Source organism: Gemmatimonadaceae bacterium, assembly GCA_020851035.1.
Classification (GTDB): Bacteria; Gemmatimonadota; Gemmatimonadetes; order Gemmatimonadales; family Gemmatimonadaceae; genus JACMLX01.
This window is the reverse complement of record JADZDM010000010.1, coordinates 114,558-172,228: the sequence shown is the minus strand read 5'-3', so window position 1 is coordinate 172,228 and position 57,671 is coordinate 114,558. Positions and strand designations below refer to the sequence as shown.

The window sequence follows — 57,671 nt, the reverse complement described above, 5'->3', positions numbered from 1 at the left end:
GTCACGCTCATCACGCAGGCGGAGGATGGCAACGGCAACCTGTCGAAGCCCGACACCACCGTGATGGCCGTCGGCAGCCGCCAGCCGGGCTTCGTCACCATCACCAGCCCGCAGAACAACACCCAGGCCGTCCGCGGCCGCAGTGTCGTGATCGGCTTCGCGGCCCGCACCGCCCGCAAGGTGCGCATCGTGGGCTTCAACGTGACGCCGCCCGCGGGTGGCACCGCCATCACCGGCGACTCCATCGCGTTCAGCAGCCCGATGCAGGACAGCCTCTCCACCACGCTCAGCTTCGCGATCCCGGCCACCGCCACGGCGGGCTTCTACAGCGTCGTGCCGTACGTCGTGGACTCCATCGGGCAGCGCACCGCCGGCACGCCGGTGGCGGTCGAGGTGCTCACCTCGGGCAGCGGCACCACCATCCCGAAGATCTCGCGGTTCGGCACCACCGACCGCGTCGAATCCACCGACACGCTCTTCGTCGAGGCCCAGGACCCGGTCGGCATCGGCTTCGTGGGCTACGACGTCCGCAGCCTCGCCGGCGGTGCCGTGCGCCGCGACTCGGTGCCGGTGGTCAACGGCCCGACCTCGGTGCCGGTCACGCTGCGCATGAACCTGCCGGCGCCGGTGGCGGGCGCTGCCACGCGCCTCGTGCTGCGGGTGTTCGCCCGCAACACCGAGGGCCGCCTGAACGACACCCTCACCACCGCCCGGGACACCATCACGCTCGTCGCCGGCACCACCCGCGTGCTGCCCAACGGCGGTGCGGTGGCCGACGGCTACTTCCACGAGCCGACGGGGCGCCTCTACCTCACGAACATCGAGCGCAACCAGCTCGAGGTCTTCAACTTCGACTCGCTGAACTTCCAGCGCACCCCGATCGCTGTCGGCTCCCGTCCCTGGGGCATCACGCCCTTCCCGGCCGGCCGCGGCAGCCCGCTCGGCCCGGTGCAGAACCGGCTCATCATCGCCAACTCCGGCGGCACGAACTTCAGCTTCGTGCGCCTGAACGGCGATGGCAGCGGCTTCGAGGACGAGCGCTACCTGCTCCCGAACATCGTCGCCTACAAGATCTCGGTGGCCGGCGGCAACATCACCCGCTCGGTGGTGGACTTCTCCGACCGTCCGCAGTACGTCGGCGCCACCTGCAACGCCTCGTGCAGCGAGGTCACGGTGGCCTTCTCGACCACGCCCACCGGCGGCCAGTCGGGTGGCTTCGCCGACAAGGGCACGATCCGCTGGGAGAACATCACCCGCCGCTCGTCGCACCTGTTCTTCGAGCACGCCACCTTCCTGCGCGACAACAAGGGTGACACGCTCGAGGTGGTGCGATTCCGGTCGGGCACCTACGGCTCCGACTCCACGCTGCTGCCGTTCCCGATCCGCATGGAGGCGCCGGGCTTCGCCACGCGTGACGCCGGCTTCCTGGTCACCATGGCCGACATCGGCTTCCGCGACACGACCTTCGTCCGCAACTCGGCGAACTTCAAGCGGGCCATCTTCGGTGAGGGTGGTCTGGCCAAGGGCAGCCGCACGCTGACCTACGACATCGACGCCGGCCTGCGCCGCGTGTCGCAGCAGGTGATCACGGACACGCTCACCGGCCAGGTCACGAACTTCACCTCGCAGGACCCGGTCGTGGATGCCGGCGTGTCGCCGCCGAGCGACGTGTCCGACCTCATCGCCAACGCCTACTCGCCGGTGCGCGGGGTGGCCGTGAGCGCCGATGGTGAGCTGTTCGCGATCCGCGCCGACTCGACCTACCTGTTCAACAACACGCTGCGCCTCTACGGCCTCCTGCAGACGCAGGGCGGCAACCCGGGCTTCGACTTCCACCCGCTGAATGCCCCGGGCAGCAACCTCTCCGGCGGCACGCTCGCCACGCGGCTCTCCTTCGCCGCGGCGCGGGAACCGGTGCTGGAGGTGTTCGACACCCGCTGCTTCCAGCGGGTGGGCGTGATCGCGATCAAGGACCCGATCATCGGTCCGCTCAAGACCGCCATCCGCGGTAGCCGGATCGTCGCCGTCGGTGCCACCGCCCGCGGGGTGGTGGTGCTGGACCTGAACCCGGCCGACTACGCAGCCACGTGTAACTGAGTCCTGCCCCGCAGGCCCCGACGGCCCGTTCGCCTCCCGGCGGACGGGCCGTCGTGTGTTGGCGCTGGTCGTGTAGCTTGGGATCCATGCTCCGCCTCCTCCGCCTCACCACCGCCGGCGAGTCCCACGGGCCAGCCCTCGTCTGCACCGTCGAGGGCATGCCGGCCGGCATCCCGCTCCTGGCCGCGGACATCAACGCTAACTGTGCGTGCTCGGACTTCTGACGAAAGGGTAGCCTTACAGGTTGTGTCGTTATCGGACTGATAGCAGTCGCGTGTGCTATGAGCGCCGGTTGCGCACTCTCGGTGCGTCTTTGGCTCGGACGCTATGGAGGGGTAGCTGATGCTTGTGTACTTAGACACGTCGCACTTTGCTTGGCTTGAACGTGCCCGGACAGCCGATCCGCATCTTTACGCCGAATTCTTCGATTGCTGGAGAGCGACGAACTGCTCGCTTGCGCTTTCTGGCCTGCATATCGCGGAACGCTCGCAGGCCGGTGAGGCGGTTGATTTCGATCGTAGAATCGACCTGTGGACTGAGTTCTCAGACATCGTTGGGATGCCAATGCGAGAGTTCTGGGTCTTGCGGTTCGAGTGGGAGCAGCACTTGCGAAATGTGCTGACGGGCGATTCCAGCCCGAACGGGCCAGACGGATCGAAAGCCGTGCGTGAGAAGCTCTTTCGATTTCGAGTGCGGACTGGCGACATTCGGAATGTCGCGCGCGGGGAGCAGCGGTACTATCGCTGGTGGCGCCGGCAACGTGAGATCCAAGCTGAGATTCGTAACCTCCCTGCCAATGCGTCCGACGGTGGTCGAACCGACCCTGTGGCGCTCCGCATTGGCACGCACATTGGGAACGAACGATTGGCTGAACTGATGGCTCTTGAGGACGAGCACGAGGCACTGGCGCCCGATTGGAAGCAAGCGGAGATAGCGGACTTGGAGCGGATGTATGCTGAGTCTGGCCGGGAGGTTTCCTTCCCGAAAGAAGCACCGTCTCGTCGAAATCTGAGCGCGAAAGAGGCGCACAGAATCCTGGGTGTAAAGGCTCTACCTGCACTGCGTGGTGCGCCCCCAGTCGACATCCCGCGGCATCACGGCATATTTATGTACACGCGGCACCTGTTGGAGGTGAACCCGATTCGTGAGCTGCGAAGCGCCAAGAAGGACAGCGCTGTGCGCGCGCTCACGTTGTTCGATCCATACGCAGTGCCGGGGTGTGCGACGATCCTGTGCTATGAGCGAGCTCTGAGGATTTCGAACAAGCCTTCACAGAGTAGTGATCCTCTCGATGTGGGGCACGCAGCGTTCGCTCCGTATGTTGACTTGTTCTTCTGTGATAAAAGGACGCGGTCTCTTATCCAGCAAGAGTGTTCTACATCAGGTCGCGCGAAATGGAATCGGAACGTTCGGTCCGATCGATTCACGTTTGTGGCGAGTCTCCCCGAGTTGGTCAAGAGGCTAGGTGACGCTGGGGTCACGGACTCTGCTGGCGTAGTTGGGTCTTAGAGGCGATCGATAGGTTCGACATCGCTGCGGGCCGTACGTCGGCGTTATGTGTATAGATTCTCGTGAATGCGCCTCCTCCGCCTCACCACCGCCGGCGAGTCCCACGGGCCAGCCCTCGTCTGCACCGTCGAGGGCATGCCGGCCGGCATCCCGCTCCTGGCCGCGGACATCAACGCCGACCTGTTCCGGCGCCAGCAGGGCTACGGCCGTGGGCGGCGCATGCAGATCGAACGCGACGAGGTGGAGTTCCTCAGCGGCGTGCGCGCCGGCCAGACCCTCGGCTCGCCGATCGCGATGCTGATCCGCAACAGGGACTGGAAGAACTGGGTCGAGATCATGGACCCGGCCCCGCGCGACGAGGATGCCGACGGCATGCGGAAGCGCGCCGTCACCCGGCCGCGCCCGGGACACGCCGACCTGACGGGCGTGCTGAAGTACGACCGCGAGGACGCCCGTGACATCCTCGAACGCGCCTCGGCCCGCGAGACCACCGCCCGCGTGGCCGGCGCCGCCATCGCCCGCGCACTGCTGAAGGCGTTCGGCATCACCGTCGGCAGCCACCTGGTGCACCTCGGCGGCATCGACGCCGCACCGATGCCGCTGCCGGACGACCTGAACGCCGTTGCCGACGCCAGCCCGGTGCGCACCCTCGATCCCGAGGCCGAGGCACGCATCATCGCCCGCATCGACCAGGCGAAGGCCGAGGGCGACACGCTCGGCGGCATCTGCGAGATCGTCGCGCGCGGGCTGCCGGTGGGGCTGGGCTCACACGTGAGCTGGGATCGCAAGCTGGACGGCCGCGTGGGCCAGGCCATGCTCTCGATCCCCGCCGTCAAGGGCGTGGAACTCGGCATGGGGTTCGAGTCGGCGCGGCAGAGCGGGGCGTCGGTGCACGACGCGATCGCGATCGCCCCCGGTCGCACCCTCGCCGGCAACGTGCAGCGTACCAGCAACCGCGCCGGCGGGCTGGATGGCGGCATGACCAACGGCGAACCGGTGGTGGTGCGCGTGGCGATGAAGCCGATCGCGACGCTGATGACGCCGCTGCAGACGATCGACACCACGACATCGGAAGTTGCGGCGGCGGTGGTGGAGCGCAGTGACGTGACGGCGGTGCCGGCGATGGGGGTGATCGCCGAGGCGATGCTGGCGCTGGTGCTGGCCGATGCGATGCTCGAGAAGTTCGGCGGCGACTCGCTGGGGGAGATGCGGCGCAATTACGACGCGTATCTCGCGCATGTGGCGCAGCGCCTGGGGTGACCGGCGGCGAGGCGGAGTCGGAGGCGGACGCTGGCGCCGCCCTGGTGCGGCCGGCGCACCTCGTCCTGGTGGGCCTGCCCGGGGCGGGGAAGACCACCCACGGCCGCCACGCCGCCCGCCACATGCAGCGCCCGTTCATCGACCTCGACAAGCGGGTGGCCCACCTCGCCGGCCGGTCGGTGCCGGAGATCTTCCGGCTGGAGGGTGAGGCGGCGTTCCGCTCACGGGAACGACTGGCGACGGCCGCGCTCTCACTCGAGCCCGCCAGCATCGTAGCCCCGGGCGGCGGCTGGGTGCTCGATCCGGCCAACGTCGCGCTCGTCAAGCCGGCGGCCACGATCATCTGGCTGAAGGTCAGCCCGCGGGTCGCGGTGCGCCGGATGGGGGGCCGCGTCGGGCTCCGGCCGCTGCTGGCGGAGGGTGATCCCGTGGCGCGGCTCGAGGCCCTGCTGCGGCAGCGGGAGGCACGCTACGCCACCGCGGATGCGGTCATCGACACGGAAGTCCTTGATTGGCAAGGAGTTGTGTCGGAGATCGCGGCGCTTGCCACCCCGGCCACCGGGCGATAGGTTCGGCCTCCCCGTCCCGCGGTCCGTGGCCGGCGCCTGACCGCCGCAGCCTTCCGGTGCCGACGGTGTACCAATCACACGACGTTATAGTATGCCGCAGTGGCTGACCCGCCGGGGATGCCGACACTCGCGTGGCGCAGCATCCTGGAGGTGGAACAATGAGTGTTCGCGTACTGGGCCCGCATGAGCGCGGCCGGTTCTCGACCGAGGCGTGGGGCCACCTCCTCTCCCTGACCGGAGCCGGGTTCCTGAGCCCCGCGGAGCTGGAGCAGGTGATCGACAGGGCGCTGGCACACATCGACGGCCGGATCGCCCTCGACGACGTGCGCTCGCTGCTCGAGGGCGCTGGACTGGATGATCACGGCGCCGGACCCGAGCCGATGACCGTCCACTGACAGTTCGTGCGAGCCTGCATCCGGCTCGCCTTCTTCCTGCAATTCCGTACACACTGATGGCTGGTTCGACCTCGAAGACCCCCGCCCGGAAGTCCGCGGCGAAGAAGACCGCGTCGAAGACGACCGCGGCCCGGACGGCGGCCACCCGGACCGCAGCCGCGGTGGCCGGGACCGCCTCGCGACGCGCGGCGGCCGGTGCCGGTGCCGGCACGGGACGCACGTTGGTGATCGTGGAGTCGCCCACCAAGGCGCGCACCATCAGCCGCTTCCTCCCCTCGGGCTACAAGGTCCTGGCCTCGGTGGGCCACGTCCGCGACCTGCCCCAGAACGCCAGCGAGATCCCGGAGAAGTACAAGAAGGACGCCTGGGCCCGCATCGGGGTGGACGTCGACAACGACTTCGCCCCGCTCTATGTCGTGCCCGGCGGCTCGCGGAAGGTGCTGACGGAGATCCGCGCCGCGCTCAAGGACGTGGACCGCCTCTACCTCGCGACCGACGAGGACCGAGAGGGGGAGAGCATCTCCTGGCACCTGCTGCAGGAGCTGAAGCCGAAGGTGCCGGTGCGGCGCATGGTGTTCCACGAGATCACCGAGCGTGCCATCCTGCACGCGCTGGACGAGACGCGCGACGTGGACGAGAACCTCGTCAAGGCGCAGGAGGCACGTCGCATCATCGACCGCCTCACGGGCTACACCGTCTCCCCGCTGCTCTGGACCACGGTGGCCCCGCGCCTCTCGGCCGGCCGCGTGCAGAGCGTCGCCGTGAAGCTCGTCGTCGTGCGTGAGCGCGAGCGTCGCGCCTTCCGCAGCGGCACCTGGTGGGACCTGGTGGCGCAGCTCGAGCACGAGTCGGCGCAGTTCGAGGCGAAGCTGGTCACGGTCGGCGGCAAGCGTATTGCGACCGGTCGCGACTTCGACAAGACGACCGGTCGCCTCACCGGTGCCGATGGCGCCAGCGCGAAGGATCTCGTGCTGCTGGACGAGGCCGCGGGCACCGCGCTGGTGGCGCGCCTGAAGGGTGTGACGTGGAAGGTCACCGATCGCACCGAGGAGCCGTTCACCACCCGCCCCTCGCCGCCGTTCACGACCTCCACGCTGCAGCAGGAGGCCAACCGCAAGCTGGGCCTCGGCGCGCGCGAGGCGATGCGTGTGGCGCAGGACCTGTACGAGCGCGGCTTCATCACCTACATGCGCACCGATTCCGTCTCGCTGTCGGCGCAGGCCATCGACGCGGCGCGCGCCTGCGCCCGCGAGTTCGGGCCGGAGTACGTGCCGGAGAAGCCGCGCTTCTACGCCAACAAGTCGGCCAACGCGCAGGAAGCGCACGAAGCCATCCGTCCCTCGGGCGAACGCTTCAAGTCGCCGGACGAGACGGGATTGTCGGGCCGCGAGTACAAGCTCTATGACCTGATCTGGAAGCGCACCGTCGCCAGCCAGATGCCCGACTCGAAGCAGACGCGCATGGTGGTCACCATCGCCGCCGACAACGCCGAGTTTCGTGCCAGCGGCAAGCGCATCGACTTCGCGGGCTTCATCCGCGCCTACGTGGAAGGATCGGATGATCCCGAGGCGGCGCTGGATGACAAGGAAGTCGTGCTGCCCGCGCTCGAGCCGGGCGACACACCCGCGTGCCTGTCGCTCGACGCGCTGAAGCACGAGACGCAGCCGCCGGCGCGCTACACCGAGGCCTCGCTGGTGAAGGCGCTGGAGGAGCTGGGCATCGGGCGCCCCAGCACCTACGCGTCGATCATGGACACCATCCAGCACCGTGGCTACGTGCGCCAGGATGGCAAGGCGCTGGTGCCGACCTTCACCGCGTTCGCCGTCACCGCGCTGCTCGAAGAGCGCATCACGTCGCTCGTCGACACGCAGTTCACGGCGAAGATGGAGTCGCAGCTCGACGACATCGCGAGCGGGGAGCAGGACCAGCTCTCGTACCTGAAGCAGTTCTTCTTCGGCGACACGACCCATCCCGGCCTCAAGCCGATGGTGGAGCAGAGTGCCGCCGCGCTGAAGAAGGAGGCGGGTGGCGCACGCCGCGTGCAGCTCGACGGCGTGAACGCCGAGATCCGCATCGGGCGCTACGGCCCGTACGTGGAGGTGATGGAGGACGGCACGCCGCTGCGCGCCTCGCTGCCGAACGACATGGCGCCGGGCGACCTGACCGATGCGCTGGTGCAGGAGCTGCTCCGCACGCGCCAGGAGGGGCCGCCGGTGATCGGCACCGACGGGGACGGGGTGCCGATCTACATGATGCGTGGTGAGTACGGCCCGTACGTGCAGCTCGGGGACGTCGTCGAGGGGAGCAAGGTCAAGCCGAAGCGCACCTCGCTGCCGAAGGGGGTGACGCCGGAGAACATCACGCTCGAGATCGCGAAGGGGCTGGTCTCGCTCCCGCGCACCCTCGGCGCGCACCCGGTGACGGGCCACGCGATCCGCGCCAGCCTGGGGCGGTTCGGGCCGTTCGTGGTGCACGTGAAGGGCGGGGAGGCGGGCAAGGACGACTTCCGCAGCATTCCCGCCGCCGATGACGTGCTCACGATCGACCTCGCGCGGGCGGTGGAGCTGCTCAACCAGCCGAAGGGCCGGCGCGGACAGTCCACCAGCGTCGTCACGCCGCTGCGTGAGCTCGGCGCACATCCCGAGGACGGGCGCGCCGTGCTGGTGTTCGATGGCCGCTACGGCCCGTACGTGCAGCTTGGCCCGAACACGAGTGACCGGAAGCAGAAGCCGATCCGCGCGACGCTGCCGAACGACGTGAAGCCGGATGCCGTGACCATGGCACAGGCGGTGCAGCTGCTGGAGGCCAAGGCCGGCCGGCCGATCGTGAAGAAGAAGCCCGCCCGCAAGAAGACCGCGCGCGCGAAGGCGTGAGCATGGCGGCGATCCACGTCGTGGGGGGCGGGCTGGCCGGGTGCGAGTCGGCCTTCCAGCTCGCGGAGCGTGGCCACGCGGTGGTGCTGCACGAGATGCGTCCTGCGCGCGGCACCGCGGCGCACAAGACCGACCGGCTCGGTGAGCTGGTGTGCAGCAACACCTTCAAGAGCACCGAGACGGCGAACGCCCATGGCCTGCTGAAGGCGGAGATGCGCGCGCTCGGCAGCGTGGTGCTGTGGGCCGCCGACCAGGCGCGGGTGCCGGGCGGGTCGGCGCTGGCGGTGGATCGCGAGGTCTTTGCCGCCGCCCTCGATGCGCGCGTGCGGGCGCACGCCAACATCACCGTGGTGACGGGCGAGGTGACCGACCTGCCGGAGGTCGGCATCGTCGCCACCGGCCCGCTGACGTCGGACGCGCTGGCCGGGGCCATCCGCGCGCGGCTGGGCGTGGCGTCGCTGGCGTTCTACGACTCCATCGCACCGGTGGTGAGCGACGAGTCGCTCGACCATGCATTGCTGTTCCGGGCCAGCCGCTGGAACAAGGAGACGATGTCGGACGCCGCCGACGAGGGGGCGTACCTGAACGCGCCCTTCGACAAGGCGGAGTACGAGGCGTTCATCGATGCGCTCGCGGCGGGCGACCAGTTCACGGCACACGAGTTCGATGCGGTCCCGTACTTCGAGGGGTGCATGCCGGCCGAGGAGATGGTGAAGCGCGGGCGCGAGACGCTGCGCTTCGGGCCGATGAAGCCGATCGGCTTGCGGGACCCGCGCACCGGGCGGCGGCCGTGGGCGGTGCTGCAGTTGCGCCAGGAGGACCGGGCCGGCCGCATGTGGAACCTCGTGGGCTTCCAGACGCGGCTGCGCATCAGCGAGCAGCAGCGCGTCTTCCGGATGGTCCCCGGCCTCGCGGAGGCCGAGTTCCTGCGCTATGGCAGCATCCACCGGAACACGTATCTCAACGCGCCGGCGTCACTGTCGCCGCACCTGTCGCTGCGGGATGCGCCGACGGTGATGTTCGCGGGCCAGCTCACGGGGGTGGAGGGGTACACCGAGAGCAGTGCCACAGGCCTGCTGGCGGGAATCAACCTCGCGCGCATCCTGGCCGGCGACGCGCCGCTGCTCCCGCCGCCGACCACGATGCTGGGGGCGCTGTACCGCTACCTGCGCGAGGCCGACCCGCGGCACTTCCAGCCGATGAATGCGAACTACGGGCTGGTGGACGCGCTGGTGAACCCACCGCGCGACAAGATGGATCGCAAGCAGGCGATGGCGACCCGGGCGCTGGCCGACCAGGCGGCGTGGATCGCGTCGCACGCGCTGGCGGGGCTGGCGGTCTGATGGCGGTGCGGCGGGCGGGGGTGCGTCGGGCGGGCGCGGCCGCGCCGCCACCGCCGCGCGCCGACGACGGGCCGTTCACGCCACCGCTGGTGGCGGAGTGGCTCGCCTACCTCGCGAAGGAGCGGCAGGTCTCGCCGCACACCGTGACCGCGTACACCGCCGACCTCGCACGCTTCACGACGTTCCTTGGGGCGCGGGCGCAGGGGGCGCAGTGGGACTGGGGCACGGTCGACCGCAACACCATCCGGGCGTTCCTCGGCTTCCTGTCGCGGCAGGGACTGGAGCGCCGGTCGGTGGCGCGCACGCTGTCGGCGGTGCGGGGGTTCTACGGTTACCTGCACCGCGACGAGCACGTGACGGCCAATCCCGCGCGCAGCGTGCGGACGCCCAAGATCGGGCGGCACCTGCCGGCGCACCTCGACACCGGCACGATGCAGGTGCTGCTCGACGCCGCGGGCACGCGGGCGCAGGGCGGGCTGTACAACGACGTGCGCAACCTTGCGATGCTGGAGTTGTTCTACGCCACCGGGATGCGCCTGTCGGAGATGCATGGGCTGGATCGTGGCGACATCGACTTCGTGTCGCTGCGGGTGAAGGTGCGCGGCAAGGGGCGGAAGGAGCGGATCATCCCGTTCGGGGGACCGGCGCGGCTGGCGCTGATCAACTACGAGTCGCGTCGTGAGGAGCTGATCCACGCGATCGGGTCGAAGGCGGACCGGGCGGCGTGGTTCCTGAACCCGCGCGGTCGCCGGTTGTCGCGGCGCGGGATCCAGCTCGCGATGACCGGGCTGCTGGCGCTGGTGGATGCACCGGACGGGGCGAGCGTGCACGCGCTGCGGCACACCTTCGCGACGCACCTGCTGGATGCGGGGGCGGAGCTGCGGGCGGTGCAGGAGTTGCTGGGGCACGCGAGCGTGAGCACGACGCAGATCTACACGCACACGAGCGTGGAGCGGCTGAAGGCGGCGTATGCCAAGGCGCACCCGCGGGCGTGAAAATCATGTCAAGGGGACGGGGATCTTGAACGGGGGTGCGTTCAAGGGGACGGAGATCTTGCGTTCAAGGGGACGGGGATCTCGAACGGGGGTGCGTTCAAGGGGACGGGGATCTTGCGTTCAAGGGGACGGGGATCTCGAACCGCGGCGCGCCCGCCTGACTGTCCCCCGCCACGGCCGGCGGCGATATTCTGGCATGCCTGACCAGATGCCGGTCTTTCACGCCACGACCATCCTCGCCGTCCGCCGCAATGGGCAGGTCGCCATCGGCGGCGACGGCCAGGTCTCCATGGGACAGACCATCGCCAAGGCCACCGCGCGGAAGGTGCGGCGCCTGGGCAACGGCAAGCTGGTGGCCGGGTTCGCTGGCGCCGCCGCCGATGCGTTCACGCTCTTCGAGAAGTTCGAGGAGAAGCTGGAGCGCTACGGCGAGAACCTGCCCAAGGCCGTCGTCGAGCTGGCGAAGGACTGGCGCAGTGACCGCGTCCTGCGCCGCCTCGAGGCGCTGCTGATCGTCGGCGACCGCGAGTCCCTCTTCACCATCAGCGGCAACGGGGACGTGATCGAGTCGGACGACGGCATCATGGCGATCGGCTCCGGCGGCATGTACGCCCTCTCGGCGGCGCGCGCCCTGGCCCGCCACACGGACATGGGCGCCCGCGAGATCGTCGAGCACGGGATGCGGATCGCCTCGGAGATCTGCGTGTACACCAACGACAACATCACCATCCTCGAACCCACCGCCTGACCGATGCCGTCGCCGCGCACCGCCCGCGCGCTCGCGCGCCTCGCCGACCTCACGCCCACGCGCATCGTCGCCGAGCTGGATCGCTACATCATCGGGCAGTCGGCGGCGAAGAAGGCGGTGGCGATCGCGCTCCGCAACCGCTGGCGCCGCCAGCACACCGACCCCGCGATCCGCCCCGAGATCAGCCCGAACAACATCATCCTCATCGGGCCCACGGGGTGCGGCAAGACGGAAATCGCGCGCCGCGTGTCGCGCCTCGCGTCGGCACCGTTCGTGAAGGTGGAGGCGTCGAAGTTCACCGAGGTCGGCTACGTCGGGCGCGACGTGGAGTCGATGGTGCGCGATCTGGTGGAGAACGCGATGGACCTCGTGCGCTCCGAGCGCGAACAGGAGATCACCGCCGATGCGGCGGGGCGCGTGGAGGAGCGGTTGCTGAATGCGTTGCTGCCGGCTCCCGCCCCCGCCCCCACGCCAGCGGCCGGCGGCACCGCGACGCCGGCGGCGGACGCCGCACCGCCAAGCATCTTCCTCGTCGGCGCGCAGGGGGCCGCCACCACCGCCCCGGTCAGCGACGTGGAACAGGAGCGCCACCAGCGCACCCGTGAGAAGCTGCGGGCGCTGCTGCGCGCCGGCGAGCTCGAGGCGCGCACGGTGGACCTCGACGTGCCCGTCACCACCGCGCCGATGTTCGGGATGACGGCGCAACCCGGCGCGGCCGAGGGCATGGAGCAGTTCCAGGAGATGATGAAGGACGTGCTGCCGAAGCGCACCCGCAAGCGGAGCATGCCGGTGTCGGAGGCGCGCCGCGTGCTGCAGGCGCAGGAGTTCGACCGGATGCTGGACCGCGACGAGATCATCGCCGAGGCGATCGAGCGCACCGAGGAGACGGGCATCGTCTTCCTCGACGAGATCGACAAGATCGCCGGCCAGCGCGGCGGGCAGGGTGGCCCCGACGTGTCGCGCGAGGGGGTGCAGCGCGACCTGCTGCCGATCGTGGAAGGATCGACGGTGAGCACCAAGTACGGCATGGTGCGCACAGACCATGTGCTCTTCATCGCCGCCGGCGCGTTTCACGTGGCCAAGCCGAGTGACCTGATCCCGGAGTTGCAGGGGCGCTTCCCGATCCGGGTGGAGCTGCTGCCGCTCACCGAGTCGGACTTCGTGCGCATCATGACGGAGCCCGAGCATGCCCTGACGCGGCAGTACGCGGCGCTGGTCGCCGCCGAGGGAGCGACGCTGGCCTTCGCACCCGACGGCATCGCCGAGCTGGCGCGGGTCGCGACGGTGTGCAACGCGCGCATGGAGAACATCGGCGCGCGCCGGCTCCACACGGTGATGACCACGCTGCTCGAGGACCTCCTGTTCGGGCTGCCGGAGGCGGGTGGCGAGGGGATCGTGGTGGACGCAACGATGGTGCGCACGCGCCTCGAGGCGGTGAGCCAGGACGAGGACCTGCGGCGCTACATCCTCTGAACGCAGCGCGTCACACCCGTTTTTTGTTGACGCTGGGGCGCCGGCCACTAGGTTCATCTGCTTTCCGGTTCCCCGGTCGGGAACCCGCTGCGCCGCCTCCCGCTGCTGCTGCCATGTCCGTCGAGCGTCCACACCGCGACTTCCTCGCGATCCCCGATTTCGACCGCTACGAACTCGACGCACTGCTGCGCCTGGCGGACCGGATGCGCCGCGGCGCGTACGACCGCCGCCCGCTCCGCGGCAAGACGCTGGCGATGCTCTTCATGAAGTCGTCCACGCGCACCCGCGTCTCGTTCGAGGTGGGCACCTTCCAGCTCGGCGGCCACGCCCTGTTCCTCTCCGACCGCGACGTGCAGCTCGGCCGCGGCGAGCCGCTCAGCGACACGGCGCAGGTGCTGACGCGCTACGTGGACGGGATCATGATCCGCACCTTCGCGCATGACGACGTGATGAACCTCGCCAAGCATGCGCAGGTGCCGGTGATCAACGGCCTCACGGACCTGCAGCACCCCTGCCAGGTGCTGGCCGACGTGCTGACGGTGCGCCAGCACCTGAACGACGAGCGGAAGCAGGTGGTGGCGTGGATCGGCGACGGCAACAACATGGCGAACTCCTGGATCGACGCCGCGGCGTCGTTCGGGTTCGCACTGCGGCTGGCCTGTCCCGAGGGCTACGATCCCGATCCCGTGCTGCTGGCGCGGGCGCAGAAGATGACCGAGGTGGCGCTGGTGCGGGATCCGCGCGAGGCGGCGAACGGTGCCACGGTGATCACCACCGACGTCTGGGCGTCGATGGGCCAGGAGGCGCAGCACGAGGCGCGGGTCAGGGCGTTCGCGGGGATGATCGTGGACGAGTCGGTGATGGCGGTGGCGGCGAAGGACGCGATCTTCCTGCACTGCCTGCCCGCACACCGTGGCGAGGAGGTGAGTGCCGGCGTGATCGACGGCCCGCAGAGCCGCGTCTGGGACGAGGCCGAGAACCGCCTGCACGTGCAGAAGGCGATCATGGCGGTGGTGATGGGTGGCGAGGCGCTGCACACGGGGCAGGTGCGGGCGTAGGGCGCTGGCGCACCGCGCCGCGCGCGGCTTCACCGACTCACGTCGCACCCTCCTCCTGATGCCCACCATCGGCCGCGTCGCCCCCGCGTTCACCCTGCCCACCGACACCGGCGAGACGCTGTCGCTGCGGGCGCTGCGCGGCCAGGTGGTCGTGCTGTACTTCTACCCGAAGGACGACACCACCACCTGCACCACGCAGGCCTGCTCCTTCCGCGACGCCATGCCGCGCTTCCGGAAGTCCGGCGCCGTGATCCTCGGCGTCAGCCCCGACCCGGCGAAGCGCCACGCGAAGTTCCGCGCGAAGTACGACCTCCCCTTCACGCTCCTCGCGGATGAGGACCATGCCGTGGCTGAGCGCTACGGTGTCTGGAAGGAGAAGCAGCTGTACGGGCGCACGTACATGGGTGTGGAGCGCACCACGTTCGTGATCGATGCGACGGGCCGCCTGCGGCGCGTGTTCGAGAAGGTGAGGGTGGCGGGCCACGTCGCCGAGGTCGAGGCCGCCGTGGCGGCGCTGCAGGCCCGCTGACAGGACCGTCGGGCGGGGCGCGACCGGACACGGCACGCCCGACCCGTCTCGCGCTTTGTCCCCAGGGCGCGCGCGGCACACGCGCAGGAACCTGACTGCCGGATGGCAGCCCTGGATGTAGCTTTCCCGGGCTGCCACTTCGGCACTCACCCCTGCCTTCACGCCATGTCTGCCCCTGAAACGCTGCAGCGCACCGCGCTGTACGACACCCACGTCGCGCTTGGCGCGAAGATCGTCCCGTTCGCCGGCTTCGAGATGCCGGTGCAGTACCCGGGCGGGATCACGGCCGAGCACCATGCGGTGCGGAAGGCGTGCGGGCTGTTCGACGTGAGTCACATGGGGGAGTTCATCGTGCGGGGGCCCGGCGCGGTGGATTTCGTCAACTACGTCACCACGAACGACGTCGAGAAGCTGGCCGTGGGCCAGGCGCACTACTCGACGTTCTGCAACGAGCGTGGCACGATCGAGGACGACTGCCTCGTCTACCGGTTCGCGTCGCACATCATGCTGGTGGTGAACGCCTCGAACATCGCGAAGGACTGGGCGCACATCGAGCCGCGGCTGCTGACCTTCGACGCCACGCTCGAGGACATCAGTGCGCGCACCGCGCTGCTGGCGCTGCAGGGTCCCAATGCGCCGGCGATCCTGCAGCGGCACACCGACGCCGACCTCGACGCGATCCGGTACTACCACTTCACCACCGGCACCGTCGCCGGCGTGGAGCACGTGATCATCAGCCGCACCGGCTACACCGGCGAGGACGGCTTCGAGCTGTACTTCCCCGATGCGCATGCGCCGGCAATGTGGGCCGCGCTGATGTCGGGTGGTGACGTGACGCCGGCCGGCCTGGGCGCGCGCGACACGCTGCGCCTGGAGATGGGGATGGCGCTCTACGGCAACGACATCGACGACACGGTGACGCCGTACGAGGCGAACCTGGCGTGGCTGGTGAAGCTGACGGCGAAGGAGCGGTTCGTGGGACGCGAGGCGCTGGTGGCGCAGAAGATGGCCGGTGTGCCGCGCAAGCTGGTGGGCTTCACGCTGCCCGTGCGGAACGTGCCGCGCCACGGCATGCGCGTGGTCATCGACGGCGAGGAGAGCGGCGTGGTCTGCAGCGGCACGGTGGGGCCGAGCGTGGGCGTGCCGATCGGGACCTGCTACCTGCCGGCAGACGTGGCGAAGGCCGGCACCAGCTTCCAGGTCGAGATCCGCGGCACGTTGGTGCCGGCGACCGTGGCGGCGCTTCCGTTCTGGCCCAACGGCTCGGCCAAGAAGTAGGGCGGCACGTGAAGGCGCTCATCACACTCACGGACGTCGAGCCGGCGGTCCGTCTCAATGCGCTGCTCGAGGCCACCGGGATCACCACCGAGCTGGTCTCGCCGCTCGACGACATCCGTGGCACGCTGGAGCGGTTCGAGCCGGACGTGGTCGTGATCACCGGCGCGCTGCTCGACACCGGCAACGTGCAGGTGGTGCGTGAGGAGCTGTGGGCGGGGGTGCCGGTGGTGGGGCTGGCCGACGTGGACGAGCCGGGGATGCGCGAGCGCCTGCGTGGCATCGGGTACGCCGACGTGCTGGTGAAGCCCGTGCTGCCCGACGACGTGGCGCCGGTGGTGCGGCGGCTGCTCGAGCGGCGCCGGCTGAGCCAGGAGACGGGGCTGAGCGGCGACACCGAGGCGTTGCGCGAGGTGCTGGTGAAGATCGAGCAGATCGCGCCGGTGAGCAGCACGGTGCTGATCGAGGGGGAGAGCGGCACCGGCAAGGAGCTGGTGGCACGCGGGATCCACCGGCTCGGGCCACGCCGCAACAAGCCGTTCATCGGCGTGAACGTGGGGGCGCTGGCCGAGACGCTGCTGGAGAGCGAGCTGTTCGGCCATGAGAAGGGGGCGTTCACCGGGGCGGCGGAGCGTCGGCTGGGGCGTTTCGAGCTGGCGGACGGCGGGACGCTGTTCCTCGACGAGATCGGTGACATCCCGCCGTCGACCCAGGTGAAGCTGCTGCGGGTGCTGGAGGAGCGTGAGGTGACGCGGGTGGGCGGGGTGCAGAGCATCCCCGTCAACGTGCGCGTGATCGCTGCGACGAACCGTCCGTTGCGGGAGCTGGTGGAGGACGGGGGGTTCCGGTCGGACCTGTACTACCGGCTGAACGTGCTGAGCATGTACCTGCCACCGCTGCGTGAGCGGAAGTCGGACATCCCGGTGCTGGTGCGCCGCTTCATCGCCGAGTTCTCGCGGCGCCACGACAAGGCGTTCCACGGCATCTCGGCCGATGCGATGGAGATGCTGGCGCGGTATTCGTGGCCGGGCAACGTGCGTGAGCTGCGGAACCTGGTGGAGAGCATGGTGGTGCTGTCGCCGGGGCACGAGATCGGGGTGGACGACATCCCGCCGCAGATCCGTGAGGGGCTGACGCGGATGCTGCCGGTGCGGCTGCCGATGGTGTCGTCGGCGCGTCCGCTGGCGGGTGAGGCCTCGCCGATGCTCGGTTCTGCCGAGCTCGAGTTCATCCTGCGGAACCTCGTCGAGTTGAAGGTGCAGGTGGAGGACCTGCGTCGCCGGCTGGACCAGGCGCCGATGATGTCGCCGACCGAGGCGCTGGTGGCTGGCGGTGCGGTCGAGCCGAAGAGTGCTCGGCTTCCGAATACGGTCGAGGTCGTTCCTGGCATGACGATGTCGCAGATCGAGCGCGCCGTGATCGAGGCGACGTTGCGAGAGACGCGCGGCAATCGGCGTCGTGCGGCGGAGCTGCTGGGGATCGGCGAGCGGACGCTGTATCGGAAGATCCGGGAGATCGAGGGTGGTGGCGCAATAGTAGAGGACGCTCTCTCTTGATTTTTCTTAATGTTTGCGCGAGCTTGCTTGTTCGAAACGGATGGGGCTGATTTAATCAGCGCTGGCCGGAGCAGGTGTTCGGTCTTTTGCACTTCCACCCGCGAAAGAACGTGACCGTGTCTGTCTTTCAGTCCGTTGGTGCCGGCGGGACTCCCGACCGCCATTCCGCGATTCACATCGCGCGGGCGGAGGAGTTGCTGGGCACGCTGCCGGGTGTGGTGAGTGTGCGCATCGAGGCGTCGCCTGCGGGCGATGTCGATGCGATCCATGTGTTGACGTCCGTGGAGATCGGCCCGAAGCAGACGGTGCGCAACATCGAGAGTGCGTTGCTGGCGCATCTGGGGATGCGCGTGGACCATCGCAAGATCAGCGTGGCGACGACGGTGGATGCGCCGCGGATTCGGCTGACGCCGTCGGCGGTGGACGCGATCGCGGGGCCTGCGGCGGCGGCTCCGGCGGCGGTGCCGTTGGTTGGCGTGTTGCCGGGTCCCTCGCTGTCGGCGTCGACGGCGGTGCCGACACCCGGGTCGGTGCCGGCGGTGCTGCGTGCGGTGGATGGCGGGCTCGAGCAGGCGACCGGGGCCCGGCGCTACGTGTTCGACGACGTGGAGGTGAAGCGCAGTCGCAACGGACTTGCGTGTCGCGTGACGTTGCGGCGGGGTGAGGAGTCGTTCGAGGGAGAATCGGAGGGGGTCGAGACCGACGCGGCGCGGCTGGAGCTGGCGGCGCGGGCGACGGTGCTGGCGATCGCCTTTGCGGAAGGGCGTTCCGGGGCCTTCTCGCTGGCGGGTGCGCAGCGGGTGGACGCGTTCGGGACGGAGTTCGTGTTCGTGGGAGTGTCGGCGCGGCAGGGGCGTGAGTCGGTGCTGTTGAGCGGGAGTTGTGCGATCCGCGACAGTGCAGAGGTGGCCGGGTCCCTGGCGGTGCTGGATGCAACGAATCGGTGGCTGGAGGCGACCCGGTAGGGCAGGGTTGCTGGTGACCGGCAGGCGTTGCGTGTGGTGGTGACGAGGTCACCGCGGGCGGCGGGAAGGATGGACTGACGGTCACGGCACGGTTGGTGTGGTGCAAGTGCAGTGCAACGCAGAGTTATCCCCCCGTCCTCGGCAGAGCGGAGTTGAGCGGGTACGGCCAGGCAGTACGAGCGGAGCTAACCTGAAGGACGCAGTCTGACGCGCAAGCGGAGGGCTGACGGATCTTATGGGAGGTGACGCAAGATGAAGATCTGGGCCGGTCTCGTTGGTATGATCGCCGCATTGTTCGGCACGGTGCAAAACTGGGGTTGAAAATACCTCAGTAAAATGGTCGAGGCGGGGGAAACTGCGTGCACGCAAAGACATCGCGCGTCATTGGCGGATTTACGGTTCTTGCGATCTGCTTGGTGGCAGGGATCGTGAACCTTCAGCCAATTGTGCCGCAGCAACAAGTCAATGCTGCGATCGCGTTTGGAATATTCTCAACAATTGGTGTGTTGCTCCCCTATGCGCTCTCAAGCGGAGCCATCGGGAACGCTTCACTCGTAACCGTGTTAGCGAGCGTTGTGCTCGCTCCGGTCTGGCCTACACTTGCTTCTCAGCTTGTGGCAGTGTTTGTCGGTGAGGTGTGGGTTCGTCGCCCGATCCGAAAGCTTCTGTTCAATCTCGCCCAGAACGCCACTTCGCTTGCCGTCGCTGTATTCGCCTATAGGGCGTTCGGCGGAGTAGCGCTAGCGCACGGCACGGATCCCAATATTGGGGCCATCCTTGCGTCATTCGCATGTTTCGCGCTCGCGAACTCGTCTGCCGTTGCGCTGGTAATTGCAGTCGACTCCGGTGCGTCCTTCCTGAACGTGTGGAAGTCGAATACGCTCGGTGGCCTTGTCGTCTCGTGTATCGCGCTCCCGTTCGTTTATGTGTTCGCGAAACTCTACGTTGAGTTCGGAGTTCTCGCCACTGCGGCCGCGGCCGGGTTAATCGTCATTGTTCGACAGCTCAACAGCGCCAATGAGGAGCTGCATCGTTCGCATCGAGAGATCTTGGAACTCACTGCGACGACTCTTGAAGCGCGTGATCCGTATACATCAGGACACTCGCGCCGAGTATCCGAGTATAGCAGGATGATAGGACAGTCAATCTCTCTGCCTTCGAAGCAAGTCGAGCGACTTCACGTGGCCGCTATGCTGCACGATGTCGGCAAGATCGCCGAGGCCTTTGCGCCTATCCTTTCGAAGCCGGGAAAACTGACGGCCGAGGAACGAGCGATAATGGAGTCGCATCCCATCAAAGGGGCTGAGCTAGTCAGAATTTCGTCCCATTTGCGCGACACAGTTGACCCAATACGCCATCATCACGAAGCCTGGGACGGATCTGGATATCCCGATGGGCTCGTCGGCGAGGCTATTCCGCTCTTTGCCCGGATCATTGCGATCGCAGACACCATTGATGCGATGGCGAGCGATCGTCCGTATCGCCGCGGCTTAGCCTCCGAGAAAATTCGCGCTGAACTCATTCGCATGAGCGGCATTCAGTTCGATCCGAAGCTTCTTGGAACGCTCATATCGAATGGCACGATCGATCGGATCCTGTCGCAAGCTTGTGCGGCGACGGAAGAACTCCACGTAGCGTCCGGACTGGCCCTCGTCGGTATGAGATAGTCCTTCAAGCGGCAGGCTCAGACTACATGAGAGTGGCTAGGAACGGCCAAGCCCGTCGTCCTAAGGATTCAAGGCGTGCCGTCTCATTCGCAACAAGTTCAGACGTGTTTTTGTGTCTTCCGTTCTTCCGCGAGGCGATCAGAAGGGCAGCCATACTGACGTGCTCATTCGGATAGTATGCGCGGCTCCCAATGCTCTCGCGCAGGCTGTCAAAGGCGCGCTCGCTCTCTCGCGAGGTAGTGACTTTCTGCGTTGCGAGTTTCACTGAAAGCGCTGTCCAGTGGGCGAAGCCGGTTCCAGTGTAGGAGCGCTGCATCCGTCTGGTTACCACTTTGGCAGCCTTGGCCGCACTGGCGTGATCGCCGATCAGGATCGCTTGCCAGCACAGCTGAACTTGCAAGTCTACGACGAGAAGTGGAGTCGTCAAGTTGTGCTCCTGCATGACGTCCGACGCGCTCTGCAGATACGCACGTGAGCCCTCTGCGTCCATGCACTCGATCGAAAGATCAGCTAGGCGGATATCCGCCCACGCAATCTGCTTTGAGTACCCGAGGCGATATGCGAGCTCGCGTGATTCATGGAGAAGAGCCTGAGCCCTGCCGATGTCGCCGAAGGTTGAGAAGACTTCCGCTGCGTTCCTCAGTCCTTTGCATGCAAGGTGAATGTCGGCAAGGCCGCGGCATGCGTGTTCGAGCGTCTCTGCGCTCCTGAGTGCTTGCGCTCGGTCGCCGAGGGTCGCGTAGTAAATGAGGTCCGCGCGGCCAATATCGAACGGTGCGACGCCATGCGAGTGTCGCACAGCGTTCGCGGCTTGGAACGCTGAATGCAGACACGCGACTTCGCCCGTGTTGGAGGAAATGGCGAGAGCCATGACCGCGTCCGTCATTCGCTGTGACGGTAGTGCGTTCGGATCGCGCGCGGCCGCGAGCGCAGCGTTGAGCGAAGCATCGGAAGAGAATGAATACTCGACCTCTATGCACGTCTCGGAGAGCGAGGGAAGCGAAGTAGGCGTTGGTGTGTCACTGGAGGCTTTCCGTACGCTGCGTCGATTCTCCGAGCCGACGGCAATCTGTCCAAGCGTGGACTCGAGCTTGGCACATAACTCCTGTGTTTGTGCAACTTTCCTCAACCTCATTAACTCGAAGACAAGCGACTGTGCGGTTTCGATCCGTACCAGCTCGCCAGCATGGTGGTCAAGAAACTGCGAGGCGTACTTCTCCTCCTTGGCGACGATGAAGAGTCGAATCGTTGCGTAGAACGCGGCAGCCTGACTCTGCGCATTCCATGACAGCGCGATGTAATGGCCCGCTCGAAGAGCGTCCATGCGCGCATCATTGGCGCGAAGACGAGCCTGCGCCGAAAGCGCCATGAGTGGCGAAGCAAGCAAAGAACCATTCTCGAACCGGAGATAGCCGGCGAGTTCGAGCATTGCGATCGCGGCTGAGACATCGGATTCCGGCAGTCGCGTAGCGGCGACCAAGGTATTCGGGTGTGCGCAATCCTGCAGCTTGTCGCACAGCGCAAGTATACGGATGTGCACTTCGTTGAGCCCGTTTAGCCCGCTCGCGATGGCATTCTGTACCCGCCAGGGGATGACGTCAGGCGATGCCTCGTCGCGCAATAGGCCGAGCATTTCGATGCCGTACATCGGAACGCCTTCCGAGAAGACAGCGGCACACGCTATGTGGTCTGGGCTCGATCGGATTGACGTTTCATTTACATAACTCTCGAGGAGGCGTTGAGTCTCCGCGAGCTCCATGGGGGCGAGTAGAATTCTTCGGAGGCCACGAAGCTGAATACCGTCGGCGCGCGCGATGCTCAAGAGTGTTGCTGCCACGATCGTCATATGCTGGCGAGATTCGCCAGTCCGGTAGATCCAGTCTAGGCAGGACAGAGTCGCGCTATCCATTCGATCGCCTTCGTCGATGAGCACCGCAAGCGGTGTTTCCTCTGCGATTGACGCAAAGAGGTCTTCAATAGCGGCAATCGGGCAGTCGTCCACTGAGCGAGATGACGCTGTCAGCCAGAGCTGCATCGCTGCGAAGGCATCTGGTGCGACGCCCATCGCACCCGGGAGCGCGAGAAGACGTGCAACGAGAAGCCGCAGGGTGGAGAACGGATAGTTCGTGTTCCCTGCTTCGCATGAGATATCTATGACGAGCATCCCCTGCAGTAATGCGGCGGTGCGCGCTTCGTGTAGAAGGCGAGACTTGCCGGTGCCGACGGTCCCTTCGATAAGGGTTCCCGTTCCGCGCCCCGCGCGGGTCTCAATCACGGCCGCGAACAGGCACTTCGACTCCGCTGCTCGGCCGATCAGCGCGCCGAAATGGTGCACGCCTGTTTGATACCGCACCGCCGGCAACTTCTCCGCAATCCGCCGCCGCAGCAGCTGCGCCGGCAACCCCGCATCCTTCCCCGGCCCGAACTGCCCGATCTCCTTCAGGTACGTGTCCAGCAACCGCAACGCGTCCACCTTCGACCCCTGCATCGCCATCAGCTCCGCCCGCGTCAGCGTCGCCTCCTCGTTCAACTCGTCGATCCCCAGCAACTGCCGCGCATACCCGTCCGCCGCCACCAGCTCCCCCGCCGCCCGCGCCCGCTGCAGGCTCCTGATGATCCGCGGCCGCAGCATCGCATGCACCCCCACCCGCTGCGCCGTCACCCAGCCGCGCAGGTCCTCCGAGAACTCCGGCTCGTACTCCGCCAGCCACTCCCCCGGCACGTCCCCCGCCGGATCCTCCCAGTCACACGACCAGTGCCGCGGGTCCAGGCGCAGCCCGTCCTCGCCCGACTCCACCAGCAGCCCCAGCTCCCGTGCCTTGTAGACCGTCTGCCGCAGGTTGTGCCGCGCGTTCGCATCGTCGGCGCCGGGCCACAACGTGTCCATCATCGTCTGGCGCGACGTCAGCCGCCCCAGCGGCACGCAGAGGCGCACCACCATCGCGAACAGGCGCTCCGCCTCCGGCGTCACCACGTCGCTCCCGATCTCGATCCGCTGACCGCCCAGGAACACCAGCCGCGCGACTCTCCTCGACCGTTCGGACATCCACCCTCCCCCGGCGTGTGCCAGCACCGGTGGCACGGTCCAGACGCTGCCCCTCGGGCCCGGCCGCGCCGCCGAACCGACCGCCAACCTGACGCGATATGTCACTTTCGCGTCATCCAGCCCGCATTCAAGCGACCCCAGCCACCCGACACAAGCGATACCTTAGTCCCCATGGTCTCCCTCCTCGACATCATCGGCCCGGTCATGGTCGGGCCCTCGTCGTCCCACACCGCCGGCGCCTGCCGCCTGGGCCTCCTCGCCCGATGCCTCGTCGGCGGCACCCCGCAGACCGCACGCATCGAACTGCATGGCTCCTTCGCCCGCACCGGCGAGGGCCACGGCACCGACAAGGCGATCGTCGGCGGCCTGATGGGCTTCCGCCCCGATGACGAACGGCTCCGCACCGCGCTCGACATCATGGAGCGCGAAGGTCTCGACTTCAGCTTCGAGAAGACCACCCTCGGCGAGGACAACGAGGTCCACCCGAACACGGTCCGCATCACCCTCACCCGCAACGGCCGCACCGCCGTCATGCAGGGCTCCTCCCTCGGCGCCGGCCGCGTGCTCGTCACCGAGATCGACGGCTACCCGGTGGAGGTCACCGGCAACCTCCACTCGATCGTGCTGGTGGCCGAGGACGTGAAGGGCAGCGTCGCGCGCGTCGCCACGCTGCTGGCCGAGGCGAACCTCAACATCGCCACCCTGCGCCTGTCACGGAAACAGCGCGGCGGTGATGCGTTCATGGTGATCGAGATCGACGAGCAGCCGGGCGAGGAGGTCCGCGACACGATCCGCGCCCTGCCGTGGGTGCGCTGGGCGTTCCGGCTCGACAAGGTGGGGGCGGCGTAGGTGTACAAGTCCCTCGCCGAGGCCATCCGCGACGCCGAGGCGCGCGGCGTGTCCCTCGCCACCGTCGCACTGGAGGCCGAGTCGGCCGACGGCGGCCGCACCGTCGCCGACATCCGCCACGCCCTCGGCCGCGCGCTCGAGATCATGCGCGGCGCCATCACGGCCGGCCAGGACCCCGACCTCCGCTCGTCCTCCGGCCTCGTGGGCGGCGACGCGGCGAAACTGCTCACGGGACCTGCAGGTCCTTTGAGTGGCACGCTGTTCCGCGACGTGCTGATGCGCGCGCTGGCGGTGCAGGAGGTGAATGCCTGCATGGGCGTGATCGTCGCCGCGCCCACCGCCGGCGGCGCGGGGGTGCTGCCGGCCGTGCTCACCGGTCTCGCCACCGCGCGCAACATTCCCGACGCCCGGGTGATCGACGCCCTCGCCACCGCCGGCCTCATCGGAGCCGTCGTGGCCGAGCGTGCGTCGCTGAGCGGGGCGGAGGGTGGATGCCAGGCGGAGACGGGCGCGGCGGCAGGGATGGCGGCCGGCGCCGCCGTCGAGATGCTCGGCGGCACGCCGTCACAGGTGGGTCACGCCACGGCGCTCGCGCAGCAGGGCACACTCGGCCTGGTGTGTGATCCGCTCGGCGGGCTGGTGGAGTTGCCGTGTGTCTTCCGCAACGCCACCGGTGCCGCGATCGCACTGGCTGCGATCGAGATGGCCATGGCCGGCATCACGTTTGCCATTCCGGTGGACGAGGTCATCGACACCATGGGTGAGATCGGGAAGGCGATGGACGTGCGCTATCGCGAGACCGCCGGCGGTGGACTCGCCGCCACGCCCACCGGGCGCCGGCTGGCGCGTGAGCGGGTGGTGCAGATCAAGCGAGCGGACGGGTGATGCGTCCGTTCGGCTGCCTGGCGGCCGCTTCCGTGCTTCTGCTGTCCGCCATCGGTGCGTCCGCGGCATCGGCGCAGGCTGCGCCCGCGCAGCGCGCGACCACCGGCTGGCACTTCGCGATCGCGGGAAGGCCGGCGGGTGCCCCGGCTGGCGTCCTCGTGCTGATGCCGGGCTACGGCGGCGACTTCGATGACTTCGCGGTGCCTGACTCGCGCGGCCTGCCGCTCGCCGATTCGCTGGCGAAGGCGGGGATCGCCACGCTGCTCGTCGGACCCACTTCCGGAGTGCTGTTCGGTGACTCGGCGTACCATCGCCAGCTCGAGGACACGATTGTCGAGGCGATGCAGGCCGCGGGCGTGGGTGACGTGCCGATGGCCGTCGGCGGGTTCTCGGCCGGTGGCACCGATGCGATCCTGCTCGGTGAGCGATGTGCGCGGCATGCGTGCACACTGCGGAATGCCATCCGGGCGGTGATCGAGGTCGACGCCCCGCTGGACTGGCATCGCCTGTGGGCCAACAACATGCTCGCGCTCCGCAACCCGTCACCGCGGACGAACGTCACCGAGGCGCGGCTCGTGCTGCGCAGCATCGAGGCGCGGATCGGTGCGCACCCGACACCGACATCCCCGCGCTTCCTTGCCGCCTCGCCGCTGGCGTCGCGTGACGCCCGTGGCGGCCAGGCGCGACACCTCGCGCGCGTTGCGGTGCGGGCATACACGGAGCCCGACATCAGCTGGTGGCTGGAACAGCGTGGCGGGGACTACTACGGGCTGAACGCGCTCGATGCGGCGACGCTGGTGCGGGTGCTGCGCGCACAGGGCAATGCCGATGCATCGCTGGTGGTGACGTCTGGGCGCGGGTACCGCGGCGACGGGACACGGCATCCGCACTCGTGGTCCATCGTGGACCAACCCGAGCTTGCGACGTGGGTCGCGAAGCGGCTCGCGCGGTAGGCCTCGACATGGCCTCGACGATCTCTGCCGGCGCCTGGCTCTCGCTCGGCATCGCCGGCCTGCTCGAGGTGGCGTGGGCCATCGGCATCAAGTACACCGACGGCTTCACGCGCCCGCTGCCGAGCGTGCTCACCGCGCTCGGCATGATCGCCAGCTTCTGGTTCCTCTCGCGGGCGTTGCGCGAGATCCCGGTCGGGACGGGCTACGCCATCTGGACCGGCATCGGCGCCGTTGGGGTCGCGGTCGTCGGGATCGTCTGGCTGGGCGAACCACGCACCGCCGCACGCATCGTGAGCCTGCTGCTGATCGTGGCGGGCATCGTGTCGCTGAAGCTGGCGACGGCAGGCCCATCCTGATGGGCGCCCGCGTGCGCGCCCGCTTGCGCGTTCCGCACGCGCCGGGATAGGATTGCGAGCCTAGAAAGTTCGGTCGGCAATGGGTAACCCCGACCCCTGCGGATGTCCGCAGGACTGTACCGAGCCGCACCGTGTGTGCGCCCGGACCCCTGGCCAGGTCACGTCGGCGCGAGCGCGCCACGACGTTGCCCGGCGGGGTCACGATGGTACCAGGCAACAGCGCCGCATGGCGGCACGCTGCAGGCCCACGACTCCCTCGGACGACGGAACCTGCCTTCGTCACTCCCAATGGGAGACTGTCCGATGCCCGTGCTCAACCACATCAACCTGCCCGTTCCCGACGTCGGCGCGCTGCGCGATTTCTTCGTGGAGCACTTCGGGTTCACGCCGATCCATGAGGCCGCGGGGGGCAGCATGGCCGTGCTGCGCGGCGAGCAAGGATTCATCCTCAACATCATGCGACGGCGCGACGGCGATGCCGACTTCCCGTATCCGTTCCATGTGGGCTTCCTGTTCGACACCACGCCGCCGGTGGTGGCGCTGCGCGACCGGCTGGCCGGCGCCGGCGTGCGCTGCGGGGCGGTGGAGGAGATGCACCGCAACGGTGTCGACTCGACCACGTTCTACTGCTTCCCCGATGGTGGCCCCATGGTGGAAGTGAGCTGCTACCGCTGACGCAGGGTGGACACCGTGTGCCGCTCGAGAACGGGCGGCGCACGGTGTCCGGCTCACATCGTGCGCCGCTCGACCTGCCGCGCCAGTCTCACGATCCACGCCCGCAGCCGTTCCGCCTCCCGCCGCACCTGCTCGGCGTCGCGACGGGCCTGCTCGGCGTCGGATCGCCGACGCTCACGGTCCGGGCGCACGCGCGGCGGCGCCGCGACCGGCCCACGCGCGATCACGGTCCCGCGGCCCCGGCCGTTCCGCCCCGCATCATCGGCGTCGTCAGCGTCGTCAGCGTCGTCAGCGTCGTCGGCGTCACCGTCGTCGTCGGCACGCTCGTCCGGCGCCGACCGCTCGCCACGTCGCATGCCGTCGTCCGACACGTCGCGCAGGCTGAACATCGGCTGCTCGCGCGGCGCGTACGCGCTGAGGATCCGCGCCCACGGTGCCACCACCACGTCCGAGGCGTGCTGCGACGACACGGCACCCGTGCCAGAGACCACCCCCACCCACAGCAGCGCCACCAGGTCGCGCGCGAAACCGACGAAGACCAGCTCACGACCACGGCCGGCGGTGCCGGTCTTGCCGGCCAGTGACCAGTCGTCGGCCAGCACGCTGGCGGCGCGCCATGCGGTGCCCTCGCGCGCCACGCCCTGGAGCATGGTGTACGTCATCTCCGCGGCCATCGGCGAGACGAGTGGCGCGGCCATCGTGCTCGCGTCGTATCCGCTGAACCGCGGGAGCATCGCCCGCTGGCTGCTGCGCAGTGCGGCGTACGCGGTGAGCAGGTCCAGTGGCGCGACGGTCTGCAGCCCGAGCCCGTCCGCCGGCGTGGCGGCAACGGTGCGCAGGATCCCGGCGCTCACCAGCCGCTGTCGCGCCGCCGGGCCGAGCCCCGACATCAGGCACGCCCCCAGCACGTTGTCGCTGCGGTACATCGCCTCCTCGATCGAGCGCTCCGGCGCGTCGTACCCGGACAGCGTGGCGAGGTACTCATGCACCTGGGGGTCGGGACAGAGCTGCTGCATCAACTCGCCGAGCGTCTGCCCGGGATACACATGCCCGTCATCCATCGCGGCGGCCAGCAGCAGCGGCTTGATCGCGCTGGCGGGCTGGATGCGCCCGATGCGCAGCAGGTCCGCGCCCGACGGCGTGCGGCCGTGCCGCCCGGTGTAGCTCACCACCTCGCCGGTCGAGATGCGCATCGCGACGAAGATGCCGGCGACCTCGCGGCGCGCCGTGGTGTCGGTTGCCTTGCGCGCACGGTCCGGCCCCTGCAGCCGGCGCACCAGCGCGCCAAGCTCGCGCTCGGCCGCCCGCTGCAGTCCCGCGTCGAGGAAGGTGCGCACGCTGGAAGGACAGCTCACCGAGGGCTCGCAGCTCGAGAAGCCGTCGCGCACCCGCGACACGTAGCCGCGGTACGTCGGCACCGTGGCCGTCGCCATCCGCGTGCGCGACAGCGTGATGCGCTTCCGCGGCGCGGCGAAGGTGGTGTCGAGGCGGTGCATGCGCTCGAACACGCTCGCGATGGCGGCGCGACGTGCCGCGAGGTCGTTCCGGCTCGGGTCGCGATCGCGGGGATTGGCGACGATGTGCGCGAGTTCCGCCGCATCGGACGCCGTGAGCGCGGTGGCCGGCTTGCCGTAGTACGAACGTGCCGCCGCGTCGATGCCGTTGCGGTTGCGGCCGAGGTAGACGCTGTTCAGGTACAGCTCGACGAGCTCGCGCTTCCCGAAGCGTGACGTGAGGTACATGCCCAGCCCCGCCTCGGCCAGCTTGCCGCTCCAGCTGTGGTCCTCCGGCATCCGGTCGCCACAGAGGGCGCGGGCGAGCTGCATCGGGATCGTGCTGGCGCCGCGCCGGGGACCGTCGCCGGGGCGCAGGTTGCCGACGGCGGCGGCGACGGTGCCCACCGGATCCACGCCGCGATGGTACCACGCGTGCAACCGCCGGTCCTCGACGGCGGTGAAGGCGATCGGCACGTGCTTCGGCAGCGCGGCGAGCGTGACGTAGCGATCGCGTGTGGGGTCCACGTAGCCCAGGCGCCGGCCAGTGGCGTCGAGCAGCTCGGTGCCGTTCCGGAGTGCCCGCACCCGCGACCCCACCCCGCACGGGGCGTGGCCGTAGAACGGGTAGAACAGGACCAGCGGCAGGACCGTCAGCAGGCCGAGGGTGACCAGGGCACGTCGCTTCGTGACTCGCATGGCAGTCGGGCGGAGGGCGGGGGTCCCGGGGAACGCCGGCACCCGCGTCGTGCCGACGGGGGCCCTACGCTCCGGCGCCCCCCGTTGTGTCGCCTGCCGCGGCCTGGGGGTTGCCTCAAACGGCAGAGGCCGGCAGCATCCCGCGGGAGCTGTCGGCCTCGTGGAGACGCGGGAGCGTCACCTTCCTGCACACCGGCATACGGTCAGGCCGCGGCGTCCTGGAGTGCCAGGGCGATGTAGTTCCGGATCGTGCCGATCTCCTCGGGCTCTCCCTCGGTGCGGAACTTCCGCAGGAGCCGCTTCGGGACGTAACACTGGGCCCACATCGTGCCTTCCGCCTCGTCGCGGGAGCAGGCGAGCACGGTGATGGCATCCCACTTCTTGCCGTCCCGCATCGTCAGCCGGGTGTCGATGGCGAGGGCGCACCGCTGCACGTCGGGGCAGTGCTCGCGGATGGCCTGAATGGCCAGCACCATCGGCTCGACCTGTTCCTCGCCGCTGTAGAGGATGAACATGCGCCCGGTGTCGTCGAACAGCAGCGGGTGCAGCGGGCTGCCCACCGCCTCCACCTGCACGATGCCGCCGTGCAGCGCCCGGTCGATGAGCTCCTGCAGTGACAGACTGATCTCCGTGGCGCTGCTTCCCATGCGTGCTCCGGTCGCGGGTCATGGCCGGTGCCGGCGAGAGGCCGTGTGGCGCGGCGGGCCACGCAGAAGACGCCTGTTTGCGTGGCGGGTCACGCCCCGCCGCTCAGCGCGCGCTGCCCGCCCGCGGATCCTGCACCAGGAACTCGGCCAGCCTGACCCGCCCGCGCGCGAGGCGTGACTGCACGGTGCCCATCGGCACCGCCAGCACGGTCGCGATCTCCTCGCAGGTCAGGCCGTCGATCTCCTTCATCATCACCACCGTGCGCGCCGCCCCCGGCAACCGCAGCAGCGCGGCATCGATGATCGCGCGGCGCTCCGCCGTCTCGAGCCGTGCATCCTGCAGCGCGCCGGCGTCCACCGCCGCCTCGATCACGCTCACGCCACCCTCCGGCACCTCGAGCTGCGACTCACTCAGCTCGCGCGCCCGCTTCGGCATGTCGCGCGTGAGCACGTTGTTGATGTGGTTCAGCGCGACGCGGTGGATCCACGTCCGGAGTGACGAGTCGCCGCGGAAGGTGTGGAGGCGGCTGAAGACGCGGAAGAAGACGTCCTGCGCGATGTCGTCGCGGTACGCGGCGAGTCGGCGGGCCTGCAGCAGGTGCTGCACCAGGGCGATGTGGCCGAAGTAGATCTCGCGCTGCGCCTGCTCGTCACCGGCCAGCGCGGCCTGCGCCAGCTCGAGGTCCTCGGCGTGTGCGGCGTCGCGCCCCGAGACCTCGGGACGGCGTCGCCGCGTGCGGGGGAGTGACGCCAGCGTTTCGTGCAGCGCGGCGTACACCTGCTCGGCCCACGCGGCCGGGGCGGCGATGGCGCGGGGCGCCGCGGCACGCAGGGCAGCGAGCTGGCGATGTGCCGCCTCCACCCGGCGGGCGAGGGCGTCGGCGGCCGGTGACGCCGCCCGGGCATCGGCCAGTGCAACATCGTCACCGGGGCCAAGCTCGCCGTCGAGTGCACGGCTGGCGAGCAGCGCGGCGATGGTCGGCGTCAGGGACATGTGCGCGAGTCTATCGCGCGCCACGGCGTTGGGGGAGTGGCGCCTGCACGGGTCACCCGATCGGGCGATGGCAGGGACAAGTGCACCGAATACCGTGTCTGTTGGGAGAGTCACCGCATCCCGCCCTCCCACGCCCCATCCAGACCACCGTGCCCGACTCACTCCTCGCGCTCGAATCGGTGCTCGTTCGCCGCTGGACCCTGCAGACGGCATGGGTCGGCAGCGGCGGGCGGCTGGTCGCGCACGCGCGCGACCAGGAGACCGGTGACGCCGTGACGGTGACGGCGGTGTGCTGCGCTGCAGACGGGATGGTCACCGCCGGCCTCGCGCGCGAGATCGGCGTCATGGAGTGCCTGGCGCACCAGCCGGCGATGCTGCCGCTGCTCGCGACCGGGCGTGCAGCAGGCTGGCTGTACATGGTCTGCCCACACCTGGCGCCTTCCCTCGCGGACCACCTCGCGTGCACCGGCCCGATCGGGGAGCCGCTCGCGCTCGACCACGCGATCGCGACCGCGGACCTGCTGCACCTGGCGCACGGCCTGGGCATCGTGCATCGCGCGCTGTCGTCGCGCTGCCTGTATCCCGCCGGCGCCGGGGTGCTGCTGGGTGGCTTCGATGCGGCAGCCCGTGTGGGCACCGACGGCGCGGCGGCACTGGCGACGGCCGCCGACGTGCGCGCGCTCGCCGCCACGGTGCACGAGATGCTGACCGGGCACCCCTGGCACCGTGACGCCGTGCTGCCGGCCGAGGTGTCGGCCGAGCTGGCGCAGGTGCTGCACCGCGCGTTGCATCGCGATGCGCACCAGCGCTTCCCGACGGCGATTGCGTTCGCGCAGGCGCTCTGCGGGGTGCGCGACACGCTGCTGGCGGGTGCCGGCGAGGTGACGGCACGCGGTGACGAACGTGACGTCGCGGACGCGCCACTGCAGGAGCTGCCGCTGAGCGACGGCGCCGCGCGCTCGCTGCGCGTGCTGCACGCGATGCTCGACCGCGCCGAGATCGCGGACCTGCCGCCCGATCCCGGTGATCCGCTGGTGCAGCGCTGCTGGACGCGGGCCGACGCGCAGGTGCCGGCGCGAGACGCGCGCCTAGTGGCGCTGCGCTGCCGGTGGCGACTGCTGGCCGAGCGTGATCCGGTGGGCGCGCTGTCGGTGTCGCTGGCCGCGGCGCAGGCGCGCCAGGTGCTGCCGTACCGCGCCCGTGCGCTGGCGGCGCTGGGGCGCGCGGCCGAGGCGCGGACGCTGGCCGTGCGCTCGTGGTTCGACGACATGGCGCTCGACCTTCCCGCCCTGCGCTCGGTGATGGTCGCGCTGCTGCTCACGCGCGCCTTCGACATGGCCACGCTGGTGAGCGTCGCGGAGGGTGCGGACGACCTCGCCGACCCGGTGATCGCGGCGGCGCGCCAGGTGGCCGTGGCGCGAGGCGGGCGGTCGTTCACGCCGGCGGCGCAGGGGCGGGCGATCCGTGCGATCGCAACGGCACTGGAGCGCGGCGTGCCATGGACGGCCGAGCTGCTGGTGGATCCGCGCTGGGACGCCCTCCGTACCGACGTGCGGTTCGGTGCGCTGCTGGCGCGGTCCAAGGCGGCATGGACAAGCTGACGTGACCGGTGTGTCTGCAGGTGCAGTGTGCGTGTGATGTCGTGGTGCGTGGTGCGATGTGCGTGGTGCGTGTGGTGCGCAGGATGACCGGTGTGTCGTGTGTGTCGTTCGTGCGGTGCAGCAGGCCGAGACGGGTGTCCGGCCGGGTTGCACCGATTCTCCCCCAAGTTCCAGGTGACCCATGCGGAAGATGACGATTCGTGCAGGACTGCTCGCCCTTGGCCTGACCGCGGCGGCGCTGTTCGCGGCGACCGACCTCAATGCCCAGGCGGCGGCGCGCCGCCAGCCCGGTGCCACGTCGAACGGCACCCGCACGCGCGGCGGCGGTGCCGATGCGAACGTGCGCCGCGACGAGGCGCCGAATGCGCTGAACAAGCCGGCCACGCCGGAGCCGGCCGGCAAGAACACCCGTGGTGCATCGGCCGTCGAGCCGGGACAGATCTGCATCGACAGCCGCGTGGACCTGTACGTGAAGATCTACGTCGACGGCCAGTTCGTCGGCTCGGTGTCGCCGTGGGGTGACGCCTGCGGCTACTACGGCCCCGGCGACCACCAGCTGTACGCACGTGCCGTGTTCACCGACGGCAGCTACACCTCGTGGGGCCCGGTCAGCGGCAACTCGGGCTCGGGCTTCCGCTGGACGATCCGCAACTGACCTGCGCCATCGGTCGCATCGGCGCGTGACACGCGACGTGATGCACCGGGTGATGACGGGGACGGGGGATGTGCCGCAGCGGCGCATCCCCCGTCGCGTTCAGCGCGCGGCGGCCCGGCTGCACGGTGCGGCGCCCACACTGGTGAGGAAGGTGGCGAGCCGTTCGTGGCCGAGCGGGATGCCGCGGATGGCATCCGCGACGAACAGGTCGAGCGCGTCGTACCAGATGCCATTCCGCGCCAGGGAGTTGACGGTGGGCGTGGCACGCACCACCTGGCGCTGGATCCGCTCGCTCAGGAACACCTCCCCCGATCGCGTGCTCAGCGACCACTCGGCCAGGGCACCGTCGGCCAGCGGCACGTCCACGGTGTTGAGCGCCAGGCGATTGAGCCCGGGCACGAGGCCGACCATCGCGCCGGCACTCATGCCGCCGTTGCCGGCGCTGTCCGGCAGCACACGCACGGTGAGGCGTGCCGAGTCGGGCTGTCCGGACACGCACACCGCCACGAATGGCTGCGCACGCAGCGTCTGCGGCACCAGCGAGTCCACGCGCTCGGCCGGAATCAGCGCGCGCGCACCGTCCTCACCCCGCGTGAGCACGCGCTCGCGACGCGTGCCGCGTGCCGGTGGCCGGAACACCACCAGCAGGCGCGCACCGAGGCGCGCGCCTGCCGACGGGCGTGGCGGCGGGACGCTGTCCTGCGCCGTCAGGGAGCGGGGCGCCAGTTGTGTGGCGACCAGCAGCAGTGCAACGGCGGCAGGCGTGATGCAGCGGGGAGAGACGAGTGGCACCACGGATCGGGTTCGGGTGGCCGCGCGGGTTGCGGTGACTTCAGTATGATGCATCCGTGCCTCGCCTGACAGACCGTCCGGCGCTCCGCGAGCGCCTCGCTGACTCCCCGCGCCTGCCGGTGGCGGGTGGGGTGCTGTGCGCCGGACTCGCGCTCCTGCTGGCGATGCTCCTCCGGACAGGCGCGTCGCTTGATCGTGGAGCCTGGGACCGCATCGCGACCGCCCTCGCCGACACACCGGTGTCGTCGCGCGTGCTGGTCGTGCGCGCCGCCAGCCGCACCGGGGACTGGAAGGTGGCAGATGCCGTCGAGCGCCTCGATGCCGCAGGCGCCGCCGCGGTCCAGGTCGCGATCGACCTGTCCACGCCGGTCGCACCCGCCGGCAGCATGCCGGACCTGCTCCGCGCCGCCCCGCATGCGACCGTCGGCGTGACGCTCGCCGTCGATGCCTCCGGAGCAGACACCGTGGCGTGGCCGTGGTTCCTCGCACCCGGCGCGGCCCGGTCCGCCGAGCGCGCGCGACGCATCGGGCGCACGGCGCTGGTGCGGGATGCCGATGGCGTGGTGCGCACCCTCGCGCGGCGGCGCACCGATGAGCACTGGCTGGCCGAGGGGGCCGCACTCGCGCTGCTCGGCCCTGGTGGCGCCACCGCGCCTGACGCGGGCGCGGACGGTGAACTGCTGCGCTTCGCGCGCACCGACACGCTCTGGTTCGGGGTGCGCGCGGTCTCGCTCGACTCGGTGATGGTCCTGGCGCCGGATGGCCTGCGCCGCCTGGTGCAGGGTGGCGTGGTGCTGCTCGGCATCGACGACGGCAGCACCGTGCCCACGAGCGTGGGGATGCTGCCGCCGCTGGCGATCCTCGCGCACGAGAGCGCGGCGCGGGCGCTCGTCCGCTCCGGGCAGACGGCACCGATCCGGCCGGCGACACCGGTCGCCCGCGTGGCGTGGGCGCTGGTGTGGATCGTGGCGGGTGCACTGCTGGCGGCGCACTGGTCGTTGCGCCGCACGGTGCTGGCCGGCGCGGCCGGCGTGGTGCTCATGACGGGCCTGACGCTCTGGATGGCGGATGCACGGGGCACCTGGCTGCCGCTTGGCACCACGCTGCTGGCGTGGGTCATGGCGCTGGCCGGCGCGGACATCGTGGCGCTGTGGCAGGCGCGTCGCCAGCAGCGGCTCACGACGCTGCTCTTCTCCCGTTTCGTGACACCGGCGCTGGCCGGGGAGGCGTGGAAGGCGCGGCACCTCTACCTCCAGGGCGGCCGGCCGGCACCGCTGGCGCTGCCGGTGACGGTGCTGTTCCTCGACCTGCGGGGCTTCACGCGCTTCAGCGAGGGGCACGATGCTGCGGCCGTGATGGCGCTCCTCACGGATGTGACGGCGGCCTGCGCCGCCGACATCGCCACCTTCGGCGGGCTCGTGGACGATTTTGCCGGTGATGGCATCAAGGCCGACTTCGGGGTGCCGGTGCCACGCCGCAGCGCCGGCGAGGTGGCCCGTGATGCGCAGGACGCGGTGGCCTGCGCGCAACAGCTCGCGCACACGATCGCGCGGCTGCTGCCGGACGCCCCTGGACGCCCCGGCACCCGGGCGCGCATCGGCGTCCACAGCGGCGCCGCCGTGGCGGGCACCGTGGGTGGCGGCACGCGCCTGAAGTACACCGTGGTGGGCGACGTGGTGAACGTGGCGTCGCGCCTGCAATCGGTGGATCTTTCGGACGACGGCACCACCGACGCCCCGTGCCGCATCGTCGTCTCGGCCGACACGATGGTGCTGCTTGGCACGGCTGCGCCGCCGGCGATCGACCTCGGCCCGCTGGCCCTGCCGGGTCGCACGGCGCCGGTGTGTGCATTCCGACTCCGGTCCACGGCCTCCGCCCGTTCCTGACCCATGACGCACCGCTTCCGACCCGATCCCGAACTCCACGCCTTCGCGCCGGTGGTGATGCAGCGTGCGCGGGAGCGCGGCGCGATGATCACCGGGCCGTGGCTGCGCGGCGACGAGCCGCGACTCGCCCGCGAGCTGCTGGTCGATGCGATCGGGCGCTGCGGTGCCGACGAGGGCACGGTCTGGCTGCTGCGCGGTGCCGCCCTGGTGCCTGCGATCAACACCGGCCCGCACGCCGACCGCCTGGTGGACCTGTTCCAGCAGCCCGTGAGCCAGGGCATCATCGGCATGGTCGCCGTCACCGAGCAGTCGTTCTGCGAGAACGGGATCGAGGCCAGTGCACAGCGCGACGGCACGCTCGACACGCTGCTCGGCGTGCGCACCGCGGCGATGCTGGCGGTGCCGCTGGCGTTCGGCGGCGCCGTGCGCGGGGTGGTGTCGTGCGTGCTGTTCACGCGCGAAGGTGCACCGCGCGGCTTCGCGGCGGAGCACCTGGAGCGGCTGGAGCGCGACGTGCACACGGCCGGCCGCCTGCTGGACCTCGTGCTGCTGGACGGCGTGCTGGGGCTGCACGGTGCCTGACGCCCGCGGCCGCGCCGACGTGCTGAACCTCGCCATCCCGCGCGCCGGCCTGCGCGACGGGGATGGCGCGGGCATTCGCGTCGCGGTGCTCGACACCGGCATCGAGTCGGCCCATCCCGCGCTGCAGGGCGTCGTGCTCGCCGACGACGTCATCCTCGAGGGGGACGGTCCCCGTGTGCGCGTGCGCGACGGCGCTGGCGAGGATGCGTACGGGCACGGGACGGCGATCGCCGGCATCATCCACGCGCTGGCGCCCCGGGCGGTGCTCGGCAGCTTCCGCGTGCTCGGTGCGGACCTGGCCAGTCGCAGCGCGATCATCGCCGCCGGCGTGCGGCTGGCGATGGACCGCGGCTACCATGTGCTGAACTGCAGCTTCGGCTGCCGCGGCGAGGCGACGTACGTGCTGTCGTTCAAGGAGTGGGTGGATGAGGCGTACCTCCGGCAGGTGCATGTCGTGTCGGCCTGCTCGAACGTCGACATCGACCGCCGCGAGTGGCCCGCCCACTTCCCGACGGTGGTGGCGGTGAACATGGCGCGCACGGTGCCGGGGGTGTTCCATCACCTGCCGGACCACCTGGTGGAGTTCGCGACCGGAGGGCAGGAGGTGCCGGTGGCGTGGAGCGGCGGCGGCACGAAGACCGTCACCGGCAGCAGCTATGCCGCGCCCGTGATGAGTGCGCTGCTGGCGCGCCTGCTTTCGCGCACGGGACCGATGCATCCCGTGATCGCGAAGTCGGTGCTGCGCGCGCTGGCCGAGCCGTGGAGCGAGGGCATCGCCGCACGCAACGTGCGGCGCGCCGTCGTCACTTCGGCGGTGCGGGTGCCGCCTGCGGGTGCGCCTTGACCCACTCGCAGCCGGTGGCGTCGCCGCCGTCGCAGCCGCGCTTGTAGAACTCGAAGGCGCGGGTGGCGCTCTTCACCGTCACGCTGGTGCCAGCCTCGTACGCCGCGGCGAGTGCGGTGCAGCCGGCCGCGTACCCGCCTTCGCAGGCCTGGCTGAGGTACTGCACGGCGCGGCCGTCGTCGCGCGCCACGCCGCCGCCGCGCAGGTAGGCCCGGCCCAGGCTGGCGCACGATTCCGCGATCGACGGAGCTGTGGTGCACCCCTGGCGCCAATAGCCGACCGCCTTCACGGAGTCACGCGCCAGCCCGCCGCGCCCCTGCGCCTGCATGGTGCCCAGCGCGTTGCAGGCCACGGTCTCGTTGGCGGTGCAGGCGCGCAGCAGCAGCGCGGCGGCGCGGGAATCGTTCTGCGGCGCGCCGGTGCCATTGAAGTACGCCACGCCCAGGAGGCCGCAGCCCTGCAGGTGCCCGCCGTCGCAGGCCTTGGCGAACAGCTGCGCCGCGCGGGCGGCGTCCACGCTGCCCGTCTCGCCCTTCGCGGTCGCGATGCCGATGTAGGTGCATGCTGCGGCGGAGCCGGCGTCACAGGACTGGGTGAAGAGCTGGCGGGCCTTGCCCCGGTCCATCGAGAGGCCCTCGTGGCGGGAGTCGTACATGCGCCCGAGGTGCATGCATCCCTCCGGGTCGCGCGCGTCACAGGCCAGGCGATAGAGACCGACGGCGCGTGGTACGTTCTGCGCCACGCCGTTGCGGCTGTACTCGAGGTTCAGCGCCTGCGTGATGCACCCCGACGCCACGCCGCCCTCGCAGCCCGGTGCCGCGCGCGGTGCGGCCGCAGGCACTGCCGCTGGTGCCGTGGACGGCGGCGCGGCACTGCCGAGGTTCCCCACCTTCGACGACGTCGTCGCCGCGGGCACGGTGCTGCCGGCCGACGGACGGACCGGCGCCCCCGTGGTGCCGGAGGTGTTCACGGGCCGCGTGTTCGCCGCGGGCAGGTCGCTCACGGGCTGCGCGCCGCCGCGCTGCATGCTACCCTGCGCTGCCACCGGCAGCGGTGCGGCGGGAGCAACCGCCGCGGCCGCGCTGGCCGCGGACTGGCGTCGCACGAACACGAAGTCGCCCTGGTCGCTCTCGATGCCGGGCACGGCGCTGAAGGTCGGCGTGGTGTGCGCGACGGCTGCGACACGGGGATTGATCTCGGAGGCGAGCTGCTGCGCGAGGAACACCGGCGCGCGCCGGGCCTTGAGTGCGGCCACGATCTCCATCGAGAAGATGCTCACCTGCGGCACCGTCTCCTTCGCGGTGCCGGCCGTCATCGCCTGCCGGCTGGTGCGACGTGCGTACATCAGCGCACCGGCCATCATCCGCTGGCTGTCGCTGCCCAGGTCCACGCGGTCGTCGTTGCTGCGGTTGAGCGAGCCGCTGAAGCAGGCATCGGTCACCAGCAGCACCGAGCGCGCCTTGAGCTTGCGCAGCCAGGTCCGCACCGACTCGTTCGGGATCCAGGTGCTGGGCCGGGCGTTCGCGGCATCCGCGGCCAGCCAGTAGCCCTCGCGCCCCCCCTCGTCGAAGCCACCATGGCCGCTGTAGACCACCAGCAGGTTGTCGTCTGGGCCCAGGCGCCGCGCGAGCACCTCGAGCGTGTCGAGGATCGCCTCGCGGGTGGGGTTCTTCACCACCTGCACGTTGCGCTCGTCGAACGTGTACTCGCGCGTGATCACGGCGCGGAGCGAGTCGGCTTCCTTCAGCGGATACCGCAGTGACGGCAGCCCACTGCTGGGCTGCTGGATGCCGACGGCGAAGATGACGGCGTGATAGGTGCCGAATCCGGCCGGGCCGCTGCCGGCGGCGTTGCGCTGCTCGAGCCCGCGCCGGCCGCCCTGCGCATGCAGCGCGGTGACAGACAGCGTGGCCAGCACGGCGAGCGCCGCCGCGCGCACCCGGGACGCCACGCGGCGGCGCCTCCCTGAATCCTGCAGCAGCGACTCACCCATGACTCGATCCTCGTTGGCGTCACCGGACGCCGGCATCTGGATACTTCCAACCTCTGACCACCGGGACGTCCCGGCCGCCGCGACCCGACACCGGCAACAGACACGGAATGACGATCGATCATTCCCCCCGTCTCCGCCAGCGGTCCGGGCCGCCGGCCCTCAGCGCGCCGCCGGCACCACCCGCACCTGCACCCGCTGCAGCGACCAGGTGGCCGGCGCCGAGCCGTTCCGCGCCCCCAGCCCGCGGGTGCCGCCGATCCGGCTCCGCAGCAGGCTCCCCAGCGCCGAGTCGTTGCCGCCCCGGGTCATCTCCGCCGCCACCACCGCGTCCCACTCGAACACGTCGCGCGGCAGCTCCTGCTCCGACGTCACCATCAGCAGCGATTCGACCCCGATGTCGGTGGCCCCGAAGGAGGCGACCCGGCCGCCGGCATCGGTGACCGGGATGGCCTCGGGCCACACCTCCCGGTTCCCCATGAAGTACGGCACGCGGTTGCTGGCATTGGTGCCGTCGGCGGGGAAGAGCAGGGTCGCCTTGCCCTTGCTGTCGATGTCGAAGACGTAGACGAAGCGGGGCGCGCGTGTCGCCGCGGCGGCCAGTCGCGCGGTGTCGGCATCGAGGCGCAGCTGGATCACGGTGCCGCTGGCCAGCGAATCGGCCGTGACCGGCCGCTGCGACGCGCTGTCCACCACCACCAGCCGGTACGGGAACTGGCCCTCGTCCGGCGGTGTCGCGATGGTGAGCCAGGTGCGCACGCGGCCCAGCGCCTCGGCGCGCATGCGCAGCGAATCGGCGGCCGCCATCGCACTCGGGGCGGTGCTCACGGGGAACCAGTTGCTGCGCGGCGGGAACGCGCTGTACGCGGTGTCGGCCGCCGCGGCGTTGCTGCGCACCCACGCATACGACACGCCCGCGTCGGTGACGCGGCCCGCGAGCACGTAGAACGCGCCCTCCGGCGCCCCCTCGCGCGTGATGCCGGCCGCCTGCTGCGCGCCGCCGATCGCCAGCGCCTGGTCCAGCGCGCGCGTGGGCGGGATCGACAGCCACACGGCCGCGTTCTTCACGCCAAGCTGCCCGATGGCCGAGAGCACGCGGTTCGCCTGCAGCGTGGCACCGATCTTGGCGGGCAGTTCGCGGCCGGTGCGCAGCGTCCACCAGCCCTCCTCGAACGCGACCGTCACCAGCGGCTGCGTGGACGACGGCAGGCGCGTGGGGTCGTCCACCCAGGTGACCTGCGTGCTCGCCTTCAGCAGGCGGGCCTCGGCTACCGCCGCATCGCGCACCGCATCGGAGGCGAGTGGCGACGGCACCCACACGCGCAGCAGCGGTTCGTCGGCGGCCACCCAGCGGGTGATCGTGTACAGGTCACCGATCTTCAGGCTGTCCTCGCTGCCCTTCACGATCGAGGCCAGGCTGCGCGCGATGCTCGTGTTGCGCTCGACGCGGATGATGAAGGTGGTGTCGGGCACGCCGCGCACGAGTCGCGCGAGCTCGGTGCCGGGCCGCAGGCCGAGGGCGAGTCCGCCGTCGAGTTCCGCCTGCTCGCCCCGCAGCTGCGTGATCGCGACCGTGGTGCGCGTCGCGCCCTCGCTGCCGGCACCCCCGAACAGCGGCTGCCGCAGCCGGCTGGCTTGCGCATCGATGCTCGGCACCTGGTCCGGGGCGCGCCCCTGCATGATCGCCTTGGTGCTCTGGAAGATCGTGCGTGCGCTGGCGTTGACGGAGTTCGAGAGCAGCGCCTGCAGGAACGCCGCCGTGAACAGCCCGTGCCGCGTCCCGTTCTCGTCCATCCCTTCCTTCGCCGGCCGCGTGTCCTCGGCGGCGGCGATGATCAGCGCGCCCTTCTCGGCCGGGAAGTCGCCCGTGTAACGCTCCGCCTTGTCGCGCTCGTCGATCGCCGCCCAACGCTCGCGCAGCAGCGAGGGCACGCCACCGCGGGTGATGGAGCCCGAGTTGCATGCGTCGATCACCGCCGTCACGATCACGCCGCGTGCGGCCGCCGGCGCGAGGATCGCGGCCAGCTCCTTGTCGCGGATGTCCTCGGCGCCGGCGTTGGCATCCACCGGCACCAGCGTCTGGTCCACCTGCTTGCCCGGCGTGAGGGTGTTGCGGCGCAGTGCACCGTGGCCGGCGTACGAGAAGAAGGCCACGTCGCCGGGCTTCGAGCGCGCCAGCATGGCGGTGAGCGAGTCGATGATGGCGCGGCGCGTGGCCTGGCGGTCGATCAGGAGGCGCACGTCGGTGCGACGGAAGCCGAAGCGCGCGGTGACGACCTGCGCGACGGCCTGTGCGTCGTTCGCGCTTCCCTCGAGGTTGCTGATCGTGCCGCGCGCGCCTGCCTCGCGTGGTGCCGGTGTGCGCCGCGCCTGGCTGGCGACCGCGGTGCGCGCGGCGGTGGGTGGCAGGAATGCCTCGTAGTCGTTGATGCCCACGATGAGCGCGCGCCGCACCTGGGCCTGCAGCGGCGCCACGATCGCGGCGCCGGCGGCGAAGGTGATGGCGGCCGTCAGCAGCCGGCGCAGGCGGAGGGCGGACGGTGCGACGTGCGGGAGGCGCAGGGCAGGCATGGGGCGGCAGTCGGACGGGGGAGGCGGGCGCGGGGTGCAGTGGGCAGGCAGGCGCGCCGATCAAGCAATACGGCCGGGCCCGTCCCGGGACAATTGACCCGTTCGGGTGACCTCTGCGGCGCACCTGGGGAGATGGACACGAATCCCGTCGTGACGTGTCCATCCCGGCAGACGTCCCCGCGACACCGGCCACCCGGGGATGTGCCGCCGGGGTCACCCGGACCGGTGATGGCTGCCGACCTCGCTTCGCCCTAGACTCCCGCCATGCCTACGCCCTCCGAATCCGGCATCCGCCGCGCCCTCGTCCTTGCCGGCCTGCTGGCCGCTGCCGCCGCCCGGTCGCCGCTCGCGGCCCAGGCCCCCTGCGACCCCGTGCCGGCGCTGCCCGAGCAGTCCGTGGCAAGCAGCTTCGAGCCCCAGGTGCGCCAGATGCTGCGCGAACAGGCGGACTTCCAGAAGGCGAACTGCGAGGTGAAGACGCCGCGGGCGCTGCGGGTGGCGCGGCTGCTCAAGCCGCTCGCGGCCGCGGCACGCGACGTCGGCGCGTCGACGCGGTTCCTGGTGCTCAACAAGAACGAGGAGAACGCCTTCGCCACCGGGTGGCCCGACAACGGCTATCACCTGATCGTCGTGTACACGGGGATGATCGAGGCGCTCGACCGTCGCGCGGCACAGGCGGCCCCGCGCTCGGGCCGGACGGCCTCCGAACTCGGCGACGTGTTCCTCTCGACCGTCATCGCACACGAGATGTCGCACCTGCTGCTCCGGCACGCGCAGGATCGCAACTGCCGCGGCAGCGATCGCCTCGCCGCAGGCGGCGACGCGGCGGGCGGCGGGGTCGAGGGCACGCGGGTGGCGGCACCGGGCGTGATCGCGTGCCGCTCGTACTCGCAGGGCAAGGAACTGTCGGCCGACTCGCTGGCGGCGTACCTCATGTTCGCGACGCGCAGGAACAGTGTGTTCAGCGACGCGGGCGAGATGGTGCGCCTGTGGGAACTGGACGCCGCCGAGGAGCGCGCCTCGGGCGAGAACGCGTTCTGGGGCGAGCGGGTCCTGAGCACGCACCCGTCGTCGGTGCGGCGTGCGGCGCTGTACCTGCGCATGTGGGCCGGGATGCTGGAGGAGCAGGATCGCTACGACAGTGCGATCGGGCTGATCAGCGCGAACATCGAGGTGGATCGCGGCATCGCGATGCTCGACTCGGTGCGCCGCGCGCTGCCCGGCACGCCGTTCGTGGATGAGGCGATGGCGGCGGCGCTGCTCACGCAGTGGCTGGCCTCGGTGCCGGTGGGCGCGCTGGGCGTGCGTCCCACCGTGGGAGTGGTGCGCACGCGCTTCGTGGAGGGGCTGCGGGGCGACAACACCGGTGATCCCGCCCTGCTGGCACGGGCACGCACCGCGCTCGAGTCGATGCGCGACGTGGAGAACCGTCCGGCCAGCCTCTCGAACCTGGCCCTGCTCGATGCGTACACCGGGAACGGGGCGCGCGCGCTGCAGCGGGCACGTCGCGCCGCACAGCTGGCATCTGGGGATGCCTCGGTGCTGAACACGCTTGGCGTGGCCTACTACCAGGCGGGCCAGGCTGACTCGGCGCGCGCAGTGTTCGGGCGCATCCTCACCGGCGACGGCTCGCTGCCGACGGAGACGTCGTGGCGCGCGAGCTGCCTGAGCGACAAGACGAAGCCGATGAGCACGCGCGTCTGCTTCAACTACGCGCGGGCGCTGTTCGAGCGCGACCGGCCGGCCGGGCTGACGCTGCTGGCGGCGTATCGCGACGTGTTCGGGCAGCAGCCGTGGGGCCAGGAGGCGGGCCGGATCGTGATGGCGGCGCGGAACGGCGGGTCCACCACGCTGCCGGCCGGTGGCCAGGCGCCGTCGGTCGCGCCGACTCCGCGGCCGTCCGCGCCGTCGGGTGGCGCCAGCAGCAAGATCGGGAACCTGGGCTTCCGGTCGATCCAGCTCGTCTCGCCGGACGGTCTGCGCCGGGTGGGCACCGGGATGCGGCCGCGGGAGGCGCGGACGGTGGTGCCGGGGGTGGCCGAGGCGGCCGGCAGCGGGGGTACCGAGGGGCGGGTGCTCCAGAGTGCGGAGGCCGGAGTGGGACTGCTGGTCCAGCCTGACCCCGCGGGAGGCGAGCGGGTGGTCGGGATCGTGTCGTCGGGGGGGTGGTCGCTGGCGGGGATCACCCCCGGACAGCCCGTGAGCGCGCTGTCACGGCTGGGCCGGCCGGTGGACCGGGATGCGGACACGTATGTCTTCGTGGTGACCGGGCACCTGGTGCGGGTGATCACGGACGGGGTGGTGATCCGGTCGGTGGTGGTGCGCACCGACCAGTGACGGGGGGGCGTGCGGGCGGTGCGGTTGCCGACCCTTTCGTCCTGTCCGTAGCTTCGCGTGTCGGAGCGAAACATGCCGGCACCGCCTGCGTACGGAATGGCGGCCCCAACCCGAGACACCTCATGGTCAGTCGCGAAGATCTGGAAAGCTTCCTCGTCCGCCTGGGCGCGGAAGGCGCCAGCTACTCTGAAGTGGAACCCGGCATGTTCGTGGTCCGCCCCGGCGGCACCCCGGATGCGCAGGTCGTGGTGCACCTCACCCCGCCGGTGCTGCTGCTGCGCATGAACGTCATGCCAGTGCCGTCGGATGCGATCGCGGCGGCGAAGTTGTCGCGTCGCCTGCTCGAACTCAACGCGACCGACCTCGTCCACGGCGCGTACGGCATCTCCGCCGACGACATCATCCTCACCGAGGCCCTGGAATTGGCGAACCTCGACTTCTCCGAGTTCCTCGCGGCCTACGAGAGCATGACGCTCGCCCTCGCGTCGCATGTGCGCGAGCTCGCCCCGTTCCGCGAGGTCCACTGATCCCATGGGACTCTTCGACAGGCTGTCCTCGCTGATCAAGGCGAACCTGAACGACCTCATCTCGAAGGCGGAGGACCCGGAGAAGGTCCTCGAGCAGTCGATCCTGGACATGCGCTCGCAGCTCGCGAAGGCGAAGCAGCAGGTGGCGGCGGCGATCGCGGACGAGAAGCGGCTGCGTGACCAGTTCGAGTCGGAGTTCAAGCAGGCCGGCGAGTGGGAGCAGCGCGCGATGCTGGCGATCCAGCAGAACCGCGACGACCTCGCCCGGCAGGCGCTGGTGCGGCAGTCGGAGCACCAGGAGCACGCGGTCACGCTGCAGAACACCTGGCAGTCGCACCAGGCCGAGACGGAGAAGCTGAAGTCGCTGCTCCGCGACCTGAACGACAAGATCGAGGAGGCGAAGCGCAAGAAGAACCTGCTCCTGGCGCGCGCGCGTCGCGCCGAGGCGCAGCAGCGCATCCAGAGCACGATGTCGGGCCTCAGCGAGAAGAGCGCCTTCGAGGCGTTCTCGCGGATGGAGGAGAAGATCGAGATGAACGAGCGCCGGCTCACGGCCAGCGCCGAGATCGAGGAGGAGTTCTCGGGCGACAAGCTGCACGCCGACTTCAAGCGGCTGGAGAAGGCGGCGGGCGGCATGAGCGCCGAGTCGCGCCTGCTGGAGCTGAAGCAGAAGATGGGGATGCTGCCGGCGGGGACGTCGCCGGCGGCGAAGCAGCTGCCGAAGGGCGCCGGCGAAGGGCGCGAGATCACCGAGGCGGACTTCGAGCACCTCGACGACAACGCACCGGCGTCGTGACGGTGTGGCGGTGAGCGGTTCCGGCGTGACAGCCATGCCCCGCGTCAGGTTCGCGCCGATCCTCTTCGGCTCGATCGTGACCGGGGCATTGCTGCTGCTGGTGGTGAAGACGGCGAACATCTTCCTGCTGCTGTTCATCGCGATCCTGCTGTCGCTGTTCCTGCGGGCGGTGGCGGACGTGTTCGAGGTGCGGCTGCGGCTGCCGGCACCGCTGGCGATGCTGGCCGCGGTGGTGATCACGCTGGGGGCGGTGGCGGGCCTGGTGACGCTGCTGGTGCCGCCCGTGACCGAGCAGACGCGGGCACTGCTCGCCGAGCTGCCGCGCTACATCGCGGGGCTCGACAGCCAGATCGCGAAGCTGGGCGACCGCATTCCGCCGCTCAAGGAATACCTGCAGTCAGGTGACCATTCCGCGCTCGAGGTGCTGTACGACCAGGCCAGCGCGCAGATGGAGGGGCTGCTGCCGAAGGTGTTCGGGCTGCTGCACGTGGCGATCGATGCCTTCGCGCTGCTGGTGATGTCGCTCTACCTGGCGCGGCGGCCAGCCGACTACCGGGAGTGGCTGATCGCGCTCTTCCCGCCGACGCAGCGCGAGCTGGTGCGCGACGTGCTGCTGGAGATCACCCGCGACCTGCGGAGCTGGATCACGGGGCAGTTGCTGGGGATGGTGATCCTGGCCACGCTGACGGCGATCGGCCTCGCGGCGCTGCAGGTGCCGTACTGGCTCACGTTCGGGATCTTCACCGGCGCCGTGGCCATCATCCCGTTCTTCGGCACGCTGGTGAGCACGGTGCTGCCCGCCCTCTTCGTGCTCGCCAGCGATGGCGAGCCGTGGCGCGTGGCGAGCGTCATCGTGCTCGGCACGGTGATCCACCTGATCGAGAGCAACCTCGTGCTGCCGCTGATCACGCAGAACCAGGTGAAGCTGCCGCCGGTGCTGAGCATCATGGCGGTGCTGATCTTCGGGCAGCTGCTGGGGCCGATCGGCCTGGTGGTGGCCGTGCCGCTGCTGGTGGTGCTGACGGTGATGGTGCGGCGCGTGCTGGTGAATCGCATCTACCAGGGCGTGGCCGGCAAGCCGCTGCAGCAGGACCGGACGATGGTGCTGCGGGTGCCGGCGCCGGAAGGCGGCGTGACGGTGCCGGCCGGGGCGCTGCCCGACCTGATCGCGCTGGCGGAACGCTCGTCGGCTGCGTAAGCGCGGCATGAGGTACCAGGGGGCGTACGACACGCCGCCGCAGCGGTCCGGACGACGGCCGGCGCCGTGTTGTTCATCGTGGACTGACGGCGCGCGCGGACCGGTGCCGCTGCGGCCCGCCGTGCGGCTTGTGGTGCTGCTTATGCTTCCGGCATGTCGATCACGCCGCGCTACCTGATCCTTGCCGAAGGAGCCTTCGGGCCGCACACGTCCAAGACCGCCGTGGGGTGCATCCGCTTCACGCCCGGGCAGGTGGCGGGCGTGCTGGACTCCACCCGCGCGGGCCGCACGGTGCAGGAGGTGCTGGGGTTCGGCGGCGCGATTCCGGTCGTGGACTCGGTCGCGGCCGGCTTGCCGCTGGGCCCGAACATCCTGCTGATCGGCATTGCGCCCACGGGCGGGCAGCTGCCCGACGCCTGGCGGCCGGTGCTGCGCGCGGCGCTGGACGCGGGGCTGCACATCTGGAGCGGGCTGCACACGTTCATCGGTGACGATGCGGAGTTCGCCGCCATCGCGCGCGCGCGGGGCGTGGAGATCCGCGACGTGCGCAAGCCGCCGGCACACCTCCCCGTTTCCACCGGCAAGGTGCGCGACATCGCGGCGACGGTGGTGCTCACCGTGGGCAGCGACTGCAACATCGGCAAGATGACGACGCAGCTCGCGGTGCGGGACGCGCTGACGGCGCGGGGCGCGCGGGTGGCCTTCGCGGGCACGGGCCAGACGGGCATCTTCATCGACGGCAAGGGCATCGGGGTGGACGCGGTGGTGGCCGACTTCATCGGCGGCGCGGCCGAGCGACTGGTGCTGGAGGCGGCGCAGGACGCGGACATCGTGCTGGTGGAGGGGCAGGGCAGCCTGCTGCACCCGAGCTACTCGGGGGTGACGATGGGCCTGATCCACGGTTCGCTGCCGCACGCGCTGGTGCTCTGCACACAGCCCTCGCGCACCGCGATCCGCAACAACGAGTGGGTGAAGATCCCGTCGCTCAAGTCGCTGATCGCGCTGCACGACGCGGTCACGGCGCCACTGCGGCATGCGCCGACGATCGCGATCGCGATGAACACCTTCGACCTCTCGGACGACGCGGCGCGGGATGCGATCGAGCGCGGGATGGCGGAGACGCGGCTGCCGGCGACGGACCCGGTGCGGTTCGACGCGGGCCCGATCGCCGATGCGATCCTGGGGCTGCACGAGGAGCGGCTGGCGCTGCGCTGACGGCGCCGCGACGCAGGGAAATGCACCGGCGTGCGCGCGTCCGGTTTTCGCGGGGCGACGCGAGGCGGCATGGTGGCGGTGTCCCCCAGCCACTGGAGCATCCGTGTCACCTCTCGTCACTCCGCCGCAGCTCGTGCTGCGCAACGTCCGCAAGGTCATCACCGCCGGTGTCGGCAGCTGTCGCGTGCGCGTGACGGTGCTGGGGGGCGTGTCACTGCAACTCATGCCGGGCGATGCGCTCGCGATCACCGGCGCGCTGCCGCTGGCGCGCTCGATGCTGTGTGCGATCGCGGCGGGGGTGGCGCGCGCCGACTCGGGGAGCGCGCGCTGGGGCCCGCGCGGGCTGGCCGGGGTGCGATACGCGCCGGCCGGTGATGCCCCGCGGGCGCTGCAGCGGCGGGACGGCCTGCCTGCGGGGTTGGTGATCCTCGATGCCGCGCTCACCGAGCGCGCGCCCGCGCCGGACGTGCGTGTGCTGGTGGCGCTGCTGCGGCCATGGCTTGCGTGTGGTGGTGCGGCGCTGGTGGCGGCGCCGCTGGCGTCCGGCGATGCATGGCCGTGGCCGATGCTCGAGTTGGCGGGCGGGCAGCTCCGACCGGTGCTGACGCCGCTGCCCGCGGAGGCGCCGGGCCATGCGATGTGGTCGGCGCCGGCGCGGATGGTGGCGGAGGGGCGCGCGGATCGGATGGCACGGGGTGCACCGGACCGATAGCTTGACGGGGCGTGGCGTGCGCATGGCCCGATCGCGCCTGCGCGCCGGCGGTGGAGTGTCGCCGGCCGCGCCCGCTGCTCCTGCCTCGAGACGATGAGCGAGTTCCTTCTCTACAACACGCTGACCCGCCAGGTCGAGCCGTTCGCGCCCGCCGACGGCGAGTGCGTGCGCATGTACACCTGCGGCCCGACGGTCTACAACCCGGCGCACCTGGGTAACTTCCGCACGTTCCTCTTCGAGGACCTGCTGCGGCGGGCGCTGGCGCTGCGTGGCTGGCAGGTGGAGCAGGTCATGAACCTGACCGACGTGGATGACAAGATCATCACGCGGGCGAGCCAGCAGGGGCTGACGATCCGCCAGGTGACGGACCCGGTGGTGGCGACTTTCCACGCGCATCGCGAGTTCCTGCGCATCCAGCCGGCCGAGCACTATCCGCGCGCCACGGACTACATCCCGCAGATGATCGCGCTGGTGATGAGACTGATGGAGAAGGGGGTGGCGTACCAGGCCGACGACCGGTCGGTGTACTTCGCGATCGACAAGTTCCCGCCGTATGGGCGGCTCTCGCGGCTGGACACACGCGAGATCCGCGCCGGAGCGCGGGTGAGCCAGGACGAGTACACGAAGGAGAACGCGCAGGACTTCGCGCTCTGGAAGGCCGCCAAGGACGAGGACGAGCGGGCCGAGGCGGCGTGGGAGTCACCGTGGGGCCGCGGGCGTCCCGGCTGGCACCTCGAGTGCTCCGCCATGGCGATGGACATCCTCGGCGAGACGATCGACCTGCACGCCGGCGGGGTGGACCTGATCTTCCCGCACCACGAGGACGAGATCGCGCAGAGCGAGGCGGCGACTGGGAAGGTGTTCGCGCGCTGCTGGTGCCATGGCGAGTTCCTGCTGGTGGACAGCGCGAAGATGGCGAAGCGGGTGGGCAATGTGTGGGGGGTGTCGGAGCTGCAGGAGGAGGGGCTGGATGGGGCGGCGGCGCGGCACTTCATGTTCAACACGCACTATCGCCAGCAGCTCAACCTGAGTTCCGAGGCGCTTGAGGCGTCGCGCAGCGCGGTGCGCCGTGTGGGTGACTTCGCGTCGCGCCTGGCGGCGGCGTCGGGTGGTCCGCCGGAGCTCTCGGCGGTGGCGGTGGAGGCGGAGGCGGACTTCCGGGCTGCGCTGGCACATGACCTGAATGCGCCGGCGGCGCTGTCGGCGCTGTTCGTGTTCATGAATCGCGTGAATGCGCTGCTGGATCAGGGCGGCACGGCGCCGGCGGGGGTGGCGCGGGCGCAGGCGGCGTTCGCGGTGATGAACGGCGTACTGGACATCGTGCCGGCAGCGCTGGTGGCGGACGAGGCGTTGGCGATGCGGGTGACTGATGCCATTGCGCGGCGGGCGGCGGCCCGGGCGGGGCGGGACTTCGCGGAGTCGGACCGGATCCGCGCCGAGCTGGCGGCGGAGGGGATCGTGCTGGAGGACGGTCCCATGGGGACGACGTGGAAGCAGGTGTCGGTGTCGCCGGGCGGCGGTGCCTGAGCCCGGTTGATGTCCGGGGGCTGTCGGGCTAGGTTGTTGGGCTCTCGGCAGACGTGCAGTTGAACGCTGACGTAGCTCAATTGGCAGAGCACCTGATTTGTAATCAGGCGGTTGCGAGTTCGATTCTCGCCGTCAGCTCTTGCCGGTCGCGGGGGACGTGGGCGACCGAGAGGGATGTGGCAGGACCAGCGGTGGAGTAGCCAAGCGGTCAACGGCAACAGACTGTAAATCTGTCGGCTCCGGCCTTCGAAGGTTCGAATCCTTCCTCCACCATGTGCAGGGCCCGACGCGGCGAGATCGCGTCGGGCCTTCGTCTTTCCGATCGGCCGCCGCGCCGCCGTGCGGCTTCCCCCGACGCCCCGCCCACACCCCGCACCACATCGTGCCGGCGTCGGTGCGCGCCCGGCACCCGGGCTGCGACGGGCCCGCGCCCCGACCCGCCACGCCCGCGCCACTCCGCAGCCCGGAGGGAGCTGCGGCGCGTGCCATCGCGGACCTCGACCGTCCTTGCCGGCCTCTGCCTCCTGGCGTTGCCCGCCGCATCGCTGCCCGCGCAGCGCCCGGCGACCGCCACCGCCACGATGACCATCGACTCGCTGCTCGACCCCGTCGAGCAGTACTGGCGCCGCCGGCTCGCGATCACCTTCCCCAGCCAGGATTCGCTGGTGGTGGTGTGTGAGCACGAGGGCAGCGCCTCACGCGGCAGCGTGGTGCGGTTCATCACCACCGAACCCTGGGCTGACGAGGCGGTCACCGACGGCTCGTACGTCATCTTCGGCATGCCGAAGTCAGGCGCCGGCGCCCGGCTCTCGGCACGCTGGGGCGACAACCGCAGCGACGAGTGGATCGTGATGTTCCTGACCCCCGGACGGCATGCGCAGCGACGCGCCGTGATCGACGAGGGGGCGGCGTTCCTGCAGAAGCTCGGGGCCACCGGGGCGGTGTGGATCCGCTACCGAAGCGGCGACTGGTACCGCACCGCGCACCTCACGGTCGACGCACGCACGCAGGCCGCCCTCACCGCCATGCGCAGCCGCTGCTTCGTGGACCGCGAAGGGACGGGGCCCGCGAAGCACTGACGGCCGGCCCCGGCAGACGCCGCCAGCCCTGCCGGGCGCCGGCGCCACGGCTGCGCGACGGCGCCGGTGTCGCCAGATTCGACACATGCGCCGCCTCCCGCCCCTGGCCCGTCTGTCCATCCTCTGCCTCACCCTGGCGCTCGCCGCCGGCTGCGGCGGCGGCGGTGGCGGCTCGACCGTCCCCACGGCCCCGGTGGTCCAGCGACCCGCCCTCCCGGTGCTGACCACCCTCGCGGTGGTGCTGCCGCAGGACACCGTCCAGGCGAGCCTCACCGTGACCGCGACGGTGGTGGCGGCGGACGAGAAGGCGCAGGCGATGACGGTGGGGCTCGTGGAATGGACCTCGAGCAACCCCGCCGTGGCGACGATCACGTCGGGGGGGACGATCCTGGCGCGTGCCACGGGCACGACGGTGATCCGCGCCAAGGTCGGCCAGGTGGAGGGCGCCCGCACGCTGCTGGTGCTGCCGCCGCCACCCGGACCGCTCCCGGTGGCGAGCATCGCGCTCACGCCCACCGCGCAGGCGCTGGATGTGGGCAGCACGCAGCGGCTCGACGTGGCGCTGCGCGACTTTGCGGGCACGCTGCTCGCGGATCGCGAGGTCACCTTCAGCAGCAGCGACGAGTCGATCGCCCTCGTGGCCGCCGACGGCACCATCACCGCGCGCAGCGCGGGCACGGCCATCATCGAGGCGGCCAGCGAGGGACAGCGCACCGCCAGCGCCATCACGGTGCGATCGGCCCTCGACCCGGGCATCGAGCTCGCCGTCTCGCAGCCGCTGCCGGGTGCCGAGGTGGGCGACTCGGTCAACCTCATCGCCACGGTGCGGTCGGTGCAGCCGCTCGACTCGGTGGTGCTCACGATCTCGGGGCGCTCGTACCCGATGATCGTCCGGATGGTCTCGAATGGGCCGGCGGTGTCGCAGCCGACGTGGGTGGTGACGGCGGACCTCTCGACGCTGGTGGGCGGGCCGCTGGCGCTGGTGATCACCGCGACCGACGCGGCCGGTGGTCGCGGCGTGCTGGTGGTGCCGGTGGTGCACCGCACCTTGGTGCCGGGCGGGAACAAGACACCCGGCGGGAGCAAGTAGCGCCGGCACGGGACGGACGCGCGGCCGGCGCGCGGCAGCGGACTGGTGGCCCGATCGTGTGCCCGCCCCGATATTCGGCGGACGTGCCCACCCATCCCTGCGCGACTCCCCTCGCACCACGTCCCGTGCGCCTCGTCATCAGACTCGCTGCCGCAGCGGCCTGCCTCGTCGCCCGCGTCGCCGGCGCCCAGCCGGCCAGTGCCATGCCGGCCTACACACCCTCGGCCGCCAACCTCGCCGCGCGCACCTGGTACCAGGATGCGAAGCTCGGGATGTTCATCCACTGGGGCCCGTCGTCGGTGCTGCAGGACGGCGAGTGGGTGATGAACAACCGCGGCATCCGCGCGGCGGAGTACGAGAGCCTGGTGCCGCTGTTCAACCCCGTGCGCTTCGATGCAGCGGCGTGGGTGCGCGCGGCGAAGGGCGCGGGCATGCAGTACATCACGCTCATCACGAAGCACCACGATGGCATCGCGCTCTGGGACTCGAAGGTCTCGGACTACACCATCGTGAAGCGGTCGCCCTTCGCGCGCGACGTGGTGAAGGAGCTGGCGGACGCCTGCGCGCGCGAGGGGCTGAAGCTCTTCCTCTACTACTCGCAGCTCGACTGGCACCATCCCGACTTCTTCCCGCGCGGCCAGACGGGGCTGACGGCGGGGCGCCCGGAGTCGGGGAGCTTCCCGCGCTACCTGGACTACATGGATGCGCAGCTCACGGAGCTGCTCACGAACTACGGGCCCATCGGCGGCATCTGGTTCGATGGCGTGTGGGACCAGCCGAAGACCGACTGGCGGCTCGGGCAGACCTACGCGCTGATCCATCGCCTGCAGCCGGCGGCACTGATCATCCCCAACAACCACGAGCTGCCGCGTCCCGGCGAGGATGTGCAGACCTTCGAGCGCGACCTGCCCGGTGCGAACGGGCAGGGGTTCAACACCACCGAGATCGGCGCGCTGCCGCTCGAGATGTCGGAGACGATGAACGACTCGTGGGGCTTCCGGCTCACGGATCGCAACTGGAAGTCGCCCACGCAGCTGATCCGCAGCATGGTGGAGGCGGCAGGGCGCAACACGAACTTTCTGCTGAACGTGGGGCCGCGTCCCGACGGCACGATCCCCGATTCGTCGCTGGCGCGGCTGGCGGCGATGGGGGCGTGGATGCAGGTGAACGGCGCCTCGATCCGCGGCACGCGCGGCGGGCCACTCACGCCACGGCCGTGGGGCGTGACGACGCAGCAGGGTGACACGGTGTACGTGCACCTGCTGCACGGCGCCGATGCGGTGGTGGCGCTGCCGGCCTTGCCGCGACGGGTGGTGCGGGCGTTCCTGCTGGACGGCGGGGCAGCGGTGTCGGTCAGTGCGACGGCCGGCGCGCTGACGCTCACACTCCCGCGCCGCGACGCAAATTCACCGGACCAGGTGGTGGCGCTGGTGCTGGCGCGGTAGCGTCGCACCACACGCCGCCAGAGATTGGGGCACACCCTCGCCCATCCCGACGCCATGGCCCGTTCGATTGTCGCGCCCGTCGCGGCGCTGCTGCTCGTCCTCTCCGTCACGCCGCTGCGGGCACAGCACGCCGCCGATCCTGCCACCTATCCCGTGATCCCGCGTCCGGCGGTGCTCACGCCGGCGAGTGGGCGCTTCACGATCACGGCGCGCACGGTGCTCCGTGCCGACCCGTCGTTCGCGGCGGTGGCGCGGCGGTTCGTGCGGGACATCGAGGGGCCGACGGGGTTCACGCTGGCCGTGGTGCCGTCGGCCACCGGCGGTGGCGCGGGCAGCATCCGGCTCCTGCGCGCCCGCGGTGCCCTCGCCACGACCCTTGGCGCCGAGGGGTACCAGCTGGACGTGACGCCGGCCGGGGTGACGGTGCGCGCGGCGGCACCGGCCGGTGCGTTCTACGGGCTCGGCACGCTGCGCCAGCTGCTGCCGCCGTCGATCTACCGCGCCGCATCGAGCGGCGCGACGACATGGAGCGCACCGGCCGTGCACATCGAGGACACGCCGCGATTCACGTGGCGCGGGGCGCACCTCGATGCGGGGCGCCACTTCATGCCGAAGGAATTCGTGCTGAAGTACATCGACCAGCTCGCGCACATGAGGATGAACACCTTCCACTGGCACCTGACCGAGGACCAGGGCTGGCGGATCGAGATCCGCAAGTACCCGCGCCTCACCTCCGTCGGGTCGTGCCGCGCACAGACGCTGGTGGGCCCGTTCGTGGCCGACCCGGCGAAGCGTGTGTTCGACAAGGTGCCGCACTGCGGGTTCTACACGCAGGACGATGTGCGCGAGGTGGTGGCGTATGCGGCGGCGCGGTTCGTGACGGTGGTGCCGGAAATCGAGATGCCGGGGCATGCGCAGGCCGCCATCGCCGCCTATCCGGAGCTGGGCGTGCGGCGTGACACCTCGGTGGAGGTGTTCCAGGTGTGGGGGACGAGCGACGTGATCCTCAACCCGACCGACGCCACCGTGCGGTTCATGCAGGACGTGCTGACCGAGGTGATGGGGCTCTTCCCGTCACGGTTCATCCACATCGGTGGCGACGAGGCGGGAAAGTCGCAGTGGCAGGCGAGCGCCGAGGTGCAGGCGCGCATCCGGGCACTCGGCCTGAAGGACGAGCACGAGATGCAGAGCTGGTTCATCCGGCAGATGGACACCTTCCTGACGACGCACGGACGCCGGCTGATCGGGTGGGACGAGATCCTCGAGGGCGGGCTGGCCGAGAACGCGACGGTGATGTCGTGGCGCGGGACCGACGGCGGGATCGCGGCGGCGCAGGCGAACCACGACGTGATCATGGCGCCGGGCAGCCACACCTACTTCGACCACCTGCAGTCGCAGGACAAGGCGGCGGAGCCGCTGTCGATCGGCGGATTCCTCCCGATCGACACCGTGTACTCGTTCGAACCCGTGCCGCGGGAGCTGACCGCCGCCCAGGCGCGCCACATCCTCGGCGCGCAGGCGCAGCTCTGGACGGAGTACATCCCCGACCCCAAGGCGCTGGAGTACATGGCGTTCCCGCGCATGAGCGCCCTGGCGGAGGTGCTGTGGACGGCGCCGGCGCGGAAGGACTTCGCCGACTTCATGCAGCGGCTCCCGGCGCAGCTGCAGCGCTATGAGGCAATGGACGTGAAGTACCGCAAGCCGGAGTCGACGGTCATCCGGCAGTAGCGCACGGGCGCGCTCGGCGGCGAGTGTCAGCGGTTGGCGAGAAGGCCGCGGCCGGCGAGCCAGGCCAGCGTCACCGGCAGCCACGCCCGGGCAACCGGTGGCCGGCCGTCGAGCATGCCGAAGCCGTGGCCGCCCTTCTCCCAGATGTGCAGCTCGCCGGGTACGTGGTGCGCGATCATCGCCTGGTGGAAGGCGATGGCGTTCTGCGGAGGCACCGCGTCGTCATCCTGGGTGGCGATGAGGATGGTGGGCGGGGTGGAGTCGGTGACGCGCAGGTTGGTGGAGTAGCGCGCGCGCTGCGGCACGGCGAGGGTGGGGAGGAGGTTGTCGGCGGAGCCGCGGTGTCCCCACGGTTCGTGCATGCTGATGACGGGATACACGAGCACGCCGAAGTCCGGGGTTGCGCTCACGGCGCCAACACCGTCGCGCCGCTCACCCGGCAGCACCTCGTCGGCGAGGGTCAGCATCATGCTCGCGAGGTGCCCGCCGGCGGAGAACCCCATCACGCCGATGCGATGGGCGTCGATGTTCCACGCGGCCGCGTTGGCACGGGTGAGGCGAAGCGCCTGGCGCGCGTCGAGCAGTGGCACGGGGAATCCGTAGGCCGCCGTCTCGCGATCCGACACGCGGTACTTGACCACGATCGCCGCGATGCCGTGCCGGTTGAGCCACCGCGCCTCCTGCCACCCCTCGTGCTCGATGGCGAGCACGCCGTACCCGCCGCCGGGATAGATCACGATCGCGCTGCCGTTGGCACGGGCGCGCGGCGGCAGGAAGACGCGCACCGAGGGCTCCTGCACGTGCCGGACGATGGCGATGGGATCGGCGGCGGTGGCGGGCGTGAACACCTCCGGCTGCGTCGACCGCGGTGCCCCCGGCAGCACACCCGTGTAGAGCGGGAGGTCGACGGGTGGCGCACCGGGACGCTGGCCCGGGAGCTGCCCCGCCAGCAGCAGCACGAAGGGTGCGATTGAAAGCGGCCCGATCCGTCGTGCAGTGCGCATCTGTCGTCGGGTGCAATGTGCGGTGCCCTGATGTCCCACGCCGCGCGAAGGTTACGTGGTGCGCGCGCGGGATCGCCACCGCTGGGGGCCCCGGCGTAGGTTTCCGGTCCTGTTGCCCATCCCCGCCCCCCCGTGACGATGTCGCACGCCGAACTCGCCCTCGAAGTCATCGGTCTCCGGAAGTCGTACGGAGACGTGCACGCCGTGAATGGCCTCGACCTGCGCGTGCCCACCGGCCAGTGCTTCGGCCTGCTCGGCCCGAACGGTGCCGGCAAGACCACCACGATCGAGATCTGCGAGGGGCTCACCACGCCCGACGCGGGCACGGTGCGCGTGCTCGGCCGCACCTGGGACCGCGACCCGCAGTGGTTGCGCAGCCAGGTGGGCATGCAGCTGCAGGAAACGCAGCTGGCCGAGAAGCTGACCGTGCTGGAGACGGTGACACTCTTCCGCAGCTTCTACGAGCGCGGACGCACGGTGGCCGACGTGATCGACCTCGTGCAGCTCGGGGAGAAGCGCGGCGCGCGGGTGGGCGGTTTGTCCGGCGGCCAGAAGCAGCGGCTGGCGCTGGCCTGCGCGCTGGTGGGCGACCCGGCGCTGCTCTTCCTCGACGAGCCGACCACCGGCCTCGATCCGCAGTCGCGGCGGCAGCTCTGGACGCTGGTGGAGGACCTCAAGCGCGATGGCCGCACGATCGTGCTCACCACCCACTACATGGACGAAGCCGACCGCCTCTGTGACGACATCGCCATCGTGGACCACGGCCGGGTGATCGCGCTCGGCTCGCCGCGCCAATTGATCGCCTCGCTCGGCGCCGACCACGTCATCCGTCTCGGCACGAGTGAGCAGGCGGCGTCGGTGCACCCCATTCCGCTGCCTGAGCTGCTGGCGCTTCCGGACGTGACGAGTGGCCGCGAGACCGAGAGCGGCTACGAGCTCCGTGCCGGTTCGGTGCAGGCCGTGCTGCCGTCGCTGCTGGCGCTGGCCGCGGGGCACGGCGTGCAGTGGCAGGAGCTGAGCACGCACAGTGCGACGCTCGAGGATGTGTTCGTGTCGCTCACCGGTCGCGACCTGAGGGACGCCTGATGCGCCTCGCCTCGCTGCACCAGCTCACGCTGACGCGCTTCCGCGAGTTCATCCGCGAGCCGGAGGCCGTGTTCTGGACGTTCGTGTTCCCGCTGCT

General features: G+C 70.3%; 47 protein-coding genes and 2 tRNA genes (2 of these 49 cut by a window edge). 41 read left to right on the top strand and 8 right to left on the bottom strand.

The genetic code is table 11. From position 1 onward, the window contains the following. The 16 genes from IT355_08640 to IT355_08565 all read left to right on the top strand — a co-directional run. A protein-coding gene (locus IT355_08640; protein ID MCC7053324.1) for a hypothetical protein crosses the window boundary here: on the top strand, positions 1-2,097 show its 3' portion. 339 nt of this gene lie to the left of the window's left edge; 2,097 of the gene's 2,436 nt are visible here — the last part of the coding sequence; the start codon falls outside the window, past its left edge; it ends in the stop codon at positions 2,095-2,097. Between the two features lie 86 nt (positions 2,098-2,183). Beyond that, positions 2,184-2,321: a chorismate synthase gene (locus IT355_08635; GenBank protein ID MCC7053323.1), complete on the top strand. Its 138-nt coding sequence runs from the start codon at positions 2,184-2,186 to the stop codon at positions 2,319-2,321. Positions 2,322-3,672: 1,351 nt separating this feature from the next. Beyond that, complete coding sequence (aroC, locus tag IT355_08630; GenBank protein ID MCC7053322.1) at positions 3,673-4,866, top strand: chorismate synthase; 1,194 nt, start codon at positions 3,673-3,675, stop codon at positions 4,864-4,866. After that, the gene (locus IT355_08625; GenBank protein ID MCC7053321.1) at positions 4,863-5,435 is read left to right on the top strand and encodes a shikimate kinase; all 573 of its coding nucleotides are present in this window, start codon (positions 4,863-4,865) and stop codon (positions 5,433-5,435) included. Before aroC ends, IT355_08625 begins: the two co-directional genes overlap by 4 nt. Before the next feature lie 158 nt (positions 5,436-5,593). Continuing rightward, positions 5,594-5,830, top strand: a complete 237-nt coding sequence (locus tag IT355_08620) for a DUF494 family protein (GenBank protein MCC7053320.1) — start codon at positions 5,594-5,596, stop codon at positions 5,828-5,830. A 56-nt stretch (positions 5,831-5,886) separates the two neighbouring features. Continuing rightward, on the top strand, positions 5,887-8,703 hold the full coding sequence (gene topA, locus IT355_08615) for a type I DNA topoisomerase (protein ID MCC7053319.1): 2,817 nt from the start codon (positions 5,887-5,889) through the stop codon (positions 8,701-8,703). Positions 8,704-8,705: 2 nt separating this feature from the next. Beyond that, positions 8,706-10,046: a methylenetetrahydrofolate--tRNA-(uracil(54)-C(5))-methyltransferase (FADH(2)-oxidizing) TrmFO gene (gene trmFO, locus IT355_08610; protein MCC7053318.1), complete on the top strand. Its 1,341-nt coding sequence runs from the start codon at positions 8,706-8,708 to the stop codon at positions 10,044-10,046. Beyond that, a complete protein-coding gene (locus tag IT355_08605) occupies positions 10,046-11,041 on the top strand; it encodes a tyrosine-type recombinase/integrase (GenBank protein MCC7053317.1) in 996 nt (331 codons plus the stop codon). The genes trmFO and IT355_08605 overlap by 1 nt, the downstream gene beginning before the upstream one ends. A 208-nt stretch (positions 11,042-11,249) precedes the next feature. Continuing rightward, positions 11,250-11,789: an ATP-dependent protease subunit HslV gene (gene hslV, locus IT355_08600; protein MCC7053316.1), complete on the top strand. Its 540-nt coding sequence runs from the start codon at positions 11,250-11,252 to the stop codon at positions 11,787-11,789. A gap of 3 nt (positions 11,790-11,792) precedes the next feature. After that, positions 11,793-13,262 carry an ATP-dependent protease ATPase subunit HslU gene (hslU, locus tag IT355_08595; GenBank protein ID MCC7053315.1) on the top strand — a complete coding sequence of 490 codons (1,470 nt, stop codon included), beginning with the start codon at positions 11,793-11,795 and terminating at the stop codon, positions 13,260-13,262. A gap of 113 nt (positions 13,263-13,375) precedes the next feature. Next, the gene (gene argF / locus IT355_08590) at positions 13,376-14,320 is read left to right on the top strand and encodes an ornithine carbamoyltransferase (protein MCC7053314.1); all 945 of its coding nucleotides are present in this window, start codon (positions 13,376-13,378) and stop codon (positions 14,318-14,320) included. Between the two features lie 58 nt (positions 14,321-14,378). Continuing rightward, a complete protein-coding gene (gene bcp / locus IT355_08585; GenBank protein MCC7053313.1) occupies positions 14,379-14,849 on the top strand; it encodes a thioredoxin-dependent thiol peroxidase in 471 nt (156 codons plus the stop codon). Positions 14,850-15,014: 165 nt separating this feature from the next. Continuing rightward, positions 15,015-16,127, top strand: a complete 1,113-nt coding sequence (gene gcvT, locus IT355_08580; GenBank protein ID MCC7053312.1) for a glycine cleavage system aminomethyltransferase GcvT — start codon at positions 15,015-15,017, stop codon at positions 16,125-16,127. A gap of 8 nt (positions 16,128-16,135) precedes the next feature. Further along, complete coding sequence (locus IT355_08575; protein ID MCC7053311.1) at positions 16,136-17,680, top strand: sigma-54-dependent Fis family transcriptional regulator; 1,545 nt, start codon at positions 16,136-16,138, stop codon at positions 17,678-17,680. A gap of 116 nt (positions 17,681-17,796) precedes the next feature. Further along, positions 17,797-18,645 (top strand): hypothetical protein, encoded by an 849-nt coding sequence (locus IT355_08570; GenBank protein ID MCC7053310.1) that lies wholly within the window; start codon positions 17,797-17,799, stop codon positions 18,643-18,645. Between the two features lie 359 nt (positions 18,646-19,004). Continuing rightward, positions 19,005-20,312, top strand: coding sequence for an HD-GYP domain-containing protein (locus IT355_08565; GenBank protein MCC7053309.1), 1,308 nt, complete (start codon positions 19,005-19,007; stop codon positions 20,310-20,312). Between the two features lie 22 nt (positions 20,313-20,334). Here IT355_08565 and IT355_08560 read toward each other — a convergent pair whose 3' ends face one another. Then, positions 20,335-23,358, bottom strand: coding sequence for an AAA family ATPase (locus IT355_08560; GenBank protein MCC7053308.1), 3,024 nt, complete (start codon positions 23,356-23,358; stop codon positions 20,335-20,337). Between the two features lie 171 nt (positions 23,359-23,529). On the opposite strand from IT355_08560, the gene sdaAB reads away from it, so the two are divergent. The 5 genes from sdaAB to IT355_08535 all read left to right on the top strand — a co-directional run bounded on the left by sdaAB (position 23,530) and on the right by IT355_08535 (position 27,076). Then, positions 23,530-24,207, top strand: coding sequence for an L-serine ammonia-lyase, iron-sulfur-dependent subunit beta (gene sdaAB / locus IT355_08555; GenBank protein ID MCC7053307.1), 678 nt, complete (start codon positions 23,530-23,532; stop codon positions 24,205-24,207). Then, complete coding sequence (gene sdaAA, locus IT355_08550; GenBank protein ID MCC7053306.1) at positions 24,208-25,092, top strand: L-serine ammonia-lyase, iron-sulfur-dependent, subunit alpha; 885 nt, start codon at positions 24,208-24,210, stop codon at positions 25,090-25,092. A 32-nt stretch (positions 25,093-25,124) separates the two neighbouring features. Beyond that, positions 25,125-26,045, top strand: coding sequence for a hypothetical protein (locus IT355_08545; protein ID MCC7053305.1), 921 nt, complete (start codon positions 25,125-25,127; stop codon positions 26,043-26,045). Positions 26,046-26,053: 8 nt separating this feature from the next. Continuing rightward, positions 26,054-26,401, top strand: a complete 348-nt coding sequence (locus IT355_08540) for a multidrug efflux SMR transporter (protein ID MCC7053304.1) — start codon at positions 26,054-26,056, stop codon at positions 26,399-26,401. A gap of 303 nt (positions 26,402-26,704) precedes the next feature. Beyond that, positions 26,705-27,076 (top strand): VOC family protein, encoded by a 372-nt coding sequence (locus IT355_08535; protein MCC7053303.1) that lies wholly within the window; start codon positions 26,705-26,707, stop codon positions 27,074-27,076. A gap of 53 nt (positions 27,077-27,129) precedes the next feature. Here IT355_08535 and IT355_08530 read toward each other — a convergent pair whose 3' ends face one another. The 3 genes from IT355_08530 to IT355_08520 all read right to left on the bottom strand — a co-directional run bounded on the left by IT355_08530 (position 27,130) and on the right by IT355_08520 (position 30,909). Further along, complete coding sequence (locus IT355_08530) at positions 27,130-29,268, bottom strand: penicillin-binding protein (GenBank protein MCC7053302.1); 2,139 nt, start codon at positions 29,266-29,268, stop codon at positions 27,130-27,132. A gap of 203 nt (positions 29,269-29,471) precedes the next feature. Next, on the bottom strand, positions 29,472-29,915 hold the full coding sequence (locus IT355_08525) for a hypothetical protein (protein MCC7053301.1): 444 nt from the start codon (positions 29,913-29,915) through the stop codon (positions 29,472-29,474). Between the two features lie 103 nt (positions 29,916-30,018). Continuing rightward, on the bottom strand, positions 30,019-30,909 hold the full coding sequence (locus tag IT355_08520) for a sigma-70 family RNA polymerase sigma factor (GenBank protein MCC7053300.1): 891 nt from the start codon (positions 30,907-30,909) through the stop codon (positions 30,019-30,021). A gap of 149 nt (positions 30,910-31,058) precedes the next feature. Between IT355_08520 and IT355_08515 the strand changes: the two genes are divergently transcribed. Continuing rightward, entirely contained in the window at positions 31,059-32,510 is a 1,452-nt protein-coding gene (locus IT355_08515; protein MCC7053299.1) for a hypothetical protein, read from the top strand. Between the two features lie 190 nt (positions 32,511-32,700). After that, the gene (locus IT355_08510) at positions 32,701-33,165 is read left to right on the top strand and encodes a hypothetical protein (GenBank protein MCC7053298.1); all 465 of its coding nucleotides are present in this window, start codon (positions 32,701-32,703) and stop codon (positions 33,163-33,165) included. Positions 33,166-33,264: 99 nt separating this feature from the next. Here IT355_08510 and IT355_08505 read toward each other — a convergent pair whose 3' ends face one another. Then, positions 33,265-33,960 carry a hypothetical protein gene (locus IT355_08505; protein ID MCC7053297.1) on the bottom strand — a complete coding sequence of 232 codons (696 nt, stop codon included), beginning with the start codon at positions 33,958-33,960 and terminating at the stop codon, positions 33,265-33,267. 53 nt (positions 33,961-34,013) lie between these two features. Here IT355_08505 and IT355_08500 point away from each other — a divergent pair, with 53 nt between their 5' ends. From IT355_08500 to IT355_08490, 3 genes are read left to right on the top strand one after another with little or no spacing between them, the layout of a single operon-like run. Next, positions 34,014-35,843: an adenylate/guanylate cyclase domain-containing protein gene (locus tag IT355_08500; GenBank protein ID MCC7053296.1), complete on the top strand. Its 1,830-nt coding sequence runs from the start codon at positions 34,014-34,016 to the stop codon at positions 35,841-35,843. Positions 35,844-35,846: 3 nt separating this feature from the next. After that, positions 35,847-36,425, top strand: coding sequence for a GAF domain-containing protein (locus IT355_08495; protein ID MCC7053295.1), 579 nt, complete (start codon positions 35,847-35,849; stop codon positions 36,423-36,425). Continuing rightward, positions 36,418-37,269, top strand: a complete 852-nt coding sequence (locus IT355_08490; protein MCC7053294.1) for a S8 family serine peptidase — start codon at positions 36,418-36,420, stop codon at positions 37,267-37,269. The genes IT355_08495 and IT355_08490 overlap by 8 nt, the downstream gene beginning before the upstream one ends. Here IT355_08490 and IT355_08485 read toward each other — a convergent pair. Together IT355_08485 and IT355_08480 are read right to left on the bottom strand one after the other, a co-directional pair. Continuing rightward, positions 37,229-39,298, bottom strand: a complete 2,070-nt coding sequence (locus IT355_08485; protein MCC7053293.1) for an SEL1-like repeat protein — start codon at positions 39,296-39,298, stop codon at positions 37,229-37,231. The genes IT355_08490 and IT355_08485 overlap by 41 nt on opposite strands. A 123-nt stretch (positions 39,299-39,421) precedes the next feature. After that, positions 39,422-41,830: a caspase family protein gene (locus IT355_08480; GenBank protein ID MCC7053292.1), complete on the bottom strand. Its 2,409-nt coding sequence runs from the start codon at positions 41,828-41,830 to the stop codon at positions 39,422-39,424. A 264-nt stretch (positions 41,831-42,094) separates the two neighbouring features. Between IT355_08480 and IT355_08475 the strand changes: the two genes are divergently transcribed. From IT355_08475 to IT355_08415, 13 genes are all read left to right on the top strand, one after another. Beyond that, positions 42,095-44,167 (top strand): M48 family metallopeptidase, encoded by a 2,073-nt coding sequence (locus tag IT355_08475; GenBank protein ID MCC7053291.1) that lies wholly within the window; start codon positions 42,095-42,097, stop codon positions 44,165-44,167. 122 nt (positions 44,168-44,289) lie between these two features. Next, positions 44,290-44,694, top strand: a complete 405-nt coding sequence (locus IT355_08470; protein MCC7053290.1) for a hypothetical protein — start codon at positions 44,290-44,292, stop codon at positions 44,692-44,694. A 4-nt stretch (positions 44,695-44,698) separates the two neighbouring features. Continuing rightward, positions 44,699-45,490, top strand: coding sequence for a PspA/IM30 family protein (locus IT355_08465; GenBank protein ID MCC7053289.1), 792 nt, complete (start codon positions 44,699-44,701; stop codon positions 45,488-45,490). Between the two features lie 34 nt (positions 45,491-45,524). Then, positions 45,525-46,688: an AI-2E family transporter gene (locus tag IT355_08460; GenBank protein ID MCC7053288.1), complete on the top strand. Its 1,164-nt coding sequence runs from the start codon at positions 45,525-45,527 to the stop codon at positions 46,686-46,688. A gap of 153 nt (positions 46,689-46,841) precedes the next feature. Further along, the gene (locus IT355_08455) at positions 46,842-47,903 is read left to right on the top strand and encodes a DUF1611 domain-containing protein (GenBank protein ID MCC7053287.1); all 1,062 of its coding nucleotides are present in this window, start codon (positions 46,842-46,844) and stop codon (positions 47,901-47,903) included. Between the two features lie 103 nt (positions 47,904-48,006). Beyond that, positions 48,007-48,615, top strand: coding sequence for a hypothetical protein (locus IT355_08450; protein MCC7053286.1), 609 nt, complete (start codon positions 48,007-48,009; stop codon positions 48,613-48,615). A gap of 93 nt (positions 48,616-48,708) precedes the next feature. After that, positions 48,709-50,142: a cysteine--tRNA ligase gene (locus tag IT355_08445; protein ID MCC7053285.1), complete on the top strand. Its 1,434-nt coding sequence runs from the start codon at positions 48,709-48,711 to the stop codon at positions 50,140-50,142. Between the two features lie 65 nt (positions 50,143-50,207). After that, a tRNA-Thr gene (locus tag IT355_08440) sits at positions 50,208-50,280 on the top strand. Between the two features lie 52 nt (positions 50,281-50,332). After that, positions 50,333-50,415: transfer RNA gene (locus IT355_08435), tRNA-Tyr, on the top strand. Positions 50,416-50,624: 209 nt separating this feature from the next. After that, on the top strand, positions 50,625-51,221 hold the full coding sequence (locus IT355_08430) for a hypothetical protein (GenBank protein MCC7053284.1): 597 nt from the start codon (positions 50,625-50,627) through the stop codon (positions 51,219-51,221). 85 nt (positions 51,222-51,306) lie between these two features. Further along, positions 51,307-52,311, top strand: a complete 1,005-nt coding sequence (locus IT355_08425; GenBank protein ID MCC7053283.1) for an Ig-like domain-containing protein — start codon at positions 51,307-51,309, stop codon at positions 52,309-52,311. A gap of 125 nt (positions 52,312-52,436) precedes the next feature. Beyond that, positions 52,437-53,756 carry an alpha-L-fucosidase gene (locus IT355_08420; GenBank protein ID MCC7053282.1) on the top strand — a complete coding sequence of 440 codons (1,320 nt, stop codon included), beginning with the start codon at positions 52,437-52,439 and terminating at the stop codon, positions 53,754-53,756. Positions 53,757-53,810: 54 nt separating this feature from the next. Further along, positions 53,811-55,484: a beta-N-acetylhexosaminidase gene (locus IT355_08415; GenBank protein MCC7053281.1), complete on the top strand. Its 1,674-nt coding sequence runs from the start codon at positions 53,811-53,813 to the stop codon at positions 55,482-55,484. Between the two features lie 26 nt (positions 55,485-55,510). On the opposite strand, the gene IT355_08410 is transcribed toward IT355_08415, so the two are convergent. Next, positions 55,511-56,488, bottom strand: a complete 978-nt coding sequence (locus tag IT355_08410) for an alpha/beta hydrolase (GenBank protein ID MCC7053280.1) — start codon at positions 56,486-56,488, stop codon at positions 55,511-55,513. 132 nt (positions 56,489-56,620) lie between these two features. Here IT355_08410 and IT355_08405 point away from each other — a divergent pair, with 132 nt between their 5' ends. Both IT355_08405 and IT355_08400 read left to right on the top strand, forming a co-directional pair. Further along, a complete protein-coding gene (locus IT355_08405) occupies positions 56,621-57,574 on the top strand; it encodes an ABC transporter ATP-binding protein (protein MCC7053279.1) in 954 nt (317 codons plus the stop codon). Next, on the top strand, positions 57,574-57,671 hold the beginning of the coding sequence (locus tag IT355_08400; GenBank protein MCC7053278.1) for an ABC transporter permease. 967 nt of this gene lie beyond the right edge of the window; the window shows 98 of its 1,065 coding nt (coding positions 1-98); the start codon lies at positions 57,574-57,576; the stop codon falls past the right edge of the window. Before IT355_08405 ends, IT355_08400 begins: the two co-directional genes overlap by 1 nt.

Excerpts from the sequence above, each read along its gene's own strand:
- IT355_08635 (MCC7053323.1), top strand. The coding sequence starts at position 2,184 with ATGCTCCGCCTCCTCCGCCTCACCACCGCCGGCGAGTCCCACGGGCCA.
- aroC (MCC7053322.1), top strand. The coding sequence starts at position 3,673 with ATGCGCCTCCTCCGCCTCACCACCGCCGGCGAGTCCCACGGGCCAGCC.
- IT355_08620 (MCC7053320.1), top strand. The coding sequence starts at position 5,594 with ATGAGTGTTCGCGTACTGGGCCCGCATGAGCGCGGCCGGTTCTCGACC.
- topA (MCC7053319.1), top strand. The coding sequence starts at position 5,887 with ATGGCTGGTTCGACCTCGAAGACCCCCGCCCGGAAGTCCGCGGCGAAG.
- trmFO (MCC7053318.1), top strand. The coding sequence starts at position 8,706 with ATGGCGGCGATCCACGTCGTGGGGGGCGGGCTGGCCGGGTGCGAGTCG.
- IT355_08605 (MCC7053317.1), top strand. The coding sequence starts at position 10,046 with ATGGCGGTGCGGCGGGCGGGGGTGCGTCGGGCGGGCGCGGCCGCGCCG.
- hslV (MCC7053316.1), top strand. The coding sequence starts at position 11,250 with ATGCCGGTCTTTCACGCCACGACCATCCTCGCCGTCCGCCGCAATGGG.
- hslU (MCC7053315.1), top strand. The coding sequence starts at position 11,793 with ATGCCGTCGCCGCGCACCGCCCGCGCGCTCGCGCGCCTCGCCGACCTC.
- argF (MCC7053314.1), top strand. The coding sequence starts at position 13,376 with ATGTCCGTCGAGCGTCCACACCGCGACTTCCTCGCGATCCCCGATTTC.
- bcp (MCC7053313.1), top strand. The coding sequence starts at position 14,379 with ATGCCCACCATCGGCCGCGTCGCCCCCGCGTTCACCCTGCCCACCGAC.
- gcvT (MCC7053312.1), top strand. The coding sequence starts at position 15,015 with ATGTCTGCCCCTGAAACGCTGCAGCGCACCGCGCTGTACGACACCCAC.
- IT355_08560 (MCC7053308.1), bottom strand. The coding sequence starts at position 23,358 with ATGTCCGAACGGTCGAGGAGAGTCGCGCGGCTGGTGTTCCTGGGCGGT.
- sdaAB (MCC7053307.1), top strand. The coding sequence starts at position 23,530 with ATGGTCTCCCTCCTCGACATCATCGGCCCGGTCATGGTCGGGCCCTCG.
- IT355_08540 (MCC7053304.1), top strand. The coding sequence starts at position 26,054 with ATGGCCTCGACGATCTCTGCCGGCGCCTGGCTCTCGCTCGGCATCGCC.
- IT355_08535 (MCC7053303.1), top strand. The coding sequence starts at position 26,705 with ATGCCCGTGCTCAACCACATCAACCTGCCCGTTCCCGACGTCGGCGCG.
- IT355_08530 (MCC7053302.1), bottom strand. The coding sequence starts at position 29,268 with ATGCGAGTCACGAAGCGACGTGCCCTGGTCACCCTCGGCCTGCTGACG.
- IT355_08525 (MCC7053301.1), bottom strand. The coding sequence starts at position 29,915 with ATGGGAAGCAGCGCCACGGAGATCAGTCTGTCACTGCAGGAGCTCATC.
- IT355_08520 (MCC7053300.1), bottom strand. The coding sequence starts at position 30,909 with ATGTCCCTGACGCCGACCATCGCCGCGCTGCTCGCCAGCCGTGCACTC.
- IT355_08510 (MCC7053298.1), top strand. The coding sequence starts at position 32,701 with ATGACGATTCGTGCAGGACTGCTCGCCCTTGGCCTGACCGCGGCGGCG.
- IT355_08495 (MCC7053295.1), top strand. The coding sequence starts at position 35,847 with ATGACGCACCGCTTCCGACCCGATCCCGAACTCCACGCCTTCGCGCCG.
- IT355_08485 (MCC7053293.1), bottom strand. The coding sequence starts at position 39,298 with ATGCCGGCGTCCGGTGACGCCAACGAGGATCGAGTCATGGGTGAGTCG.
- IT355_08480 (MCC7053292.1), bottom strand. The coding sequence starts at position 41,830 with ATGCCTGCCCTGCGCCTCCCGCACGTCGCACCGTCCGCCCTCCGCCTG.
- IT355_08475 (MCC7053291.1), top strand. The coding sequence starts at position 42,095 with ATGCCTACGCCCTCCGAATCCGGCATCCGCCGCGCCCTCGTCCTTGCC.
- IT355_08470 (MCC7053290.1), top strand. The coding sequence starts at position 44,290 with ATGGTCAGTCGCGAAGATCTGGAAAGCTTCCTCGTCCGCCTGGGCGCG.
- IT355_08465 (MCC7053289.1), top strand. The coding sequence starts at position 44,699 with ATGGGACTCTTCGACAGGCTGTCCTCGCTGATCAAGGCGAACCTGAAC.
- IT355_08460 (MCC7053288.1), top strand. The coding sequence starts at position 45,525 with ATGCCCCGCGTCAGGTTCGCGCCGATCCTCTTCGGCTCGATCGTGACC.
- IT355_08455 (MCC7053287.1), top strand. The coding sequence starts at position 46,842 with ATGTCGATCACGCCGCGCTACCTGATCCTTGCCGAAGGAGCCTTCGGG.
- IT355_08445 (MCC7053285.1), top strand. The coding sequence starts at position 48,709 with ATGAGCGAGTTCCTTCTCTACAACACGCTGACCCGCCAGGTCGAGCCG.
- IT355_08425 (MCC7053283.1), top strand. The coding sequence starts at position 51,307 with ATGCGCCGCCTCCCGCCCCTGGCCCGTCTGTCCATCCTCTGCCTCACC.
- IT355_08415 (MCC7053281.1), top strand. The coding sequence starts at position 53,811 with ATGGCCCGTTCGATTGTCGCGCCCGTCGCGGCGCTGCTGCTCGTCCTC.
- IT355_08410 (MCC7053280.1), bottom strand. The coding sequence starts at position 56,488 with ATGCGCACTGCACGACGGATCGGGCCGCTTTCAATCGCACCCTTCGTG.